Genomic DNA, 55,461 nt, shown 5'->3' with positions numbered 1-55,461 from the left:
GGGCAAGCGCGAGCACCGCGCCTTCCTCGTCGCCATCGACGACGACGGGCCCGGCATTCCGGTGGAGAGCCGCGAGGAGGTGTTCAAGCCGTTCGTCCGGCTCGACGACGCGCGCCAGGATGCCGGCGGCTCCGGCCTCGGGCTCGCCATCGCCCGCGACATCGCCCGCGCCCATGGCGGCGACGTCGCACTGCACGACAGCCCGCTGGGCGGCCTGCGGGCGACGGTGCGCATCCCGGCCTGACCGGCGTTCTCGGGTGGCCCGCGCCTTCGGACCGCCGCGCGATGCCGATCGGGGCCGTCGCTCGAAGGCGCTCGCGCCGACCGAATCTCGGGTCATGCGCGGCCAAGCGATTGCCCAGAGATTCTGAAGCGCGGGAGTTTCCTCCGGAGGAACGGCGATGCTAAGACCGCTTCGCATTATTCTTCGGGCCGCATCGCGGTCCCCCAACCAACGCGAGTGACGTCGAATGAACCCGCTGGTGCCGCTTTCCATCGTGCTGCTCATCCCGATCGCGGCCGTCTGCGCCGTGCTCTTCACGGATACGGGGATCGAGCCGGCCCTGTTCTACGCGGCGGTCAAGACGTTCGCGATCCTGTTCGTCGTCGGTGGGGCGATCTCGTTCGCCGCCAGCCGTCTCGCCGCTCGCACGAACGGCTGAGACGCGGCGCCGGCCGGCGCCGGACGGAGAAGGAAGCCATGCTGCGTATCGTGCCTTCCTTCGGCCGGATCGGCGAGGAAAACGCCTTCGCGGTGCTGGCCCGCGCCGGCGCCCTCGCGGCGCAGGGCCGCGACATCGTCAATCTCGGTATCGGCCAGCCGGACTTCCCGACGCCGCCTCATATCGTCGAGGCGGGCATCAGGGCCTTGCGCGACGGCCATCACGGCTACACGCCGGCCGTCGGCCTCCCGCCGCTGCGCGAGGCAGTGGCGCGGGACATCCATCGCCGCCACGGCGTCGAGGTCTCGCCCGAGGCTGTGATGATCGTGCCGGGCGGCAAGGTCACCATGTTCATGGCGATCTTGATGTTCGGTGAGCCCGGAGCTGAGATCCTCTATCCCGATCCCGGCTTTCCGATCTATCGCTCGATGATCGAGTTCACCGGTGCGACCCCGGTTCCGGTGCCGATCCGCGAGGCCAACGGCTTCGCCTTCTCGGCGGAAGAGACGCTCACACTGATCACGGAGCGCACGCGCCTGCTGATCGTGAACTCACCGGCCAACCCGACCGGCGGCGTCACGCCGAAGGCCGAGGTCGATGCCCTGGTAGCGGGGCTCGCAGCCCATCCCGACCTCGCCGTCCTCTCCGACGAGATCTACGGCAGCATGACCTATGACGGGCAGACGCACGTGTCCCTGCTCGCCTATCCCGAGATCCGCGACCGGCTGATCTATCTCGACGGCGCCTCGAAATCCTACGCGATGACGGGCTGGCGGCTCGGCTGGTCGGTCTGGCCGAAGCCGCTCTACGACGCCGCGCGAAAGCTCGCGGTGAACTCCTTCTCCTGCGTCAACGCTGCCGCGCAATGGGCGGGCATCGCCGCCCTCGACGGTCCGCAGGACTGCGTCGCCGCGATGGTTGCCGCGTTCGACCGCCGGCGGCGCCTCGTCGTCGACGGCCTGAACCGCCTGCCCAACGTGTCCTGCATCACGCCGAAGGGCGCGTTCTATGCCTTCCCGAACGTCAGCCGCACCGGCTGGAAGGCCAAGTCGCTCGCGACCGCCCTCCTCGACGAGGTGGGCGTCGCGGTGATCGGCGGGCCGGATTTCGGCGTGCATGGAGAAGGGTATCTGCGCCTCTCCTACGCCAACTCCGCCGAGAACATCGCCCGCGCCCTCGAGCGGATGGAACGGTTCCTGTCCGAACGCTCACCCGGCTGATCCCCGGAAAGCAGACGCCTCGCCTCGCGGCAGCTTTCGAGAAGCTCTGCCTACGATTCAGGCCATTTCGCGCAATCTCGGCCTTTCTCGATTTTCCATGCATCCGAATTCGAGGCTCGGGCGTTACCGGGCCATGCTTCGCTGCGTCTCGATCGCAGCGGATGTCACAACGACGGAGTTGCTCGAATGAAGATCAAGACCCTTCTCGCGGCCTCGGCCATCGTCTTCGCTCTGCCCATGGCCGCCCAGGCTCAGGGCACCCTGCGCGGTGCCGAGCGCGGCGCCCAGGAAGGCGCGGATGCGGCCGGACCGATCGGCGGCATCGTCGGCGGCGCGGTTGGTGCGGCCACCGGCACGATCGGCGGCATTCTCGGCGTCGAGGATCGTCCGCGCTTCCGCTCGTACGTTCGCGAGCGCAACGTCCGCTCCTACGACTACGATGGTCGCGTCGTCGTCGGCTCCACTCTGCCGTCTTCCGGTGTGACCTATTACGACGTCCCGAACGAGTACAACGTGACCCGCGGCACCCGTTACACGGTCGTTAACGACCGCCCGGTGCTGGTCGACGGCCGTCACCGGATCATCGAAGTGCTCGACTAAGCACCCGCTTCCCGGGCCGCCCGACGAGGGCGGCACCAACCGGCCCCGGCACTCCGTGCGCCGGGGCCGTTTCTTTTCGCCTCGCCCTGCACCTCCGATGCCTCACCTCGAGCTTGCCGCCCCGATCTTGCAGACCAGCCGAACCGTGCACCTAACCATAAGCCGGCACCAAGCGGCTTGGCCGGACGCAACGGTCTATGTCTTCGATCGTTTATCCGTGCGAGACGATGCTTCAGCAGATCAGGACTGGTGATGAGCGGCCCCGAGACGACGTCCGAAAATCTTTCCGACAGCCCGCCGCTGCCGGAATCAGTACGCGACCATCTTGGTCATGAGTTGCGCGGCGTCCTCACCGAGGCCGCGCCCGAACCGCGCTTCCTCGGCGATGAGCCGACCGTTCCGGAGAAGTTCGAGCCGCAGATCCGCCGGCTCGAAACACGACTGAAGACGCACGAGGAAGGCACGGAGGCGGTGGAACAGGCGCTCGACCGGATCCTCGACGCGTTCGGCGTCACGCCTCGCCAGGACGAGAGCGGAAGGTAACGCCGCTCACGCCTTCCGTGTCGCTAGGAGATCGCGGATTTCGGCCAGTAGCTTCACGTCGGCCGGCACCTCCGCCTCAGGCTTCGGCTTGGCCTCTTCCCGGGATTTCAGCGCGTTCATGGCCCGGATCACCATGAACAGCACGAAGGCGATGATGGTGAAGTTGACCGCCAGCGTCAGGAACTGACCGTAGCCGATCACCGCGCCGACCTTCTTGGCCTCGGCATAGGGCATGCCCTCCTGCACCTTGGAGGAGAGCGGGATGTAGTAATTAGAGAAATCGAGGCCGCCGGTGACCGCGCCGATGATCGGCATGATCACGTCCTGCACCAGCGAATTAACGATTGCGCCGAACGCCGCGCCGATGATCACGCCAACAGCGAGATCGACCACGTTGCCGCGCAACGCGAACTTCTTGAACTCTTCCAGCATGCCCGGCCTCCTTCGGCGTCGCGAAACGAGCGCGCCGTCTGCGAAGCTATGCCGGAGGCAGCGGCTGCCAAGGGGACGGCGTCGGTAGCTCTCACGTTACCTGTCGGCCAATGCCGAGCTCCTGCATCCGTCGGCTTCACGGTTCTGCGACCGATCTTGCGGCGCGATATCTGATGCGTGGAGACAGATCGGCCTAAACGGCCAAGCCATAATAGATTGCCAGATGAGGCAATCTTCGGCCTTTGAAACCCTCTAAGCTGTCAATCTTCGAGAAAACTTTAGAAACAAATCGGTGAGCGTTGCAGGCAGTCCAGCCGGCGGCTGCGGTCGGATATGCGCATTTTGCGCTGCCGTTTAGGATCAGTTCATTTTTAGATTGCTACCGAGAAACGACTACTCCCAATGCTCCTGCCTTTGCCGAGGTACCGCTTCGGATGCCTGACGAACCGCTTCACCATACATTGCCGGATCATCCCGGGCCAAACCAGGGTGAATCGGCAAATGCCGTCACGGGGCACCTGACGCTCGCGCTGCGCGATTACTTCGATCTCGCCAGCCAAGCCCCCCTCCCCGGCCGATTAGCCGAGCTTCTGCAGCAGTTCGAGACCGCCCTCACCGCACACGGCGGGAAGGTCGAGGCCGTCTTCCGAGACGATCTGGTGAAGGCGTTGCCGATGCTGCGCACCTTCGCGATCTCGCTCACCGCCAACCCGACCCGGGCCGACGATCTCGTGCAGGAGACCATGGTCAAGGCCTGGGCGAATCGGGAGCGGTTCACGCCAGGCACGAACTTCACGGCGTGGCTGTTCACCATCCTGCGCAACCAGTTCTACACCGAGGTGCGCAAGGGGCGCCGCGAGGTGGAGGACGCCGATGGCGTCCATGCCGGCACGCTCACAGCCCATCCCGATCAGGAGCACGCGGCGGGGCTGCGGATGGTGATGAACCTGATCGGCACGCTGCCGCTGCCGCAGCGGCAGGCGCTCCTGCTCGTGGGTGCCGAGGGATTCACCTACGAGGAAGCGGCCGAACGGCTCGGCTGTCAGGTCGGCACGGTCAAGAGCCGCGTCAGCCGCGCCCGTGCCTTTCTGATCGACTCGTTCGATGGATTGCCGGACGGTTTGGCGGCGCGGGCCTGACCCGCGCCGTCGCGACGTCTGGGGGAAAGCGAATAAGGAATTCTCCGGCCGTTGATACATAAGGGTTTTTTGCGGAACATGAAAGCGATTGTGGGTCGTTCCGAAAGCGAATACGTGCTGAAACAGAGAGGCTTGAATGTGATAAAATGTTCAGATGGACGCTTGGCACTCTGCTGGTAGTGACATTCCGGCGCTAGCCGTGTCCCCTTCAGGCTGACGGAGTTACGACAATGGCCAACGGCCGCGCCTTGCAGAAGGTCAGCCAGCGCCGTTCGTCACAGAGCTACCGGCTGCACGCCTCGCGTCGGCTGTTTCTTTAGAAATGCCTTCAGGGCGTCCGTACGCCGGTAGATGCGGCCTCTCGCTGTATCCGGGTCAAAAGCCGGCTTGTACCCACGCCTCCGCATGAGGTGGAACACGGCGATAAAGTGCAGATCGAGCATCTGGCCGATCTTGACTGCCGATATGTACTCTCTCTGGAAGCTCTCGACACTCTCGAAGGTGGCGCGACGCGAGCGGCGGTCCGAACCGGAGGTCTTCAGGATACCCTCTCGTACCAAGAATTGGAACGTTGCGCTGCCGATCCCGAGCAGCTTGCAAACCTGATCCCGTGTCGGTGCCTGAGCGGGTCGGCCCTGCGCCATCAATCCCTCGACGTCCGACCGTCTGAGGAGGATTCGGGATAAGCCTTGGCCACGGTCGCGCAGGCCTGCCACGGGCACCGTGCGGCGTGTAAGGGCCTGGAGGAGCCGCTCAAGGCCCAGGAAGCCGTGGCCATCCGTGAACTGCGTGGCGGCGGCGGCATCGATCAGGTCGATGGTGTCAGTGGCAGCCACGACCGGCGCTGACCCCGCTATGTCGAAGAGCAGGTACTCGATCTCCACCCGGCTATACCGGTAGCTGCTCTTGTCATGGGGATTGTCCCGAATTGTCAGATAGCCGGCAGCCTGCAGCGTCGACACGCCGTTCATACTGATGCCGAGCAGCTGCGCAGCCTGTGTTCGGGTGAGGGCGTCATCGTACATCTCCTTGACAGTCGGCAGGAGCGACCGGGGAAGCTTCACCCTCGTGTGGTTGACCTTGCCCGGACCGACAATGCCGAGATCGCAGAGGATCGGGTAGAGTTCGCCGGACCATGGCGCGAGCCCGCAGGTCTCGTTCGTGTAAGTGAGATTGACCCAGCGCGACGCTTCCGCCGGGCGGCCGAAGATCAATGTCTTGGGGCCTGCGGGGACGTTGGCCAGGAAGTGGCGTTCGTACTCCTCGCGCAGCGGCTGCGCGCCGGGCAGGTCCCATCCGTCGAGCCTGTGCCCGAACAGGCGGTAAGCCCGACTCGACCCGTCGTCCCGGCGAGCTGAACTCCCGAGGTTGTCCTTCGCTCGCCGGAAGAGATCGTCCAAGAAGCGCTGATAGGCCCAGGGCCAGCGGCGGAGGATGCGGAAGCTGTCCATCTTCGCCGCGAGCTTGGCTTCCCGAGAAGCACCGCGCTTCCACAGGGTTCCCTTCGTTATCTCGGGCCGCGGCCCAGAGGACGCCCGGTCCGCATGGCGGTCGCGGCCCGCCCGGTACCGGTTGTTCTCGACCTGCCAACCCAAGGAGAACATCAACGCTGTCGCCTGCCCGAGCGGCATCGCGTCGAGCAGCGGGATGGCGCGGTGGGGCCTGCCTAGAAGCCGCCCGAGGATGTACGCGTCCGCCCGCGTCTCCAGCGGGTCGACCTGCTCCGGCTCGACACGGGCCAGGTCCGAGCCGCACTCGCAGAACCGCACGTCCGCGGGAAGAAGCGTGAGGGGCCGTCCGCAGGACGGACACCGGTCGGCCAACCAGGCCGAGTGCCTCGGGCAGACGTCGATAGCTCGCAGGTCCCACCAGCAGCGCCGGTGACAGCAGGCATGGTGGGCGGCCGCCTCGCCGTGCTGGATCACGTCGTCCCGGAGGCAGGCGACGCAGACCCGGCGTTCGGCGTGCACAAACCAGTCGTTGTTGTGGAACTTCTCGCCTCGGAAGTGGCGCGCATGCCAGTCGGGCGTCGGCGTCCAAGATCGAACGAGGCCAGGTTCGAAACCGGCCAGTTCGGCAATGGCCGAGGCGGCGCTTCCACCGACCGTATCCTGATAGGACAAGCCCACGTCGCGGGCGAAGGTGGGAAGGTCCACGCGTCGGTGCCGCAGGGCCAGCCTTGCCAGCAAGCCATAGGCGGGCTCCTCCTCACGGAATCGGACCCGGAGCGCCAGCGAAGCCAAGTCGGTTTCCTTCTAGGCAGGTCCGGCGAGGCGGCGGACGCGACCGTCTCGGGGACGGCTCCATCCTGCGGGGCGGAGCTGAAGAACCGGTTTCGCTCGTCGGCCTTCCCTCCCAGTGATGGCCGTTTCGTCCTCCTTCGCCGCGCCGGTCCTTGTGCATGCCTGGGGCCCACCCGGGCGGCAGCACGCCGCCGGGCCCTCGCGGGGCTGGCGGCGCTCGGATCCCGGCATGCGTCACGATGTGCCCGGCGTCCGTCGTCTAAGCCGGCCTACCGGGCGCGCATCGCGTGGCATCACCCAGCGGACCTGACCGGTGCACATCGCGCAAGTTCGGGCGCGGCGCGCGACACCGAAGCCCCGCTCGGCTGCGCCTCTGCAGGCAGCGGCCGCCGGGAGGGCAAGTCAGAGCGAACCCACGGCTCGTCCCTTTGCGACACGGGGCCGCCGGAACGAGCCGTGGGTACCGCGGCTGTCCCCGGCCGCCGCACTTGCTGGACCCGACGGCTTGCCTCCCGATGTCCCTGCCGGCTGTGCCGCAGGTGCAGGGGAACGGGACGGGCCAGCCCTTCTGGTTCTTGGTGATGCAGTGGATCTCGACCACCGTTTCGGTCGGGCGCGGATCGGGGAGAGGCTGGCCCCTGGGCTTCCGGATCGGACGCTCCACCACCTTCGGTGGGTAGGCGTAGAAGGCGTCTAAACGCAGCCAGGCCGAGGGATTATCGTTCGTGCCTCGATACTCCTCCAGCCACGCGCCAAGCGTCGGCAAGGGGTACGTTTGGCCTCGCTCCCGTGGCAGCTTGTGCCGCTTTATTGCCCTGTCTGTCTTGACCGCTGGGTCTCGGGCGATTGATGCGGGGCGGGGGCTTTCGGAACCGTTCCAGGGACAAAACCCAATCAACTTGACCGTGCGTAGGCTCGCTGACGGTGGGGAGCGGACCCAGCCCCTCCCCCCGCAAGCGGACGTTCCGCGTCCGACCCAACCCAGCCGCCGGGAACGCCGTCCAGCAACCTCGGCTCGGAGTGGCAACCGGAACTTGGCCCTTGATCCGGAAGGCGACGTTCGCCCTCCTACTTCAGGCAGCGAACTTGCGGATCACCGCCTCGATCCTGCGACGGTCGAAGGGCTTGCCGAGGACCACACCCCGCTGCGGGATCTGAGCGGCGTCCCAGGGCTGCGAGGACACCATGAGCAGCTCGATGGGCGGCCAGCGGTCTCGGATCGTCATGGCCATCTGCATGCCGATCGTAGAGCCGCGCATGTCCAGGTCTGCAAACACCGTGCGGATGTCGGCGCGGTTCTCCAGGATCTGGAGCGCCTCGGTCACGCTGGTCGCCTCGATGGCTTCGCAGTCCGCCTGTTCGACGAAGTCGACCAGCGACATCATCAGGATCGGGTCATCCTCGACGACAAGCACGTAGGTCGGGGTTGGGTCTCGGGACTGCGCCATGGGGGTTAGCGAACCTGGACCAGGACATCAGCGAGCGGCGCACGGAACTCGGCGCGAAGGCCCACAGGAGCGTAATCAAGGGCGGCCACGCGCGTTCCCAGCAAGCCCATGCGGATCAGCTTTGACCCGAAGCCGCCACGGTTGCTCGGCGGTACCACCGGCGGCCCATCGATTTCAGCCCAGTCCAACACCAGCGTCGGCGATGGGTCGATCTCGGTGCGCCAGCTGATCCGCACCTTGCCGGCTGCGGTCGACAGCGACCCGTACTTCAGCGCGTTGGTCGCCATCTCGTGCAGCAGCAGGGACAGCGACAGGGCCGCTTGCGGACTGATGTCCAGGTCCGGTCCATCGAGCGCGAAGCGGTCGAGGTCCGCCTGCATCACCAGCACGCTCTCCATCACGCCGCGCATTCTGGCAGAGGCCCAACTCCTCTGCACCAGCACGTCATGGGCGCGCGACAGGGCGAGCACCCGGCGCTCGAACGCCTCGACCAAGTGCCGTTCGGTGACCCCGCGGAGGGTCTGTGTGGCAATGGACTGCACGATGGCCAGGGTGTTCTTCAGGCGATGCGACAGCTCGTGGTTGAGGATGTCCTGCTGCTCCGCGGCACGCTTGCGCTGGGTGAGGTCGGTGACGGTGACGACCGCGCCCACTACCTCTCTCTCACGGAGCAAGGGAGCGTTGGTGCACGTCACCGGCACCGGCGTGCCATCCTGCCGGAAGAAGACCGTCTCCTCGGCAAAGATCGGCGTTCCCTCCCGCAAGGCTCGCACGAAGATGCAATCCTCGGCGGGGAAGGCGGTGCCATCCTCCCGGTGATGATGCAGCGTCTCATGCAGGTTCCGGCCCACCAGCTCGCCGGCGGGCCAGCCGAACAGCCGCCCGGCCGCCGGGTTGGCTAGCAGGATCGTGCCGTCAGGATCGAGCCGGAACACGGCTTCGCTGACATGATCGGTGACGGAGCGCAAGATATCGGTCTGCTCGACCAGGGCCTGCTCTACCTCACGCTGGCTGGTGCGGTCACGCAGGATCTTGAGAAAGCCGATCACTGCGCCGGCCTCGTCCTTGAGCGGCATTAGCTCGCCGCTGGCCCAGAACCGCGAGCCGTCCTTGCGCAGGTGCCAGCGTTCGTCGATGCCGCGCCCCTGTTCGAGAGCCGTGCGCATTTCCTGCGCCGGGATCGCAGCGGCGCGGTCCTCCTCGGTGAAGAAGGTTTCGGTGGGGCGGCCGACCATCTCCTCAGCACGCCAGCCCAGGACGTGCTCGGCGCCGGAGTTCCAGGTGGTGATGGTGCCGGACAGGTCCATGGCGACCATTGCGTAATCGGTCGAACTTTCCACGATCGCGCGGTAGCGGGCATCGCTGGCGGTCAGCGCAGTCTGAGTCTCGCGTGCACCTGCGACGTCCGAGGTCACATCCTCGACGTAGTGGATCAGGCTCAGGACCTCCCCACCCGGGCCCGTCACCGGCACGGAGAGCGGTCGCCAGTGCCGCTCCACGAACACGCCGTCTGAACCTCGGATGTTGTAGTGCTGCACGGCCATGCGATCTGGCAGGCCGGTCTGGATGGCGCGATCGAGGGACGCACGCAGGTTGCGTTCGCCGAAGGCTTCCGGCGTGGCCGGATCGTCCGGGAAGACCTCGAACAGCGACCGACCCATGATCGCCTCGCGCTGGGTCATGGTCGCGCGCAGGTAGGCCTCGTTCACGCCGATGATCGTGAAGGTGGGGCTATCGGCGGCGAGCAGGAGGTACGGGTTCGGAGTGGCCTCGAACACGTCGTGGGATGGAACGGCAGCCCTCATCGGGCAGCCTGCGGAAGCTGCGCCACCGCTTCGATCCGATCTACGCGAGCACAGGCGCCAACCATCCCATCCAGGATGGTGACTTGGCGCTCGTGGCGCCGTGCGCGGGTTGTAGGCGGAGGCTCATCCAACAGCCCGCTTCTCCAGGTGCAGATACGTCGGATTAAACGAAGAAACCCGGAGAAGTTCATCCCGCGACTCGATCATCGAGTCGATCATCGGCTGCCAAACGGTCGGAGAGGGAGCCTTCCGAGGGTCGGCAAAGGATCGTGAGCGGTCCCCGTGTCTATGGCCGCTTCGGTGCATCCGCCGTTCGGACGCGGACGCTGCGAGGTGCGCCTGACCCAGGCGGGAGCAGGGCCGTGGCGGGTGCCAGAGGAACCCAATCTTTTCGGCGTCTTTGTCTGCAGGCCAGACGTTAAGGCCATCGCCGCGCGCGGGGACGACCTCATCATTCGCCCAGGAGGCACCCTGGCCACCCTGAATGGGGCTTCTACGTGGTCGGCGGGTGCGGTCCTGGCGGTCTCCTGGTTCGCACCGGCGTCCCAGGATCTGTGGGACAGCCACCCTGTCCGCCCGACGCGGCCGCGGAGCGGAAGCCGCGCCCCGGTTTGACGTTGCCGCCCCCCCCCCCTTGCCGCATCGCGCCAGGCCTCCCCGGTCACGTCGACAGGGTACCTCACGGCCTGGGCACCGCCAACCCTTGTCGCTGGGCCTCCGCGCGGAGGTAGAAGGTCTGGCGACATGTTGGCGGCCCGGCCGCGACGGTGACCTGCCGGTCGGCCATGAGCCTGGTCGCCCGCTTCGGGGAGGTGCCGAGGAGGCGCGCCGCCTCGCTGGCCGGGATGTACCGGCGCGCGAACGTGTCGACCTCACCGCGCCGGAGGGAGCGCCGGCCCGGCCGGACCCGGCCGAGCAGGCCCAAACGCCGGAGCGACCGCGCCGCCTCGTGGTGGATGCCCAGCGCCTTGGCGGCCTCCTCCACCGTCAGCCCGTCGTCCTTCCGAAGACGGCGGAGGTCCGCGGGCCTGACCATGATCGCCGCCAGGGACGGCCGCCCGGGCGCGACGCCGGTCGCCCGGACGTCCCCCTCCCGCAAGCCGGTGCAGGCGACCTCGACGGGAACGCCGGCGGAGCGGCAAGCGCTGGCCAGCATGGCCGATCCGTGCGGGAGCTTACGGCGTACCGGGACGCCCTTGACCAGGGATCTCAGGAAGAGCTCGGCGACCGCGACTTCGAAGCGGCCGGCCGTCGCGCCTGGGCTGTCGCCCGCGGGGGGGACTAGCCCTGCCTCCACGATGCGCCGAGCCTGTGCCTTGCCGACGCCCAGGATCGCGCGCAGCCCCTTCGCATCGGTCGTCCGATCCAAGGCCTCCCGCAGGCGGGTGAGACCCACGCCGTCGATGGGGAAGGCGACGCTCCGGCGGATGCCGCCGGGCAGCATGCCTCCCCGCCCCAGGATGGCCCGGGCGCGGGCATGCCCCATGCCGAGGGCGGACGTCGCCGTCGCGAGGTCGACGAGAGGCCCACCGGGGCCGCCGCCGAGTGCCCGTTCCCGCTCCGGGATGACGCCGTTCGCCACGGCATGGTCCCGCAGGGCGGACTTGAGCGTCCTGCCGAACTCGTCGTCCGGCAGGACACCGATCCAGAGCTCATAGACCCACCCGTAGGACCCGATCAGGCCCGGCCCGCCTCCCCGTGCCCGGCCCTCCGCCAGAACCTGGTCCAAGGCACGCGCGAGGCCGTGCCGCCAGTCAACGAGGAGCGCCATGCCGGCATCCCGAGATGCCGCCGCGTCGCTCCCGTCCAAACGCGGCTTTCGGGCGCTCCATCGCCCTGTTGCGACGAGCCCGAGCCGTTCCAAGGCGCGAACCGCGTCCCGGTAGCTCAGGGCATCGACGAGGGAAGTCCCCGAACGGATCCCGGTGAGGCGCCCCGCGAGGTAGTGGTCTGCCGGGCTCGGCCGGCAGCCGTTCGCCTCGGCGGCCGGCAGGAGCGATGCCCCGCAGGGGCACCGGTGCACGGGACCGGCCCAGCCAGGTCCGCGGCCGCAGGCCGCGCACGTCTGCGCGAGCGGGACGCCATGCACCGCGCAGCCGAAGACCGACTTGACGTCCCACCAGAACCGGTGATGGGCGAGCCGCTCCGTCGGCAGGCCCCGCCCGAGTGCGAGCCGCGCGTCGTCGGCGAGGCAATGCGGGCACCAGCGACGGTTCGTCGTGGACCAATCGCCGAGCGCGATGCGCTGCCCGCCCAGGTCGACCGTGCGCCCCGGGGCGTTGACCCGCGGGGAGCGCTGCCCGAGCGCGAGCGGGTCGAAGCCCGCCAGGCGTGCCACGGCGTCGGCGCCGCCGCCGCGCAGGACGCTGCGAAAGGACAGGCCGCAATCCGCCGCGAAGCCGGCCGCGTCGCCGGGACGTCGATGACGCGCGGCCAGGCGCATCAGGGTGCCGTGCGCGGGCTCGCCGGGCATTTCCGGCACGCGAAGCGCGAGCGGAGCGGCGCTCACGCCGGCCTCCCGAAGGCGCTCGGTGGTGCAGCCTCCTTCGTCCTGTGCGCCGTCACCCGCGACTGGTCGGCAAGGCGGTCGCCGGCCATCTTGCGCCAGAGCGCGCGGAACGCTTCGCCCTGCGCCAAGTAGGGGTTGTCGTCCGACGCGGCCTCGGGGCCGGCGTCGCGCGCCCTCCCCTCGGCCTCTCCCGTCCGCCCGGCCGGGACCTCGTCGGGGAACCCAGCGTCGAAGTCCAGCAGGACGGCGGGCTTCCGCTTGAGGACCAGGTCGGCATACGCCCCGGCCATGAGCGGCAGGTCGATCCGGGACTTGCCGTCGGCCACCGCCGTCTCAAGCGCCAGGCTGAGATGAGCCGAGATGATGCCGACATGGCCGCCCGTCGCGCAATAGATGCGGGCGGCGAAATCGAACCCGATGAGGTTGGACGGCTCGGGCAGACCGAGGTGCCGTTCGAAGAATGCAAGCATCCCGAGGTACTTCCTGCGCCCCGTGCGGTCGCTCCAATTGTAGGGATCCAGGTGCACCGGCGGCCGGAAGCGCCGACGCAGCTGCCGGAGCTTCTTGGTCTCGGGGAGGACGCCGAGGTGCGGCAGTCCTGCGAGCACGATCTGCGTCGAACACATGTTCAGCAGCTGCTTTAAGAATTCAGCTGCATCCTCAAGGTCGTCCGTATTCTTATGGTCGACGATGTGGTGCGCCTCGTCGATCATGAGCACCTCGACGCCCATCTCCTCGCAGAGCATCTTGATCTCGCTCAGGATGCGCGCGGTGTTCCATCCGTCACGCAGTCGGTACCCAGGTTCGAGGGCATCGAAGATCGCCGCGGCGAGCTGACGCGGCGTGGTCCGCTTCGGGGCCTCGACGAAGATCACCGGCCGGACGTCGCCATCCTCCGTGGCCCGCTTCGGGTTCTCTTCCGCCAGGGTCTCCAGGATGAAGCTCTTGCCGGCTCCGGGCTCCCCGAGGATCAGCAGCGCGCGCGCCTTCAGCGGCTTGACCCCCTTCGGACGCCAGCGCCGACGCAAGGTCTCGATGGCGCGCCTCCCCTTCTTGAACAGCTCGTGGGGCACCACGGCATGCTCGAAGGACCTGACCCGCTCACTGATATCCGCGTCCGTCGGCGTCATGCCCGGCTCCATTCGTCCATGAGGGCGTCGAGGTCTTCCGTCAGGCTCTCGTGAAGCGAGCTGGCGGACGGGGGCGGCGCCGTCGGCGCCGGGGCGGAAGGCGTATCCGGCGCCACGGGCGCAACCGCGGCGGGGACCGGCTCGGCCGCCGGAGTGCCCTTGACCCGCTCCGGCTGACCCGCCTTCCGGGGACCGACGGGCGTGAAATACTCCCCGTTCGGATAGCGATATCGGGCGACCTTGGCCGCGGTCGTGACGGACCCTCCGTTGCCGAGGATGCGGTCGCTCTCCTCCTCGACGCGCTGCTTGGCCAGGACGATGTCCTGCTCGGTGACGAAGCGGCCGGCCCCGGAGCTGCGCGCCTGCTGGAGGTGCAGGCCGGCCGCGAAGATCGACACGTTGTGGGCGATGGCCTGGTTGGTGCAGTCGACCGGGATGTGCTCGCCCGTCTCCTCGTCGAGGACCCAGATCCTCCAGAGGTCGAAGGGGTCGAACCGGACCTGGTAGAGCTTCTGGCGCCCGCCCCGCCGCTCGCGGAGGGCGGTCAGCCGGTCGGAATGGTAGTTGAGGCCTTCCAGGTGGATGCCGGTGTTGCCGATGGGCCGCTCTCGGACCTGGCCGATGAGTTCGATGATCTGGGCGTGCGACGGGACGGCCCGGATGCCGCCGTTGCGCGCGACGAGGTCGTTCCAGACGTCGAGCGGCCGCGCCTCCAGCGTCCTGTGCCGCGTGACATGATAGTCATCGACGATGTAGCCGAGCAGGTCCCGGCGCAGCTGGGGCAGCGTGGTCTCGGCCCGCTTGATCGAGTTGTAGTCGCCGCGCGCGACCGCGCTGTGGAACGTCTTGCCCTCGCGATGGGCGTAGACCTGCGCGTTGAAGCGCCCGAACAGCCGTTCCAGCTTGCCCTTCAGCCACGGTGCCATGACCGGAAGGGGGCGGATGCGGAAGTTCATCGCCGTCTCGCTGCGCCGCAGGCTCTTCGACCGGAACTCCTTCCCGTTGTCCACGAACGCGAATTGCGGGATGCCCTCGCAGGGCCAGGGATTGCTCAGCCCCTCGATGCCGCGCAGGTCCTTCGGCCAGAACGCGTGCCCCATGCAGCGCTGGAGCGCCGCGTAGCTCGGCACCTCGAAGGACAGATGGCACCCGATCAGCATCCTCGACGCGCGGTCGAGCGCGGCCGTGAACCACGGCCGGCCAATCGCGCGCCCGGTTTGCTCGTCCACGACGATCAGGTCGACCAGCGAATGGTCGAACTCGACCTCCGCCATCACCTTGGCGAGGCGATCCGTCTTCCGGAAGACATTGAACGTCAGGTAAGCCTTCCGGCCCCCTTCCCGCACCTGCATCTCCTCCCGCGCGTCGAGCATCCCGTTCTTGAGGGTGCGGAAGGCCGCATAGGTGGGATAAGGGCGCGGCTCGCCCTTCCTCCGCGGCTTGTCGGCGTCGAGGCCCTTGCCTTTACAATGGTCCTCGAACTTGCCGTACGCGTAGGTCAGCGGCGGCCGGCGGCGGTCCTTGACCAAGTAATACTTCTCGATATGGGCCCGCATCTCGACGTAGATCCACTCGGCATAGCGCTGCGTCCGGTCGCCCCGACCACGAAAATCCGGCAGGAGCACGCGGATGTCGCGGTCGTGCGTGATCCAGGTCCGGTACCAGAGCTCGACCGTGCGGGGCTTCGGAACGACGAGAGGCTGCCCCTTCTTCGGCCGCTTCAGCTCGGTGGCAGCCTTGCGCTGCCGCTGGCGCCGCCGCTCCGCGAGCGCCGCCGCGTAGGCGACGTCCTCCTCGCGCCATTCACGCTCGAAAGCCGCGAAAACGTGAAGCGCCGCCCATACGTAGCTCTCCTCCAGCGTCTCCCCCGCCCCGTGCCAGTCATCCACCTCGCGCACGTACTCGGCCCGGCGCAGGGCGATGGTCTTGAGGTCTTCGGGAAAGGCCTCGAACGCCTTGGACAGGCAGTAGGCCACGTGTTCGTCGGCCTCGGGATCGGCGGCATAGAGCTCGACGGCATGGTCCAGGCGGAGGTCGTGGATGTGATCGTCCGACCAGGTGACCGCGTCCTGGTCCCCGAGCTGCACGAGCCAGCCCTTCCGCTTCCGCTTCAGAACCTTCCAGAGTTCGGGACGGCCTCCCTCGCGCTGCACGTGCACGTGCGCGCCGGGATGGAGCTCGATTTGGGCGGCGCTCACGCGGTCCTCCGGCCGACAAGACGGCTTCGCAGGGAGAGGGGCTGGTCGAGGTCGATCCGCAACTCGTCGAGGGCAACGAGCCCGAGCAGCGTACCGAGGGCGTCCGGGCCGAGGCCGGCCGAGCGCAGGAGCTCGCCGGTGGTCCCCGCGCAGGTGCCCGCCCGAATGGTTCGGCGCAGGGCCGCGAGCGCCGGCTCATCCCAGACCGGTCCGGCGTGGCAGAGGATCTCGCGCGCATTCTCAAGGCGCGGTGACCGCCGGATCTCCTTCTCGGTCCATGTCTCGAACGTCGCCCCGCGCCGCGCGCTTTCCGCTTCGATAGCCGGGCGCCTGCCGCCCAGCGAAGGGTCCTTCCGAAGGCGACGCAGGGGCTTGACCTCGCGGTATGCGCGCGCGCCGGCGGTGGTCAGGATCAAGAAGTCGGGCACGTACCGACGCACCTTGCCGTCCTGCCGCCAGCGAAACGCCTCCGGCTGCGCCCAGAAGCCATCCACCTCGGGATCGACGCACAGGATGGTAACCAGGTCCGCCTCCAGCAGGCTTTCGTAGGGGACGTCTCCCTGCATCCGGTGCGACCAGATGCGGTGCATGAAGGACCAGCGGCTTCGGCCTTCCGCGCCCGTGCGAACCGGTGCCCAAGGCTGTGCCGCACCGGGAGGAGCGCGCCCGGGTGCGAAGCCGAGCCGAAACGGTGCCTCGCGCGAGAACGGCAAACTTCCACCTCCCCTGCCTCGTGATCGTCCATATCGCGGCGGGCCGACACGCCGGCAGGCTAGCCCGGGTCGGCTAAGCTTGACTGAATCCCACCTCGCCGGCGTGTCGGGGCCGTCCCCCGGACCGGCTCCGGCCCGCGACGCGCGGCGCCTGGCGGGTCAGGAGGATCCGGTCTCCGCCCCGGCTTCCGAGCGCCTGCCCGCTATGCCGGATCCGCCCGCGAACGGTGCGCGGCGACCGGCGACGGACGGCGAGCCGGGTCCGAGGAGCCGGTGCGGTCCCGGCGATCAGGCCGGCCAAAGCCGCGGCTCCCCGGCCCGAGGTGCCTGCCTCGCTGCACGGCGTACAGGCATCGCCGCCGCGAGCGCCAAGCCGTCACCGGGAGCCGGCAGGAGACGGCTCGGACGCGGCGGAACGTTTCCGCCGCGCGGCCTCAAGGTCGATCACGTTGGTCGTCCCGGCCGAAGGCAACGCCCGATTTGCCGCGTCCGGTCTCGCCGCGGCCCGTGGTCCGCCGCGGAGGGGGGCCTTTCCTGCGGGAGCATCCCCGCACGGCACGCGGTGCCAGGCGCCGCGGACCAACGCGAAGATCCAACGTGGGTCAGCTGCGTCGACGGCCACGCGAACCCGGCGCTCACCGGCCATCCGGGCCGCCTGGACGGCAGGAGACGAGTAGGTCCGGCCGTGGACCCGCACGCCCAGCCGGGTGATGTGACGGTCGACGTAGATCGTGTCCCGCTCACCGGGACCCACTCCCCGGCACGGTCCCGCGTCGAGGGATGGGTCACGGTCGTCCGGCCCTTCCGGAGCGTCGGATCCTGCGCGCACCGGCGCATCAAGCTCGTTCGGGCCGCGCCTGTTCGGGCCCGCCGTGTCGAGCTCCCGGTCCCGCGGGACCCCCGGCCGGCCGGACGTCGGGTCGAACGGAAGATCGAGTTGGTGGGGTCGGGGATTTCCGTCCGGGGCTTCGGTGGAGGGGCCTTGCCCTTCGGTGCGGCTGGTCATCATCGCGCTCCATAGCGGTCCCACACGGGCACGCGTCCGGCGAGCCGGACGTGCCGTTGCGGGTCGGTGATGGACCGACGGGGGCGCGAAGCGGGCTTGCGGCCCGGAATCGACTGTGCGATCGATATGCGAGGAGCGCACGGGACCCCCGGCCGGCGAAGCCGGCCGACGTCGATCCTGGATATCCCTTAGGGCGCTGTCGTGAGCGTGATGGCCCTGAAGGGGGGATGGCTCTGACGAGGCGCGCGGTCTGGCAGGACCGCGTGCCTCAGCCCGCCTGCGGCGGCTCGCGCGAGCAGGCGCGGCAGTTCGATGCGGTCATGTCCCGATCTCCTCCTGATGTGGCTTGTGCCGCGCGTATCGATTCCAGACGCGGGGCCGGTCCGTCAACAGCAAAATACGCTGGCCAAAGTATCGCAGGTTCGGACGCCGAAGGTGATGTTCCAAGTTTCCCCGGTCTTTCCGCTCGACCGTTGTCATGCGTCAAGGATTGACTGTGTCTGAGCTGGTGAAAGGATTGAACCTCTTTTCCTTTGCTTGCCATCGGCCGGGCCACGCCCGCGTCCGGGCGGGATGAATGGACCTTCAAGGATTGGTCGCTTAATCCTTGAGGGGCCATTCCGCGGCCATGGTGTCACGATCCGGCTCGGCCAGGCACGCCGGTTCCGCGCGCGACCTTGTTCCCGCACGGAGATCCGAGCCGGGCCGAGCTGTGAGGAGTTGCAGAACGCTTATTATAGCAGCCGCGTCCATGGCGGCACATCCGCCGAGCGCTTCTTCCTGTGGATGAGGCGCCGCAAGGGGCTGTTGCGCCGTGCTTATGTGTTAGGCTCGGCGGCCGCATGGTGGCGACAGCGCAGGTCAGTCTGCCCGGGGCCTTTATCCGGCGCCCGGCGGTTAACACGGTCCTGCTGCCGTACAGACTGCTCAGGCAGTTCAGCCTGCGCTTCAGGCGGGTCGCCTGCTTCAGGATCGGCCTGCGCTGACGATGTCTCGGCCCGGGGGGCGCTCAGCGTGCGACACGTGGCGGGCCGCTGGTACGGGCTCGGCGCCCTCGTCCTTGGACGACCTCCTGCCCGCACCCGTGTGCTTCCCGGATGTCGCCTGTCGGCCACCCAGAACCGCCGCCACGCGGTAGCCTCGGTCCGCCCGGTCCAAATGCCGGTCAGGTCTCCCCCTCCCTGCTGCGCGCGGGTTCGCCTGCCCTCAGCCTCGGGCGCGTGGCCCGTAGAAGCGGTGCGCGTTCCGAACCACTCCGGGTTCATGCTCCCTCGGGAGATCGCGCCCATCCGTCATGGCGTTGATCACCTCGAACGCGTCCTCGATCCTCTCGAAAGCGCGACCGCCTTCGAGGTCCGGCACGAACGTCCCGTCCGCCGCCAGGAAATAGATGACGTCGTCGTGTCTCAGGTAGACGTGATACTCGTCCGGCCGGTCTTCGCCCAACGTCAGCCCCCACTCCGCGAGCGGCCTATATGGAACGCAGCCAGGCCGGCACACACCGTAGAAAGTACGGTTGCTCGGGATCTGGGATTGACGGCCGTCCGTGGCGGGCGACCGTATGGCGTGAGACGTTGAGCGTGCCGGAGCGAGGTACGATGTCCCGGTGGCCGAGCGCGCGTTTGCCCGACCGGCCTGGTGACGGTGGCGCGGGAGAGCGGTGCGATGACACCACGCCGGGCGCCGGCGGCAACCCCGGCTGCGCTTTCCCGGCCCGTATCGGTTGAAGTTGTGCCGCCTCCGGGCGGCCTCGGGCGCAAGCCGTGGACACCGCTGGAGCGCGCCGGAACGGGTTCGACGCGGCTTCGCAACGCGCCACGGGACGCAGGGCAGTTCGTCCGGGGGGTCTGGTCGGCGCATCGGCGAACGTGCGCTGGTACCGCGGCCGCGGCTTCGTTCAAGTTCCGTTGTCCATCATGGACGGTCGCGTGCCGGTGCTGCCGCTCGCTTAACCGGCTCCGGCGAAACTCGGCCCCGGGCTGGAATACGGGGACGGATCGTGGGCGGGCGGGCGAGAACTCAAGCGGAGGAGGAGCTCCGATACGCCTGGGTCGACGTGGCAAAGGGCATCTGCATCTTGCTCGTGGTGATGATGCACTCGACCCTCGGCACCGGCGAGGCGATGGGTGGGGAGGGCTTCCTGCACCCGGTCGTCGCCTTCGCCAAGCCGTTCCGGATCCCGGACTTCTTCCTGCTCTCGGGTCTGTTCGTCGGACGGGTGCTGGACCGTGACTGGCGCCGCTTCGCCGACCGGCGCATAATCCACTTCGCCTACTTCTACCTGCTCTGGCTGCTGCTTCAGTCGGCGGTGAAGTACGAGACCGTCGTCGGGGATGGGGGCATCCCGGCCTTCCTGGCTCACCTTGCCCTCGCCCTCGTCGAGCCCTACTCGACGCTGTGGTTCATCTATCTCCTCGCCGTGTTCTCGATCGTGACGAAGTTGCTGCGGCCTTTGCCTGGCCCGGCGCTTCTCGGGACAGCCGCGCTGTTGCAGATCATGCCGGTCCAAACCTCCTCCTACCTCGTTGAGGAGTTCTGCGCCCGCTACGTCTACTTCGTCGGCGGCTACCTCCTGGCCAACCAGATCTTTGCCTTCTCCGATGCCGTGCGGCGCTACCGGCGGCTGGCGCTTGCAAGCCTTGGGGCCTGGGCGTTGGCCGAGGGCTGGCTCGCCTTCACGCCGTCGGGCATCCCGGACCACCCGACCCTCGCGAGCCTGCCGGGGGTGGGTCTCGCGGCCGGATTCGCGGGCGCGCTGGCGATTGTCGCACTTGCCAGCTTGCTGGCCGAAGCGGGCGGCGTCGTGACGGGGGCGCTGCGTACCTGCGGGAAGCGCTCCATCGTGATCTATCTTGCCTTCTTCCTGCCAATGGCCGCCTGCCGCAGCCTGATCGTGAAGACGGGCGTGGTCGAGGATGTCGGGTTGGCCTCGCTCGCCGTGATGAGCGTCGCCGTCGTACTGCCTCTTCTCTTCGAGCGGCTCATCCGCGGCACCTGGCTCGACTTCCTATTTCGCCGTCCCCGCGTCCTTCATCTCGCGGGTACAAGGGGCGGTGAGGCAGCGCTCACGACGCCGCTGACCGGCAACCGGGTGATCGAACGTCAGGCTCGCGGTTAGCGCAGGACCGGGGGGCGGCTCGTCGGTGACGAGCAGGTCGAGGCTCGCGCGGCCGATTGCCTCGGCGAGCCGGTCCGTCGGGCGTGGGCGGGCCGGACAACCCTTCCGCACTCGCAAAGACCCGTTAGGTCTCGCCGTGTCAGGATCGAAGCGACGACAACGCAGCCGGGGAACGCCGCGCGATGATCCTGCCTCGGCGCCTCCCGCGCATCCTCCGGTCCGGCCGCAACTGGGTCGCGCTCAGCGTGCTGGCGCCCGTCGGCATGCTGGTCACGTCAGGGCTCCTGCTGCTGGAGGTGCGCCGTGACGCCTGGGACAAGGCCGAGCAAACCTCGAAGAACCTACTGCAGGTCATCGAGCGTGACATCGCCCGCAACGTCGAGCTCATCGACCTGTCCCTTCAGGCGGCGGTCGAGAACCTGCGTGCGCCCGAGGCGGCGGGGGCCGGCCCCAAGCTGCGCCAACTCATCCTGTTCGACCGGGCCGCCACCGCCAAGGACCTCGGGGTCATGCTGGTCATCGACGCCGACGGTGACGTCGCGGCCGATGCGGGCGCCGTCCCTCCGCGCAAGGGCAATTACGCCGACCGCGACTACTTCCAGGTCCACAAGGCGCGCTCGGACGTCGGCCTCCATATCGGCCGACCGCTGATCTCGCGCCTGACCGGGGAGCGCATGCTGCCGTTCAGCCGCCGCATCGCCAACCCCGATGGCTCGTTCGGCGGCGTTGCGCTTGGTACGCTCAAGCTGTCGTACTTCACCCGGCTGTTCGACCGGATCAGCCTCGGTCATGAGGGTGCGATCAACCTCTACATGCGGGACGGCACGCGCGTCGTGCGCCATCCCTACGTCGAGGCCGACATCGGCGTGAACATCGCCGGCACCCGGAACTTCGACCGATTCGTGCGCGAGGGCGGCGGCGCCTTCGTCGGCACCTCGGTCCGGGACGGCGTCGAGCGCCATTACGCCTTCACGCGGGTCGGCGACCTACCCCTCGTCCTCAACGTCGCCGTCGCCACCGCCGAGGTCGAGGCCGCATGGCGGACGAAGGCGCTCGGTATCGCCGCCGTCGTACTCGTGCTGTGCGGGCTGACGGTCACGCTGTCGCTGCTGTTCGGCCGCGAGCTCCGCCGCCGCGCGGAGATGCACGCCGAGATGGCCCGCCTCTCGCGCACCGACGCGCTGACCGGCCTTGCGAACCGCCGCCGGTTCGAGCAGGTCCTCGCCCGGGCCTGCGAGGACGCCCGACGCACGGGCAACCCGCTGTCGCTGCTCGTCGTCGATGCCGACCATTTCAAGCGCTACAACGACCGTTACGGCCACGCTGTGGGTGACGAGGTGCTCAAGGGCTTGGCCGGCTGCCTCAAGGCTGCCGTGCCCCGGCCCGGCGACCTCGCCTGTCGGGTCGGCGGCGAGGAGTTCGTGCTGCTCTTGCCGAACACCGACGCTGCGGGCGCGCGGCGCGTCGCCGAGAGGGTGCACGCCCAGGTGTCGGGACTGGCAATCGCCTCGGCCGGCATCGCGCCAGGCGCCGTCACGGTCAGCATCGGGCTGGCGACGGGGATAACCGACGCCGACCTCTACGGCTTGGCCGATGCCGCCCTCTACGAAGCCAAGGCATGCGGCCGGAACCAGACCCGCTGCGCATCGCCCCTAACGGGCAGGTCAGCCGGCGAGCCGCAGTTTCGTCTGGTCGGCGCCTGAGACGCTCGGCCGGGGCACGATGGCGTCGCGATGCCCGTGATCGCAACCCTCACGGCAGCGATCCTCGGGTGGGTCGTTCTCGACCTCAGGCGCCCGCCATAGCGGGGGGCTGGCTTGAGCGGGGCGAGGCCGCATCTTGGAAGCGACGGTCTTGCCAGGGCGCCGAGCCTGGTTCTCCAGGTCCGACGGTTGACAACCGCTTCCCTGGGGAACCGTGGGCAACGGCTGGATGCGAGCCATCCCGTGACGTCCAGCCCTGTTGCTCGACCGCCGCAAGCCGATGCCGGTAGAAACGTACCCTCATGTAGAGGCAAGATCCCTTCGCGGAACCAAGCTGTTTAGCCTCGCCCGGTGCCCTCCTCCGCGTCATCGCGCTTCACGTGCGGCCTGCTGACCAGAACGCCAATCGCTTCTCCGCTTCGGTAGAAGCGCGCCCCACGGTTCTCCAGGGCTTCGCGCAAGGCGCGGACCACGCGGCTTCGGGGCTCCACCTTCTGGTTCTCGAAGTCATTTATGGTCTTCTTGCTCACGTCCGAGAGTTTCGAGAACTCAAGCTGCGTCAGGCCGAGCAACTCGCGAGCCGCTTGGCACACAACGCCCGGAAGGGGGGCGCCGGGCTCCAGCGCTTCGACGTTGGCTGAGGATAAGTCGAGCGGCGGCTTGCTTTGCTCGTGATAAAATATTACACCCGTGGTATAGTTACATCTCGTTGTTTGAGCTCGCCCGTCCGCGCGTGGTCCCACTCCATCGCCGGCATCCGTGGCCCGCTCCGCTCTCTCGGGATGGGACTGCTCCATGCTCTACGCCTTCTACGGGGCCGATGGCCGTTCGGCCGCGACCCATGCCGCCCTCGCGGCGGCCCACGCCCTGACGACCGCCGCACGGCCCGCCACGTTGCTGAGGATCACCGAGCGGGGACAGGGCCTTGCCCGGATCCCGGAGACGATGCCAGAGGCCCTGTGCGTCGTCGAGGCCGAACCCGGCGACCTCGTCACCTTCGACGATCCGGAGGATCTGATCAGGCAGGCGCGGGCGACGGCGCGGGACGTCGTCCTGGACCTTCCGCTCTCCTGGCTCCCCTACCGCAGCTTGCGCGAGGCGGCGGCCTTGTCGGTGGTCGTTGTCGGTCCGGGCGCCATGGAGGAGCGCCTCGCGGCCTTCGCCCTCGGCCAGTGCGGGGAACAGGTGATCTCGGGACGGGCGGCGGCGGATCAGGCTTCCGGCGTGGGGCCGGAGCCCGGATCCGCCGCCCCGGTCTGGCTGCTCGGGGCCGGACGGGCCGGAGGAGGCCCGGACGCCACGCGCTTCGAACAGACGATGCGCCCCCTCCTCCGCCGCGCCGGCGCCGGTGACGGCTGCCGGTTCCTGCCCGTTGCCCTGCCCGCGCCGACGCGATCCGAGACGCACGCCGTCGCGGCGGGCCATCCGCTGGCCGGAACGGTGCGCCAGGGCATGCTCCTTCTCGCCGCCATCGAGGTGGCCGCCCAGGATCCCTTCGTCGCTTCCCTCGACAGCGGGCGGTTCGCCCGCGCGCTCGGCCTCGATCCCGAGATGCCCGTCACCCCCGACGAGCGGCGGCTCTGCGACCGGCTGCGCGACCTGGCCGACGCGCTGGAGGCGCTGGAGCAAGGCGGACCGGCTCCGGAGGAGATGGCGCGGGCGCCGCTCATGGAATCCTGGAGTTTTCTGAGCGGCCGGACGCGGGTGCTTGCCGGCGTCTCCTTCGGCCACCCGACCATCGCTTCCGGGCGCCCCACCCTCACCTCGGACGTCTTCGCCACGGACGGAAGAACTTGGGCGCGGACGCTGTCGCGCCTCTATCGCCTGGGGACACCGGCAGAGGCGACGCCGGCGGCGGGGCTCCAGTGAGCGCGCGCCCTCCCGCCCATCCCGACGCCATGGAGATAGCCTGACATGTCCCGACCCGCTTCCGGGCGCCGCGACGCCTGCCCGGCCGCTCCCGCGTGCCCGCCCGCCGCCAACGCCGCGCTGAGGCGCGCGCGCCCGATGCTCAGGCTGTGGCGGGTCGTGCCGCCGCAGTCCCTCGGTCCCGCGACGGCGCGCTCGCTCCTCATGGTGTTGCGCGCGGTCGAACCCCCTTGCGCCCGGCGACGCTGGGACGCCGCGCTCCGGGGCGATCCGGTCGCGACCACGCGCATCGCGCTCACGGTCCTGCGCCTGGAAGGGGTGAGCGGACCGGCGGCCGACACCGTCGCGAGCGCCCTGCTGCTGCGTGCCTTGTGCGGTGATCGAACCGCCCCGGTCGTCCTCGCAAGCGCGCTGAGGCGATTGGCGCGCCGACGTCCGGACGAGCGTCACCTGGTCGAACTCGCCGCGCGGTGGGCGGCCTGGGTGCCGCGCGTCCCGCCGACGCCGCGGCCGTGACCGACCGGGACCGGTTCGCCCCGGCGCCGACCGAGAACCCCTGCCCCGCATCCCAATCGCCCAAGGACGGCACCCATGCGCATCTGGATCCTGTCGGACCTCCACCAAGGAGTGGGAGGGCCACCGTGGAACCCGGCCCGTATCCCCGAAGCCGACGTGGTGGTCGTCGCTGGCGACGTCTGCGAGGGGCTGGGCGCCGCGGTGGACTGGGCGGCCGAAGCGCTCGGACGCCACATGCCGGTCGTGATGGTCGCCGGCAACCACGAGTTTTACCGCCGCATCCACGGCGAGGAACTCGCGCTGGGCCGTGCCGCCGCGCAAGCCGCCGGCATTCACCTGCTGGAGGACGAGGCGGTCACGCTCGGCGGCGTCCGGTTCTGCGGGGCCACCCTCTGGACCGACTATGCGCTCGATGGCCTTGAACGGCGGCGGGCGGCGATGGACGCCGCCGGCCGTGGCCTCAACGACCACCGGCGCATCCGCTGGGGCCACGCGCGGCGGCCCTTCCGCCCGGAGGAGGCGCTCGGCCTGCACGAGGCCTCGCGCGCCTTCCTGGACGCCGTCCTCCGGGAGACCCCCGGCGGGTTGCCCCAGGTGGTGGTCACGCACCACGGCCCGGCACCGGCCTCCGTCGCGCCGGCCTTCGCCGGCGACCCGCTGAACCCGGCCTTCGTCTCCGATCTCGGGCCGATGATCGAGGACCGGCGCCCCGCCCTCTGGGTTCACGGTCACGTCCACGCCAGCCTCGACTACGTGCACGCCGCCACACGGGTGATCTGCAACCCCCGCGGGTACGGCTCCGAGAACCCGGCCTTCCGCGCGGATCTCGTGGTGGAGGTCGGCGCGTGAGGACGCCTCCCGCATCGGGCGTCGCGGCAAACGGGGGACTTGGATGACCGCCTACCTTCCGGCCGACCTGCACGAGCAGGTCGCCGCCCTGCGCACGCTGCTCGGCCGCCTGGAGCGGGTCGTCGCGGGGGCGTCGCCGATCCGCAGGGAGCTCGCGTGGGCCCCCCTCGTCGAGGGCTGGGTGCCCGCCTCGCAGCCGCTTCCCGCCATCGTCGGCGTGATCGACGGGAGCGCCGTGCTGACGGGCCGGATGTGGGCGCTCGACCCGAACCTCGGATGGGCGCTGACGGAGGAGGGCTGGCTGCGCCTCGGCCAGCGCGGCGAAGCCTGACGCGTCGGACCACGAAGATGGAGGACGAATTTCCTTTGACCGGTCCTGTCGTACCCCCGAGCCTCGCGCGCAGGATCGTCCTGCGCCACCTGCCGCGCATCCTGCGTGCGGGCCTAGATCCCGACGGCTTGTACGGTCGGGTGCCGGTGATGCTGGCGCGCGACGCGGGGGCCGTCGACGCCGGCCTCGGCGAGGCGGTCCTGGCCTGGATCGCGCAAGGACCGGCGCGGGACATCCACGACGACCTTCCGGAGATGGCCGCCGGGACGGCGCCGCGGGGCCCCAGGGCCCTGCTCAGGCGCGTCCTGAGGTTGCGCTCTGACGGCCGCGAGGAGCGGCCGTCAGAGGTCCATCCCGCGGAGGCCCGCACGCTCGTCGGCCTCCTCGACGGGTTCGCGGCCGCCCACGACTCCGTCACGGTCCGGGAGATCGCGGACGCGGTCCTCGTGTTGACCGCCTCGCCCGCCGACCGGTCGGCCGCGGCGCGCTTGGCCGCCTCGATGTGGCGGGAGCTGCCGCGCATCGACGAGAGCGCGGCGATCCTCCGGCTCCTCGACATGGCGGAGGAGTTCGACGACGACGACGACAGCTTCGTCTCGGCCGAGGCGGGCCGGCACGGACTCCTGCCCTTGCCCGTGCCCGAGGACGCCCGGGCCGAGGTTCTGCGCCGGGCGTGGGTCGAGGCCATCGACGCGGCCATCGCGGACCTGCGGGTGCAGGCCCGCGCCCTGGCGCTCGGCCTGTCCGCGCTCGCCGTCGGCGAGACCGAGCGCTACTACGGCACCGAGGGGATCGGGAGCGCGGCGCTCCGGTTCGGCGAGGCGGCGCTCGGACCCGTCGAGCGGCGCGCCCGCGCCGCCGAGCGCAGGCGCGCCGAGCTGGCCGCCGCGCGCAAGACCGCCGAAATGCCCGGGAGCGCCGCGCCCGCGCCGGCGGACGAGCCCGACGCGGGCGTGCCCGAGGGACACGTCCTGGTCTGTCCGGCCATCGGCGCCACCGGCTCCGGCAAGGGCCGCGACGTGACCAAGGGGTACGAGAAGTCCATCGCCAAGCCCCTCCCGTTGGTCCCGACGCCCGATCTCGTGCGCGTCCGGCGCCGGCTGCTCTACGAGTTCCCCCAGGCGGGCGGGGCCGTCGATTTCGTCCTATGCGATCTGGTGGGCAAGCCGTTCGTCCGCCTCGGCCACCTCCTCATCGTGGGCCCGCCCGGCAGCGGGAAGTCGCGCTTCGTCCGCCGGTTGGGCGAGGAGCTCGGGACCGGGGTCTTCCGGGTCGACGGCTCGAACGACGCCGGGGCGAGCTTCGGCGGCACGGAGCGGCGGTGGTACTCCGCCGAGCCGGCGCGACCGTTCATGGCGGTGAACCGGTTCCTGCAAGCCAACCCCCTCGTCCTGGTGGACGAGGTGGACAAGGCACCGACCCGCAGCGACTACGGACGGCTCTGGGATGGCATGATTTCCTTCCTAGAGCCCGAGACCGCCGCACGGTTCCCCGACCCCTGCGTGCAGGCGGAGCTCGACCTCTCCTGGGTCTCCGTGGTGGCGACGGCGAACGTGGACTGGAACTTGCCGGCGCCCCTGCTCGACAGGCTGAGGCGGATCGAGTTCCCGCATCCAGGTCCCGAGCATCTTGAGGCGCTGCTCCCCGCCCTGCTCGCCCAGGCCGCGGCCGAGCGCGGGACCGACCCGCGCTGGGTCCAGGGGCTGACGGGCGAGGAGGTGAGGGTCCTCCGCAGGGCGTGGCGGGGCGGTTCGGTGCGCCGCCTCCGCCGGATGCTGGACGTCTTGCTGCGCCACCGGGAGCAGGCGGCCGTCAGGCACTGACCGCCACTCGCCCCACCCCACAGCGCGGCCGGCGCCCCTGCCCGCCGCTTCGCGACGGAGAACCCCGGACATTGTCAGGCCGCATCCTGCCCGAACCGTATGTCCTGCCCCCGGTCTTCCGGCCCGGGCGCGCCCGCCGCAGCCTGGACGCGACCGCGGCCTCCAACGCGCGGACCCCCCTGCTTCCCGCCCGGTCGGAGGGGATGCGGCTCTGGATCATGTCCGACCTCGCCGTCCGCGACGGCGCGTTCGCCCTGCCGGATCCGCTTCCGGACCATGACGCCCTGCTGGTCGCCGGCGGGATCTCCGAGGGGCTGGTGGCCGCGGTCGAGTGGCTCGCCGGGGCGCTCGGCGACCGGAGGGCCGGCCGACCCGTGGTGCTGGTGCCGGGGATCAGCGAGTACCGCGGCGGCTTGCCTCCGCACGAGACCCTGCGGCTCGGGCGCGAGAGGGGGCGTGAACTCGGGATCACCGTGCTGATGGATGAGGCCGTCCGGCTCGACGACGGGCGGGGGGCTGCCGTCCACGTTGTGGGGGCGACGCTCTGGACCGACTGGGCGCTCGGCGGTGCGGCATACGCCGGCGGCGCGCGGGCGCGCGCGCGCAACATGTGGCGGGGCGGCGACAACATTTTGGCGGAGCGCGACCGGACCTGGGGCCCGTACGACGCGGCCGGTGCCCATGCCCGGTCACGCGCCTACATCGAGGACTTCCTCACGAGCGTCGTTATCCAGTCCAACGGCATCTCGGTCCCGCCATCATCGCTGGCCGCCGGGGTGCGTCCCGGCGACCGGGCCGTGGTCCTGACCCACCACGCGCCGTCGGCGCGTTCGCTGCATCCGGGCTGGCCGGAGTGGCAGTGCGAGGAGTGGGAGGCCACGACCTTCGCGTCCGACCTGGAGGACGTCCTCCGGGCATGGGGCGCGCCGGCGCTCTGGGTCCACGGCCGCGTGCCGGCGGCGGCGGACTATCACATCGGAAGGACCCGGGTGCTGGCCAATCCATGGCGGAGGCAGGGCAACCGGGCTTTCGACCCGGCGCTCGTCGTCTGCGTCTGAACCCTCTCCCCTCCGTTTTCCGCCCAGCGAGCCTGCGAGGGCTGCCGCGGACCACGGGAAGCCCCTTTGAGCCCCGCCTCCCGCAGCCCGCCGCGGCGCGAACCCGGAAAGGTCTCGACATGTCCCTCAACGCCATCGCGAACGTGACCGCGCGCCCCGGACTCCAGGCGCCGGGCGGCGCGGCCCGCCTCGCCGCGGGCGCGACGTTGCTCGACGGCCACGCCCCCGCGGCGCCTCAGAGACACCGTCCGGACCGGCCGGAGGCGCGGACCGGCGTCGCGGAGCCGGCCGGCCTCCACCAGGCGTTGCTCGTCCTCGATATCGAGACGGTGCCCGACGAGGAGCAGGTTCCGTCGGATTGGCCGTCCGAGAAATTTCCGAAGGCGGCCTGGCACAAGGTGGTCGCGGTCTCCTTCGTCGAGGCAGCCATCGCCCGCGACGCGGCGACCGGAACCGAGGCATACCAGATCCGGTCGTGCCGGAGCGGGGGCGAGCCTGGATGGGATGAGGAGCGCCTGCTGCGGGCCTTCTGGAAGTTCTTCGCGGCCGGCCGCTACAGGGTCGTCACCTGGAACGGCCGCAGCTTCGACCTCCCCACGCTCCTGCTGCGCTCGTTGATGCACGGTATCGCGGTGCCCTCCTGGTACAGGAGGGGGACCAAGTGGGACGGCTACGGCCACCGCTACGCCGTAGACTGGCACGCGGACCTGATGGAGGTCCTGGCCGAGTTCGGGGCCTGCGCGCGGCTGACCCTGGAGGAGGCCGCCGGGCTCCTGGCCCTGCCCGGGAAGCTGGGCGAGCACGGCTCGCAGGTCGCCGCCATGATCGCCCGCGGCGAGATCGGGCGCGTGCGGGCCTATTGCGAGACCGACTGCCTGAACCTCTTCGTGCTGTACCTGCGCTGGGCGCACCTCACCGGAAGGACCGGCCCGGAGGCCCACGACGCTGCCATCGACGGCCTGATCCGGTACCTGGAGTCCGAACGGGCGGCGCGCCCGCACCTCGGTGCCTTCGTGGACGCATGGCGGCGGGCGACCGAATCCCGGTCCGCCTTCGTCTCCCGGCCGCCGCAGGCTTGGCCCGCCGTGGCGGGCTGAGGTCGGCCGGCCTGGACGCTCCCGCGCACGACCGGGACGGGCTCGCCGGCGACGAGGGCTTGGTCGGCGGGGCCAACGACTGGGACCGGGCCGCCGCCGTGGGGAGCGCTGGCACCGCCGGCCTGTCCCGACGGACGTCCCCATCGCCGATGGGTCGCGGCGAGCACGGCCGTCGCACGCGCGCAGCCTTCCGTCGTCGAGGGTACGGGCGCGTCTATCGCGGGTGGGACACTTGCCCCGGCCGGATGGGCCGCGACGCCGGCGGATACCCGCGCCGTTTCAGCCGGCCGCACTCAGGTCCCTGGTCCTCCCGAGCACGCCGGCCATTGCCGGTGCGATATCCGTCGAGCGGGTGATCGAGGCCCCGCCCCCGGAAACCAGATCCAGGTCGTGACGCCGGCCGGGCGACGTGGGCTCGCTGATCAGGCGCCGGCACAGCAACTCAGCCAGCGACGGATCCTCGACGGCACAGACGATCTGCCGGCCCGATCGCTGCAGGGCTGAGAGCACCTCGACGAGGTGCAGGGCCCGGAAATCGTCGATGTGCTGGACCGGGTCGTCGAGCATGAGCGTCCGCCAGGTGCACCACGGTCGGGACAGGTGAACGGAGAGGAGGAAGGCCAGGCCGGCCGCACGCCTCTGCCCGCTGCTGAACACGAATTGCGGGTTCAGCCCGTTGCCGACCCTCAAGCTCAGGAAGCGCTTCACGTCGCCGCGTATGCCGTAATCGATGGTGCGCCACTCGGAGTGCGGGCGGAGCCGTTGATACAGCTCGTTCAGCAGCGGGCTGATGACCGCGAGGCGCTCGTCGATGATCTCGGCATTCGTCCTGCGGACGGTACGGTCCAGCGTCCGGGCGGCGGTCACGGCCGCGCGGGCCCGCGCGAGCCGGTCCGCCGCGGCGTCGGCTTCCACCCGGAGCGCTTCGAGATGCGCTTCTAGGTCCGTCACGCGTTCCACCGCCTGCGAGGCTTCCAAGGTGAGGATGCTCCGCTCCAGGTCGATCAACCGGCTCCGTTCGGCCTGCACGGCCGCGTCGAGGGCGCCGGCGTCGTGCGCGAGCTTCCCGTCCAGCGAGCGTCGCACGAGCTCGGCCGACAGCGCCTCTTCGCGGGCCGACAGCTCGGCCTCGGCGGACGCGAACCGGAGGACCGCCGCCTCGGTCTCCCGCAGGATCTCGGCCGCGGCCTCGTGCCGGGTCCGGGCCGCCGCGAGTTCGGCGCGCGCCTCCGGCACCCCCGAGCGCCGGGCGGCGAGCCGCTCGCGCGCAGCCGCGAGCCCCGTCTCGAATTCGGAGGCGCCTTGCGGCGCGCGACAGAGCGGGCAGCGGTCGTCATGAAGCCCGACCCGGCTGCCATGGTCGACCAGGATGGCCAGCGACGCGGCGAGCGCGTCGGTCTCCTGCTCCTTGTGAAGGCGCGCCTCGGCAGCCTCCAGCGCGTGGCGGGCCGCCCGGACCGCGGCCTCGGCCTCGGCCGCCGCCACCGCCGCCGCGTCCCGGCCCGCGCGGAAATCGGGGCCGGCGACCGTGTCGCGCAGCGCGGTCACCGCGCGAACCTCGTCCGCGACCCCACCCATCTCGCCGAGGCTCAGCCGGCGGCGGGCCAGCGCCTGCCGCGCCGCCGCGACCCGGCTGCCCAAGTCCTGGCCGCCGGCCGGCGTCAGTCCGTCCAGGCTGGACAGGGCGGCGGCGATGTCGCCGGCCTGCAGGGCGACGTCCCGGGTCTCCTCCAGATCGGTCAACGCCGCCGTCAGGCGCGCGCGCGCCTCCTCGTAGGCGTGCGCGGCCGTATTGTGCGCGCCCTCGGCGGAGGACATGACCTCGCGCGCCTTGGCGGCGTAATCCGGGCCTTCGATGGCGCCCAGCGCCGCCCGCACGAGCTCGAAGCGCTGCGTTTCCGTCAGGTCGAGGCTGAGCGCCGCGATCCATTCGTCGCGGATGATGGAGGTCCTGCAGACCTGCTGCAGCGCCCGCTCGGGCTTCGCGCCCGGGACGCAGAGCAGTGCCTCGATGCGGGCCGCGTCCCGGTCGGCGCCGGTCTCGCGCGAGCGCGTCACGGCAAAGCCGCTCCCGTCATCGGCACGGAACCCCACCGTGACGAAGTGCGCCTCCGGCTGCCCCTCGCCGCGCCACCAGACATAGTCGTCGAGGCTCTCCCTGGCCGCCTTGTCGACGAGGTACTTGTCGATCTGGCCCGTGAGCGCGAACTCGACCGCGTCGCACAGCGTGCTCTTCCCGACGCCGTTGCGTCCGCAGATGACGGTAAAGCCGGGGCCGAAATCCACGCGTTGGCGCTCCCGGAAGCCCCGGAAGCCGCACAGTTCGAGGTAGTCGAGCCTCATGGCGCATCCACCAGGATGCGCGCCACGTCGGAAGCGCTCGCGGCGCCCAGGAAGGCGGCCACCGCGGCGTCCGGAACGTCGCTCAACCGCGACCGCAGACGGGCGCGGTAGTCGGCGCCGCCGATCACGGGCGCGCTGAGAACCGGCAGGAGGGGCAACAACGTCCTTCGCAGGTCGGCCGCCGTGCGCAGGTCGCCGCGCGCGATCTTGCGGGTCATGGAGAAGTTCTCCTCGATCCGCTCGATCTGCCGCGCGAGGCCGGGTTCGGCACCGCCGGCCAGGAACAAGGCGTAGACGTTCCAGGCCTTGGCGCCCGCGGACCGCAGCGAGGCCGCATGTCGGCCGAGCGTGGCCTGCTGGACCTGCCGCCAGTCGGCGAGCAGGCTCTCGCCGCTCCCGAAGACGTGCAGGAAGCCGGCGACGGACGCATTCTCGAAGCAGACGACCGGCACGCTGCCGCCCGGCCAGGTCCAAGTCTCGTAGCCGGCCGAGCGGAGCAGCACCTCGGATTGGGTCGCGATGTCCATCACACACCGAGCTCCTGGCGTGCCGCGGGAAGGTCGAGCCACGCCGCCGAAGCGCCCGGCCGGATGATGTCGCCCGGGCGCCCCTCCCGCACGAGGTTCACCGGCAGGCCGACGTCGACGGCGCCGGCGCAGACCACGACGTCGGCGACCTCGAACGGTGTCTCCCTGAACCGGTCCTGCGTCGTCTGGAGCAGCGTACCCGAACCGTTCACGACCCTGACCCGGCGGCCGGCGAGATCATAGCCGACGGAGGTCTGGACGGCGCCGGCACGGCGCAGCAACAGGTGCGCGTAGCCCAAGACCTCGGAGGGGCCGGGGTTGCGCAAGGTCGCGGCGGCGGTGGCCGGCACCCCCTCGGCGTCCCGGCGAAGGCCGTAGAGGTCCTCGCTGCCCAGGTCGGGCGGATCGAGCCAGGTCGGCTCGCACGCCGCCCCCGTTTCCCGCTCCAACGCGGCGCGTCCGGCGTGCAGCACCTTGCGGAGGTACCCTTGGGAGAACGCCCTGCGCAGTTCGTCCAGGACCTCGGCCCCCGAGCGCCTGACATGCGCGAAGCGGACGTTCCCCGAATTGGCCAACGTCCAGAGCTCGGGGGCCTTGGCCTGCAGGACGTCCTCGCCCGCGAGGTCGACCAAGGTCACCGACAGCGGCGCGACGCCCGTCATCGCCTCGGCAAGAACGGCATTGAGGTAAGACCAGTCCGACCAGAAGCCGACGACGAGCAGGTCCTTCTCGCGCAGGTTCGCCGCCATCCAGGTCTTGGTCTTGGCGATGCGCGCGGCGATCACGCCGTCCCCGGTGAGTTGCGAGGCCGTCCAGACCGTGGCGCGCCGCTCGCGCACCGAGCAGCCATGGAACTTGAGCAAGGGCGCGTGCATGCGGGCCCGCACGGTGGCCTCGTCGCCGTCGAGCGAGGCGGCGAGGTCGAACCCGTAATCCTGCGCGCGGCGCTCGATCAGGTTGTCGTAGTTCGCCGAGACGGCGCCGGCGGCCATGCGCGTGATCAGGAAATCCGCCACCGCCGCGTGGCCGGCGTTCGGCGGCCTGACGAAGCTCTCCCAGGGAACGAGGGCCTCGATGAAGACCGAGCCGAGGGTGTCGTCCGTCGCGAAGATCTCCGCCAAGGCTTCCAGGTCGCCGCGCAACGCCGGCGGGCACGCGGGGTCGATGCTCATGACGTACCGGTCGTAGCAACTGGCGGCCACGGACCATGCCGACGGTAGGGAGCTCGGCGGCGCCATCGACAGGCCGGCACCGCAGAGTATGACGAGGCGCCCCGCCTCCATGGAGGCGAGCAATCGCGCACGAACCGCCGCGTCCAACCCGCCCCCCTTCGCCGCGCGAACCTTCGCGATGGCGATAGACCGAGATAAACCCAACGTAAAGTCACGCTAGCCGCTGCGCTCGCCGCGGCCCGAAGCGCGTCGGGCCGGCATGTCACGCCGGCCTCGCCCGCGCGCAATCGCCCGGGCGGCCGGGTTTCAGGCCAGGCACCCCGCTCGGGGCGGCGGACGGGTCCGGCAGGCGGGGCCGACGCGTGGGCCCGCACGGCCTCTCCCGGCACGGCCCGGCGACCGTCACCTCAAGGCAGCGTCAGCTGCACCTCGCGCCGGTCCTTGGCGGGCAAGCCGTACAGCTCGCCCATCCGGGTGATGAATTCGCCTTGGCCGCCGTAGCTGGGGTGGCGGACCCGCGCGGCCGCCATGCCCAGCTCCGCCAGGGCCGCCTCGGCGTCCCTCCCGATAGCGACCAGGGTCCGGGGCCGCAGCTCCGCGACCAGCCATTCGAGGAGGTGGCGGGACGCCTGCCGTTCGGGACGGGTGTGGCAGCGGTTGGACAGCGGGTCGCCGGCCGCATGCGGGTGGAGCGGGAAGACGTTCCAGAGGAAGACCGGGCGCCGCAGGTCCCGGAGGACCTGCCAGATCACCGTCGCGGTGCGCTCGGCCATCGCGGGTCCCCGGGTGGCCCGCGCGAGCGGCAACTGCCCGAAGAGGCCGGCATGGGCGGAGAGGTGGGCCTCGTCCGTGAGCGCCAGGCCGGTGCGCCGCCCGCCGCGATACCCGAGGTCGCGCGCGATCCAGACCGAGTCGACGCCCCCGGCGAGGGCCGCCTCCAGGACGAGGCGCAGGTTCTCCCGCCGGATCTGCGGGGCGCCGGCCCCGTCGTGGTCCGGGCAGGCCTCGGCGTAGGGGTTGAAGGCGTCCCGGAAGCGCAGCGCCGCCAGGGCATCGATGAAGGCCCCAGGTGTCATGTCGGTAGGTCCTCGACCAGCATCCTGCGCTCGACGAGGTCGAGCGTGAGGCGCCCGCGCCGCTTCTCCCGCAAGAAGCGAAAGGCTTCGTTACCGGCGAGGATGGCTTCTTCCCAGAGCCAAAGGGGACAGGCCTCGGCCTCGTAGCCGCGCACGAACTGCCGGACCGCCTTCAGGAAGGCGAAGCCCAGGTCGCCCGGGCGCTGCCCCTCGAAGAAGCCGAGCTGCTTCGCCTCCCCGAACACGAAGGTCGCCACCCCCTCCTCGATCAGGATCGCGCGCGCGCCATCCTGCCCTTCGTCGACGCGGGCCTCGCTCTTCCTCTTCAGGCGGAACAGCGCGCGCGTCACGGGCGACCAGCCGAGGACGGCCGCGTAGGCATAGTGGAAGGCGTCGTGGAACCGGTAGTCGTCCGGCGTCATGATGTTGTCGGTCAGGCGGTCGCCGATGAAGATGCCGTTGCATCGCTGCACCACGTAACGCCGGTCGTTGCCGCCGGTCCGCTCGAAGATGTCGACGGTCAGCGAGCGGGGCAGGCGTTCCTCGGCCGGGAAGCCCTCGTCGAACAGCGGCGGGGCCACGCGCCTGGCCGGCCAGCGGTCGTCGGCCTTCGCGAGGTTGCGCGCGGCCGCCTGCTCCAGGGTGATGCCGGCCTCGTTCGCGGCCGCGACGAGAAGACCGAAGACGGCGGAGAGGCGCTCCGCGAGGTCCGGGTTTTCGGCGAGGTCGCCCCGCGCCCCCAGGGCGGCCAGCCGGCCGACCGCCCCGGCCAGCTGCAGCAGGGTGTGCTCGAAGGCCACGGTCGGAACATGCAGCGGCAAAGCCCGCTGCGGCTGCAACTGGGCGAACGTCGGGTCCGGGCCGGCAAGAGGGCCGCCGGCGAGCTCGCCCAGGCGGAGGCCGGCGTGATCGGCGATCACGGCCAGGTACCAGAGCGCGTCACCCATCTCCTCGACGACGCTCGCCTCGTAGCCGAGATAGGAGCGTGCGTCGCGCTGCTTCTTCTTGGTCTCGCTCAGCAGGCTGCCGGCCTCCCCGAAGAGCCCGAGGACGGCCAGGTCGAGACCCGATCCCTTCCCCCGCGTCCGATCCGTGCGGGTCGCCCCGGCCTGGTACGCGTTGAGGCTAAGCGGCGCCGTATCCATCTCCCCTCTCCCCTCCTGCGATGCTCAAAGAGCCTAAGGTTGGCATCGTCGAGCCTTTCGGGGGGGCAGTCCAGGGCGCCGGCGACCAGGCACGCCATGCGCGGGGCTTAACCCTTGCTATTTTCGCCGGGGTTGACCACCTCAGCTTGACGCTGCCGGGCTCCGAGGCGCGGTACGCGTCGGAAAGCCGGCCCCGGGGAGACGCCGCACATGCCGCAGGTCCACGTACTCGGTTCCGTCGACGATGAGACGCGCGAGGCCTTGCTCAAGCTTTTGGCGGAGGCGGGCTGCGAACTCGTGGACGAGGAGGTCGGCGACGACCCCGCCGGCGGGGAGGACGACCCGGATGGAGAGGAGGACCCCGAGGCGCCGGAGGCTGACGCGCCGGTACCGACGGACGATGATGCCGCCGCCGAGGACGCCGTGCCGTCAGGCGAGGAGGTGGGCGTGCTTGTGCTGTCGCCCGAGTGCCTCGCGGACGAGGCGCTCGAACGCGTGATGCAGGGTGCTGCCGCCCGCGGCTGCCGTGTCGTCGGGATCTGGCCTCCCGGAACGCGGCACGAGACGCTCCCGCGCGCCTTCGAGGATTACGGCGGGGACACGGTGACCTGGGATGCGGGCCGCCTCCGCGGCGCCATTGCGCGGCAGGACGCGGGCCCCGGATGGCTGAAGCCCGATGCCCAGCCGCGGGCGGAGCGCCCGACCAAGCGGAATAAGTGCTGAGGTTGGCGTGCGCGTCCACTCCTACGTGATCGACCACGACCTCGGGTTCGCGCCCAATCCCTTCCACCGGGTCTGCACGCTGAGCGCCTGCAAGCCGTTGATCCGGCAGCACGCGAGCCTGGGTGACTACGTGGTCGGAACGGGGTCGATCCCGAACGGGCTCAAGGACCGGATCATCTATTGGATGCAGGTCGACGAGGTCCTCACCTTTGATCAATACTGGTCCGACAAGCGCTTCGAAGTGAAGCGGCCGGTGATGTCCGGCAGTCGCATGCAGATCTACGGCGACAACATCTACCGTCGGTGCGCGGACGGAACCTTCGTCCAGGCCGATTCCTTCCACAGCGAGCCCGGGGGCGTCACGAGCCTGCCGAACCTGGTGCGCGACACCGGGCGGACGGACAGGGTTCTACTCGGGCGTGAGTATGCCTACTGGGGCGGATCGGGCCCACGCGTTCCCCAGGAACTGCGGGATCTCGTCCACAGCACGCAAGGTCACCGGAACCAGTTCGCACCCGACCGGGTGGACGCTTTCGTGGCATGGCTTCGCGGCATGCCGGGCCGCGGCTTCCTGGGACGGCCGGCGAACTGGCCCGCCTGACAGCGAGCCGCGGCGCCGACCGTCACCGTCCCGGCCGCCGGTTCGTGAACCCGGCCGCTCAAGCCTTGTTCGTGAACCGTGCGGAGGCGGCCTTGCCGCCGACCTTGAGCGACACCGTTGCCACGACCTGGCCGGTCGCCGCGACGGGCAGCTTGCCCTGCACGCTGTTGGCCCCGGCCGGGCTGAGGGCGACCTTGTAGCTCTTGCCGCCGACGAGCACCGTTGCGGTGCCCGACACCTGCGCTGCCGGAACGGGCTTGCGCATCTCGTCCAGGATGTAGACCGTCACGTCGGTGTCCTTCACCACGAGTTCTAGCCAGAGCTCCTGGGCCTCCTGCACGAGGCCGCCGTGCGCGGCCTGGGGCGGCTCGCCATGGGCGAGGGCAGAGCCGGATGCGAGGCTGAGGGCAAGAACCAATGGAATCGCGCAGAACTTCATCGTGCTTTCCTCGTAACAAGCCGGAAATCGGTGGTAAACGCGTCTTCGGCGCGGTTTCCTAGGTTCCATGTCGGCCGGACAGGGGGCGGCGAACTCTGCTGTCCTGCTCCAGGATTGCCTCGAACAAGGCGTCGTAGGCCGTGGCCGCGCGCCGCGGGGAGAAGTCGGCCGCACGCCGTCGGCGTCGGTCGGCGTCGCCCGGATCTTCCAAGACGACCTCGATAGCCTCGGCCATCTTCGCGGCGTCGCCGACCGGAACGATAACCCCAAGCGCCGGGTCAAGCAGGATCTCGCGCGGCCCGTCGCAATCCGTCGCGACGACGGGCATGCCGTGGGCCAAGGCCTCGACAACGGCAAGACCGAAGGCTTCGACGCGCGAGGACAGAACGAGGCAACTCGCCTCTGCGAAGGCTGACCAAGGTTCCATGACATAGCCGCGAAGCTCGACCCGGTCGGACAGGCCGAGGCGGTCGATCTCGGCTGCGAGGCTCGCATGCTCAACCCCCTCCCCGAGGATCACCAAGCGCGCGCTCGGTTGTCGTACCTTGGCGAAGGCGCGCAGGAGGGTCTGATGATCCTTCGCATGGTCCAGGCGACCCACGGAAAGGATGACCGGCACGGTCCGGTTGGGTGCCTTCTCCGCCACGCGATCAGAGAGGACCGGATTGTAGATCCGGCTCAAGCGGCTCGGATCGGCCGCAAGCCTCTCCTGCAGGTATCGGGCAAGCCCGTCCGAGACGGCGATTGTACGAGCGGCCATCCGGGTGAGAAGCGGCGTGGCGAGGTAGCCGATGCGGCTGAGAAGCCCACGCTCGTTCGCCGTATAGCCATGGTACGTGATGACGCTCCGGCGCAAGCGGCCGGCCAGGACCGCTGCCACCGTGTGCTTGAGGTTTGAGGAGGCCAGCGCGGAGATCGTGACGTCCGGCCGCTCGCGACGTATCAGCCCGGCAAGGCGCGCCGTTGAGCGTAGATGTCCGCCTCCTAACACGACAAGCCGAGCATCGGGGCTCAAATGAGCCCTGTTTTCCCGGGCCTCGTAATCAACGGCCACAACTACCTCATGTCCGAGCTTGCAGAATTCAGTGGCGAGGATTGCCCACACACGTTCTGCGCCGCCGCCCGCCAGGGCGTGCACGTACATGAGAATCCTACGCGGAAAAGTTCTCGGCCTGTCGGAAGCAGGTAGAGCATTCACCGGAAGTATCCTGCCTTGGCGCTGGCGTCGTACGGCTCCTGCTAATGGTTGTGCTTGTGGCGCGCGCCGCTGTCCGGCTGCGCTGTGCTGGAGGGGTTCTCCGCCGCCTTGGTGCCATCTGTCCCGGCGGCGCCGTGGTTCATTCCAGCATGACCCTCGCCTGCCTGTGCCTGCATCCACAGGTCGTTGTACTCGTCGTCGGTCATCTCCGGCAGCTTCCGCAGCAGCGCGACCGTCGCCCAGAGCATCTCGTCCCCGTCGCTCGCCATCGACGGCATGCCGCTCATCTTGATGCCGTTCTTCAGGATCCAGAACAGCTCGCCCGCACTGTAGCGCTTCGCGGCCTCCTTGAGATTGGGCGGCTCAGGATACATGCCCTCCGCGACCTCGCTGCGCTTGGTGCCCGGCCCGCCATGGCAGGTGGCGCAATGCTCGGCGAAGTGCCCGACGGCCGGCACCAACCTGGGTTGTTCGTCGTAGCCCGCCGGAGGCAGCAAGCCGGCCGCATGGGCTCGGATCGAGCGCACCCGTGCCGTCTCCAACACCCACGAGGTCAGGGCCCAGTGCGGCTCCGTGGCGGCGACGTTGAAGACGCCCGCGTAGACCACGGCCGCGGCGGCGACCGTCGCCAGGATGCCGGCCGAGAGCAACGTGAGGAAGACGATCTTGGCGGTTCGCATGGAGGTGTCCTGAGTGACCGGTTTCGAGCCGGGCCGCCCACGCGTCAGGTGCGGGGGCGCCGTCGGCCGAACTGGGATGAGCGCGCTCTCGACGGGTTGGTCTTCTCACCGCGCCTTCTGGATGCGCGTGATGGCAAGCTGCCCGTTCACCCGGTCGGCGGAGAACCGGACCCGGTCACCGGCTTTCACCCCCTTCAGGATGGCGGGGTCGGCGACCCGGTAGGCCATGGTCATGGCGTCCATGTCGATGTTCGGGATGCGCTCGTGGTCCAGCGTGACCTTGCCAGCGGCCTCGTCGACCTTCTGGACGGTCCCGCTCACGAGAGGCGTGTTGGCAGCGGGCTGGGCCGCGGCGGGCTTGGCGGGGGACGCCGGAGCGGGCGACGGCGACGCGGGCTGGGCCGAGCCCCCCGCCTGGGCCTGGCGGTCCAGCGGACCCTCGCCGGACGGCGTCTGGTTCGGCTGCGGCCGGTAGTCCGACTGCCGGTTCCGGACCTGCCACTCCTTGAGGGCGTCGATCTTCTGCTGCTGCTCGTCCTGGATCTTCTGCGCGGTCTCGCGCAGCTGCCGGTCGCCGCCGTAGTCGAGCTGCGCCTTGGCGAGGAAGAGGGACTGCTCGTAGCTCGCGATCAGGAGCTCGGCGAAGTCCCGGTCGGGGTCGCCGGTCAGCTTGAGGTTCCTGAAGCGGTCGGCCATGACCTCGCGCACGCGCTCCAGGGCGGCCGGGGCACCCTTGGCAGGTTGCGCCCAGGCCGCCCCCGATACCGGGCCGGCGAGCGCCACGGCCATGGCGGCGGCGAACAGGGATAAACGTCGCATGTGACTTCCTCCGCGGCATGGGGCCGCCGCGCGGGATCGGGCGTGTCCGCGCGGCGGGCCCGTTCGAGGCGCTACTTGGCTTTTTGGATCTTGGTGACGGTGTACTGGCCGCCGGCTTCGTCGACGTCGAACTCGACCTTGTCCCCGGACTTCAGGTCCTTGATCATCGCCGGGTCCTTGACCTTGTAGGCCATGGTCATGGCGTCCATGTCGAGCTTCGGGATGCGCTCGTGATCCAGCGTGACCTTGCCGGCCGCCTCGTCGACCTTCGTGACCGTGGCCTTGACCGATTGCGCCCAGGCCGGGCTCGCCAGGGCGAGCAGCGCGGCGAGGGCGAGGGGGGGTACCTTCCTCATCGTGTTCTCCTGATGGTCGCTGTACCGCTGCGCGGGCGCCTCTTGAGGGGCGATGAGGGCGACCCGCGCAGCGGCCTTCGGGGGGACTAGGTCCGCCCGAACCCGCCCGCCGGCGCGCGCCCGTGTCGGGGCGCCGTCCCGGCGGAAGCCTGGAAGACGTCCGGCATCGCCGGCTCAGTGGTTTCCGTGACCGCCCGGGTTGGCGGCCGTCCGGCGCTTGCGCGGGTCGACCGCGCGCAGGTCCGTCTCGCGGGCGCGCTTGCCCCGCGGAGTGTTCGGATCGCGGCTGGGTTCGGGCAGGGGGTCGCCCGTCCACTCGTAGGCCAGCGTGCCCTCCGGGTGCTGGTACCAACCGGGGTCCCTGTAGTCGCCGGGCGCCACGTCGGGGCGGACCTTCAGCACGGTGAACATGCCGCCCATCTCGACCGATCCGAACGGGCCGGCGCCGGTCATCATCGGCAGCGTGTTCTCGGGGAGCGGCATCTCCATCTCGGCCATGGAGCCCATGCCGGTCGAGCCCATCGGCATGTAGCCGGGCGCGATCCTCTGGATGCGCTTCGCCGTGCTCTTCAGGTTCACGCCGATGTAGGTGCGCACCGAGTGGCCCATGGCGTTCATGGTGTGGTGCGACTTGTGGCAGTGGACCGCCCAGTCCCCCAGGTTGTCGGCGTTGAACTCGATGGCCCGCATCTGGCCGACCGCGACGTCCGCCGAGACCTCGAACCACTGGCGCTCGGGCGGGATCCAGCCGCCGTCGGTGCCCGTGACCTTGAAGTCGACGCCGTGCACGTGGATCGGGTGGTTGGTCATGGTGAGGTTGCCGAAGCGCATCCGCACCTTGTCGCCCTGGCGCGCGACCATGGGTTCGATGCCCGGCCAGACCCGGCTGTTGAAGCACCACATGTTCATGTCGAGCATCGTGTTGACCTTGGGCACGTAGGACCCGGCCTCGATGTCGTAGGCGTTCAGGAGCCAGACGAAGTCGCGGTCGACCCGCCGCTCGGCGGGATCGCGCGGATGCACGACGAAGAAGCCCATCATGCCCATCGCCATCTGGACCATCTCGTCCGAGTGCGGGTGGTACATGAAGGTGCCCGAACGCCTCAGGATGAACTCGTAGACGAACGTCTTGCCCGGCGGGATGCCGGGCTGGTTCAGGCCCGCCACCCCGTCCATCCCGTTGGGCAGGGTCTGGCCGTGCCAGTGGACGGCGGTCGCCTCCGGCAGCTTGTTGGTGACGAAGATGCGGACCTTGTCGCCCTCGACCGCCTCGATGGTCGGCCCGGGCGACTGCCCGTTATAGCCCCAGAGATGCGCCTTCATCCCGGGGGCCATCTCGCGCACGACCGGCTCGGCCACGAGATGGAACTCCTTCCAGTCCCCGCGCATGCGCCACGGCAGCGTCCAGCCGTTGAGCGTCACCACCGGCTGGTAGTCCACCCCGGTGGTCGGCACGAGCGGCGGCTGCGTCGTCGCCTTGTCCATCGAGGGCGCCTCGGGCAGGCCGGCGGCCTGCGTGCGGCCGCTGATCATGGACGTTCCTGCGAGGACGAGCCCCCCGGCGCCCAGCAGGCCCCTTCGCGAGATGTCAGTCATCGGTTTCTCCATGGGTCTCGTGGGGGAGCGGCATCAGCCGCCGGGCGTGGCGGCCGCGAGGGTTTCGCCTCCGCCGCCGGCCACCGCCTCGGCTCCGGCCGACTCGCCACCGAAGCCTTCGCCGGTGAAGCCGCCGCCGATGACGGCCGCCCTGAGGTCGGTCGCCGCGATCCAGAAGTCGCGTTGGGCCTCGATGGCCTGGATATTGCTCAGGATCCGCGAGCGGGCGTCGATGATCAGCGTGGTGACGTCGATCAGCATGCCGCTGTACTGCAGCAACGCCTGGTCCTGGATCGTCTTGCGCAGGGGCAGCACGCTGCCCTGGTAGTGCCGGGTGATGTCGTATTGGCCGCGGTAGCGCTGGTAGGCCTCGCGGACCTCCGAACGGGCGTTGACCGCCTTCTCCGCGAGGCGATGGGCGGCGCCGAGATATGCCTCCCGCGCTCCGCGCACCACCGTCGTCCCGAAGTCGTAGATCGGGATGACCAAGTCGACGGTGTAGCCGCGGCCGAAGCTCTTGTCGCGCGTGACGTTGAAGCCGCCCTGCTCGTTCGGCTCGAACGCCTTCGAGCGCTCGTAACGGTCGGAGTAGCCGATATCGAGCACGTTGATGAAGCCGCTGACTTGGTTGAGGCCGTACTGGCCCGCGAGCGACTGGAGTTCGAAGCGCGCCGTCTGGATGTCCGCGCGCTTCTTGATCGCCTCGGCCTCGATCTGGGTGCCGCTCACCAGCCGACCGGGCAGCGACGGCAAGCCGTTCGGCAGCTTGAAGTCGATCTCGCGCCCCCACAGGCCGAGCAGGCGGATCAGCTTCTCGCGCTCGACCCGCTGCAGGACGCGCGCCTTGGCGAGTTGCGCCCCGAGCTCGCTGTAGAAGGCGTGCTCGCGCGCCTGCTCCAGCTTGTTCAACGCGCCCGTCTCGCCGAGCTGCTTGGCCAGGGTGGAGGCGGAGCCGGCGCTCGCGAGCGCCTGCTCCAGGTAGGCGACGGACTGGTTCGCCGACACCGTGCGATAGAACTGGCGCCGCGCCTCGCCGGCGAGGCGCAGGACCTGCCCGACCGCGCGGTACTGCTCCGCCCTGAAACGGTTCCGCGCGATCGGGATGCGGACCGGCAGCGTCAGGAGCTCGATGAGGCTCGCGGTGAGCGAGCGCTCGACCTCCAGGGTGAAGTCGCCCCCGGTCCGGCTGAGGGAGAGCCGCGGGACCGGCGGCAACGTCGCCTGGACGAACTCGGCTTCCGACACGCCGAGGTCGTTGAAGGATGCTTGCAGGGCGCGGTTCTTCAGGAGGGCGACCTGTACCGCGCTGTCGGGCGTGAGCGGGCGCCGCAGCAATTGCTCCGCACGGGCCGCGGCGCCGGTCGCGGCGATCTCGTCGGACACCTTCACGATGTCCTTCCTCAGCTCCAGGGCGGCGTAGCTGTGCGCCGGTCCGAGACCGCCGTCGGCCGAGAAGCCCACGCAGCCGCCAAGCGGCACCCCGACCGACGCCAGGAGGGCAGCGGTCCGGGCGCGACGGCCGAGCGACGCTGCGGCTCCCCGGCGGACGCCGGACCCGCGAGTCTGAGGCAAGGTCATCCGTGAGTTCCCTTTGGGGGTTAGTCCGTGGGCGGGCGGGGTTTGGTTACAGGTGGGTCCCATCACCGCCCTCCCGTGTCGCGCTTGCCGCCCATGCCGGGCATGTTCATGCCGGGCATCCGGGAGTGGTCCATGCCCTCCATGCCGCCCGAGCCGGACTTCGGCGTCACGGCGCGGTTGAGCTCGCGCCAGTCCTTGGGATCGACCACGTCGTAGCGCGCCACGCCCGCGGTGACCGCGGAGTAGCGCGGCGCGCGCACGGCAGCGGCAGGGTTGGCCGGGGCAACCAGCCAGTCCGGCGCGGCGGTGGGCACGCAGGCCGCGAGCGGCAAGGCCGTGAGCGCCAGGGCCGTGAGCGCCACGGCCGGCCTGAGGAAGGTGAGCATCGCTTCGGATCCCGAACGGGGGCTGGCGGCCGCGCTCGGGGGCGCGGACCGGCGGACAGGGAGGGGGGGGCGCGGGCGCGGCTGAGCCGGCCGGGCCGGGCGCGGCCTGCGCAGGCAGGATCCTGGTCAGGGCGCGTCCGGGTGCGGCGGGCGGGGGCGGGCGGGCGTTTGGCCCGCCGCGGTCAGGCGCGCTGCCTGGGGGGCCGCTCGATGCGCAGGGGACGCGGCTGGGCGACGCCGTCATCCTGGGCCAGGCCGATGGGCTCGGAGGGGCGCAGGACCAGCGCCGCGCCCGACCAGGGCGCGTCCGGCACGGCCGCCTGGCAGGCCAGGGGGCAGCAGGTGGCCGCGCAGCTGACCGGCCGCTTGTGGTGGCCGTGGCCGCCCGGGTGGTGCTGGCCGGCCGAGGCATGCCGCTGGCAGTCGGGGCCGTCCGCCTGGAGGGCCGCTCCCGCGGGCGCGTCGGCGGAGCCGGCTCCGTGCCGGTGGTGGGCATGCGGGTCGGCGGCGGCCTGGTCGGCGGCGGCGTGATCGGCCGCGGCGTGGCGCTGCATCGTGCACGGCGCCGCCGGGGCGATGGCCACGGCCATCGCCAGCACGGCAAGCAACATTGCGCGAAGAACTGCCAAGGACCCAGAGACCCTGCCAAAACCCGACCCAATCGTCGCACGGATGGACTTGCCGGGCAACGCACGAACACTTTGATTTAATGTGAACCTGCCTCGGCCCTCGGCGCTGTTGGAATTCGGTCACAGGTCATGCCCGCGCGGCGGCCGAGAGGTGTCGAGATCGTGCCGGCGGGCTTCTGGAGGCTCGTGACTTGGGCGTCTCTGCGTAGGGTGCGATTGCCTGCGGCCTAGGCCGGCTCGCGACGATGCGGATCTCCCCAGGCGCCCGTGACGCCGGTCTTGCCTTCCGAGCTTTGGGCGGGGCCTCGATGTCAGTCCTGACCGGGGCAAGAGGGCGCCGGCCCGTGAGGCTAGGACGCCCGCCCCCTCGGCCTCCCGGGTGCCGGGTCCGAGATGGTCGCGATGCGACCTGATCCTGTCCTCGGTGCCGCGCCAGGGTGCACCACGGACCGCGCGGCCTCGTCTCACCGCCGAGCGCCGGCCGGCTCGGGGCGCTCGGTGACGGGGCGTTGGGGCGCGCGCCGGATCGAACCGGTCGTCAGGCCGTCGTCGAGCGAGCGGAATGCGGGACGCAATTTCTGATACCGTTCGTTGCGCCAAGCAGGGGGGACGTTGTCCCAGGCGCCGGCAAGGGCGTTACCCGGCATCCAGGCCATCAAGGCGGCGCCCAGAAGGGCGGCATGGACAGCTCGGTTCATGGCTACGTTTCCCTCTTCTCAAGAAGCTGGCGGCTTCTTGGAAGAGTTCGGGGCCGACGCGGAAAAGGTTGCAGACCGTTCGAATCTCGAACTGCGGTCGGGCCAAGACCCCGGGGCCGCGCCCCGGGGAGACCAGCCCGGCATTGCGGTGTCCCAGCGGCTCCGGGCCCGGTCTGCGCCCGGCCCGGTCGCAGCCTGACCGCAGCGGTCGGACGACACGACGAGATGGACGGCGTCGCGGCCTGCCGCCACCCGCGCGGAACCCGGCTCTCAGCGGGCAGGCTGCCGCCGCGCTTGCCCGACGTGGCCCGGAAAACCCAAGCCGAACCGATCCTGGGCTCGGGGCCGGGACAGCTCATCGGGATGGCGCGGAACAGATCCTGGGCGAACCGCCATTCGTGGGCGAGACAGAACCGGACTGTCTCGACATCGGCCGGTGGCACCGGCGCAGCCGCGGCGCAACCTCGCCGCCGAACTTCCGGACGATGCAAGCGCGGCACTTGGCCTGCGCGCCTGAGTTCACGGACAGCAGGTGTCCCTTATGCAGGGGGGAGCGCCAACAGGATCCTCTGACGTCGGCTGGACGCTCCCTCCTCCGGCCGTGGCCGTGTCCGCTTTCGGCGACGGGGAGAAGTTGTTCGGCCAGCCTGACCCCGACGACCCGGACGGCGGTGATTCCGGCCCGCGGAGAGCCTGGCCGGGACCGTAGCTAGCGGGCCCGCCAGACAAGGCGTCGCCGAGCCGTCGAGTCGTTGCCCTGACCCGTCGGCGGTCCGCAGCGAGGCCAGGGGTGGAAGATCTACTTCTCCTTCCGGATCTTGGCCTGGATCTCGCGCAGGCTCTTTTCGTTTTCCTCCTTCGTCTTCCGGGCTTCCTTCACCACCGTCTCGTCCTTTGAATGCTTGATGGCGGCCTCGGACATGTCGACCGCGCCCTGGTGGTGTGCCGCCATGCCCTTCATCCAGGCCAAGTCCGGATCGGGGTCCATCATGCCTTGCATCATCGCCTTGTTCATCTTGTCCATGGCTTCCATGGAGGCCTTCTGCAGAGGGCCCATGTTCTTCATGTCCATGCCCGACATGGACCCGCCCTGGCCGCCTTGGGCGAGCGACGGTGTCGCGCCGGAAGCCATGAGTGCCGTGGCTACGAGTGCGGTTCTCACTACCTTCATGCGAGCCTCTCTGTTCGTTTTACCCTGTGGGGGTACAACCCGGCGGCGTGATCCAGGTTCGCCGTCCGATCGCGCTTTTCTGTTGGGTTGGGTCGTAGGCCGGGCGCGAACAAGCCTGCTGCCATCCGGATGGCCGCGCCCGCCAGCCCCCCCGGCGTCCTGCAGCCGCGGTCTGGGGTGACGCCACGGGAACGCTGAGCTCCCGACGAGCGCGCCCGTCGCCGAGAAGGCCACGGGCGACGGGATGAGGGTGTCGGCGGGGCTTGGCACCCCGTGTCAGTGACGCCCTTCCCGGTGGTGGCCGCCCTCGCGCACGACCTCATGATGCTCCTCGTGATGGTCCGCCTCACCATGATGGCCGTGCGTCTGCCTGTGCTCGATGACGTGTCCATGGCGCTCCGCGCCGTGTTGGTCGCCGTGGGCGGCCCCGACTTCGTCGAGCGCCCGCGCCGGCCCTGCCGTGGACCCGAATGCGGCCGCGGCGGCCACGAGCAACCCGACCTGCAACAGTTTCGGCATCCCTTCACCTCCATCGTCGTTCTGCGGCTCAAGGAACGCGCTTGGCCCCATATACGATCCGGGGGTATACAGGCGTTTTTGTTGCCTCCGCGAGCGTTCCGAGCAAAATGGAGGGGCCGGCCGACAGCGGGCGGGCTGGGTCGCGGGGTGGGCAAATGGGCAGGTGGGGCCCTGTAACCATCTGCGCGTTTCCTGCGGATTGGTCCTGGCGGGCACTGCGTCCGTGCGAGGCGGCGGTACCGGGCCGGCCGCTCCGGTGGTCGAGCCCTTGCCCGCTCGCGGCTCGGGTTCGCCTTAGCCCCGGCGAAGGCTGCGCGGGCGGGTGGGCGCGTGTCCGGGGCCGGCACGCGCGGATCGAATGCGAGGCGAGCCGCGGTGACGTGTTTGATGGCCGGGTCAGACGCGTCTTCGCGGTGTGGCCGAGAGAGGCGTCTTGATCAGTCAGGAAGACGAGTTGCGGGCATTGCTATCGTCCGGCCTCGCCGGAAGCGCGGCGGACTACCGGTTGTTCCTGGAGCGACTTGGTCCCCACCTGCGGGCCTATTTCAAGGGTAAGCTTGCGCGCTCCGGACGCGCCGCGCCGGAGGCGGAGGACCTCGTCCAGGAAACGTTGATGGCGGTTCACACGCGACGGCACACCTACGACGTTGGCCAACCGGTCACGCCCTGGCTCTACGCCATCGCGCGCTACAAGCTCATCGACCACCTCCGGCGTACGCGCGCCTCCCTCGCCGACGTACCCGTCGAGGATGCGAGCGAGCTGGTTGCGCATGACGACCACGCCGCCGTCGAGAGCACGCTCGATGTCGAGCGCCTGCTCGGTCGCCTTCCCGGCAAGATGCAGCAGGCGATCCGGGCCATGAAGGTCGAAGGTCTGAGCGTGGCCGAGGCCGCGACGCGCTCCGGCATGTCGGAATCGGCCATAAAGGTCAGCGTCCACCGCGGGTTGAAGGCGTTGGCCGCCATGGCAGGAGGCAAAGGGGAATGAAGACCGACGAACTCATCGGCTTGCTCGGCGCGAGCTTCGCCAGCGAGCCTGCCAAGTCTCCCGCCATGCTGCGGCGGATCGCGCTGGGGGCCGCCATCGGGGCCGCCGGGGCGCTCTGCCTCGCCCTGCTCGCATTGGGCGTCCGGCCGGACTTGGGTGAAGGCAAGTCACTGACCTTCCTGCTGGCCAAGCTGGCCTTCGCCCTCGCCGTCGGTGTCTTGGCCCTGCGCTACCTCGGTCGCATCGCTCGGCCAGGGGGCGAGAGGAGGGTGCATCTCGGCATGGCGGCCCTGCCGTTCGCGGCGGTCATGGTCCTCGCTGCCCTCAGCCTCGCCAACGCGCCGGCGGCCCACTGGGGGACCATGCTCACGGGCCACATGTGGCTCGAATGCCTCGTCTCCATCCCGGTGATCGCCGTGGTTCCCTTCGCGACCCTGATGTGGGCGGTCCGGAAGTTCGGCGCGCCGACGGACCTCGTCCGGGCCGGCGCCCTGGTCGGGCTCGCCTCGGGCGGCGTGAGTGCGATGGGCTACGCGATTCACTGCATGGACGACACCGTGCCCTTCATCGCGCTCTGGTACGGCGGGACGATTGCCCTCTGCACGCTGGCCGGCGCGCTTCTCGGGCCTCGCCTGCTGCGCTGGTAAGGCCGTCGGCTCACCCGTACGCACGGGCGAACCGCTCTCGGCCCGCCGCGCGCCTCGGGGGCGGGTCAGCCCGAAGGCGTCCAGTTCGGCCGTGGGTACCCGGACAGGTCACCGTGTCGCGCGGCGCGGACGCACGGATGTGCGTCCCACGCCTCCTGCGTCAGCGCCTCCCCGTCGGTCCGGAAGGCGCTCGTCCCATCCTGGGCCACGACCGCGGGGCCGAGCGGATTGTCGAGGATATCGTAGAGCCCGGCCGCCTCGTTCCAGGCGCGGACCGAAACCGAACGGCCCTCGTCCATCAGGAAGGCGCAGTGCGTCCCCGCGGGATGGGGCGGCACGACAGCCCCTGCCCGCACGGGTGCGGCGGTCGCGCGCCCGGGAGGCGAGGGAAGGCCGGCGAGGAAGGCGAGCGCACGCTGTGCCAGAACCTCCTCGAACCCGCATTCCGCTACGCGCGCCTGGATGACGGCAAGGTCGAGAGGCCGGGCCCGATGGTAGGCCGCGATGTAGTCCCTGTCCTTGTCGGCGAGGCGGGCAAGCTTGGAAACGATCAGGTCGTCCGGGCCGGGGGCCACCACCGTCACGGTCGCCGTGCCGTGGCCTCTCACCTCCCGCACCACCGCGCGCGCGGGCCACGAGGGCGGCAGGCGGGCGGTGCGGTCGTCGACGCCGTCGATGTAGAAACCGTGCGCCGCGTGGAAGGGCGAGCCCTCGCCGAAGATGACGGAGATCTCCTAGGATGCCTCCGCGAGGTCGTCGTCCTGGGCTGCCTCCCAGGCCCGGGCGTTGGCGGGATAGGCGTCGATCTCGGGCGACATGCACATCGTGACCGGCGCGCCGGGCCAGCCTACGAGGATGCCTTGGCTGCCGACGACCACCACGGTGCGGGCCTTGAAGTGCAACGCCAGCGAGCGGGCGGTGCGCTCCAGGTCCGCGACCGTCCGGATCTCAATCGGACGGCTCACGCCGGAACGGAGGAGCCTTGGCGGCCGGCATGCGCCGCGCGCTGGGCGGCCGCGCCTTTGCGTGCCAGGCGCCAGATCCGCTTCCGGACGTTCGGGTCGCGCACGAACGACACGCCCTCCCCTTCCAGGAACGGCGACGACAGCCGAAGCCGCTGCATACCCTCGTCCCGCCGGGTGAGGAGTTGCCGGATCGTCCCCGGCGGCTGCCCGAGGATCTCGCGCCACTCGGAGACGAAGGTGCGCTCGGGGTAGTCCGCCTCAAGCCGCATTACGGCCATCTTGGCGCTATCGAGGATGCCCGGGTCGCGCGCGAGCCGACGCGCCACCAGCCGATGGATCATCAGCTTGGCACGGTCGTTCACGACTTCCCTGTTTACCTCGGGACGCACAGGATGCCTCTGGAGCCACACGCGTTTCGGACCGTGGGCATTATGCCCGACGCCCGGAGACCCGACAACGTCGGAGTTGGGGCTCGGTTCGACTTCCACAGAACTTCGGTCCCCGCGGATATGGGGTCTGGCACCGGTCTCTTTGACATCCTCCCCGCCCTGGAGGGCGGGGATTCCTACCGCGTGTCAGGCCGCGAGGGCCGGACCCGCCTCGGTGGGTTCCTGGGCCGACGCCCGAACGGGCGAAGTCTCTCCGCAGGCTAGCCGGGCGTACCCCGCCCTTGCGATGTTGACCGACGCCACGTCGTCCGCGTGCGCCGCGTACCCGCACGCCACGCACCGGAACACGGCCTGGCTCGGGCGGTTTTCCGCCGCCACGTGCCCGCATTCCGGGCACGTCCGGCTCGTGTTCGGAGCCGGCACCGGCAGCAGCCAGCCGCCGAGCCATTCCTGCTTGTACCCGACCTGCCGGCGGAACTCGCCCCACCCCTGGTCCAGGATCGCCTTGTTCAGCCCCGCCTTCTGACGGACGTTCACGCCCGGCTCCTCGACCGTCCCGGCCGCGCTCGCCGTCATCGCCCGCACGTCCAGGTCCTCGACGCAGACCACCGCGTGGTTCTTGCTGACGGTCGTCGAGGCCTTGTGCAGGAAGTCGGAGCGGATGCGGGCGATGCGTGCCTGGACCCGTTGTACCTTCGCCTTCGCCTTCCTCCAGTTCCTACTGAACTTGGTCTTGCGGGCCATCGCCCGCTGCGCCTTCGCGAGCGCCGCCTCGGCCTTGCGGAACGCGTTCGCCGGTTCGATGACGGTGCCGTCGGACAGCGTGGCGAAACGCGTCACGCCGACGTCGATGCCGACAAGCGTCGTCGACGGGTGGACCGGCTTCTCGACCTCGCGCTCGGTCTGGACCGAGACGTGCCACTTGCCGGCCTTCAGCGAGACGGTGACCTGCCCGACCGCGCCCTCGACGGCGCGGGAGGCGCGGTAGCGCATCCAGCCGAGCTTGGGCACGCGGATGCGCCCGTTCGGCTGGTCGAGCTCGACCTTCTGCGGGTGGCGGAAGGCGTCGTCCTTGCCCTTCCTCTTGAAGCGCGGGAGCTCGGCCCGCCCCTCGAAGAAGTTGCGGTAGGCGTGGTCGAGGTCCTTGAGCGCCTGCTGCAGGACCTGGCTGTGCACCTCCTTGAGCCAGGCGGTGGCGGGGTCGGCCTTCCAGGCGGTGAGATGCTTGCAGAGGTCGGCATAGGAGAGGTGCTTCCCGCCGGCGGCGTACCGTTCCTTCTGCAGGGCGAGGGCCTTGTTGAAGACGTAGCGGCGCGCGCCGCAGGAGCGGCGCATGAGCCGTTCCTGCGCGCCGTCGGGCCGGAGGACGAACCGGTATGCCTGGACGCGAAGCACGGACCAAGGCTAGAACGGAAGCGGAACGCAGGCAAGGGCCTTGGTACGGATGCCTGGATGGCGGCTGTCGCCGCCGGCGCTATCCATCCCCGCCCTCAAGGGCGGGGCTTTCCGCGCTTCTACTGTAACGCATCGTCCGCGCGTCCCGAAGTCGTCGGTAGCGGCGCCGTGAAGGCAAACGCGAAAGACGATGGAGCATTCGATGAAGTACATCCTTGCGACCTTGGTGGCCTCCACCCTCATGACCGGCGGCGCTTGGGCGCACCCGAGGCTGACCGGCGAGGCCGTTCCCTCGGCGGGCTGGAGCGTCCTGGAAGGCCCGACGGGAGCCGCGCCCGAGGTGACGGGCAGCCTCGGCCGCGTTTGGGAGGGGCGTGATCTCCAGGGACGGGACCTGAGGAGCAGCACGCGCGGGAACGCCCAGTTCCCCGAGCGTCCCGCCGAGGCTCAGAACCTCGGCGCCACTTCGGGCGGACCCGCGTTCTGATCAGCGTCGCGCACGTTGCGCACGCGGCTGTAACCCGCGGGCCCGCATTTGCGAACTTGTCGTCGTCGGGCTTGTCGCGAGCCCGGCGCGTCCGGGGCTAGGCAAGGCCCCCGATCAGTGGGATCCTGGGAGCGGATGTCGATCCGATCCACCATAGCGCGCCTGCTCACGGCCCTCGCCGTGCTCGGCCTGGTTGCTGGGGCGCTTGTCGCCCCCGCGCAGGCGCGCGCTTTCGCGGGCGGCGATTACCGGGACGTCGTCGCGCAGCAGGACGACGTCGCGTCGCCGCACGTTGCGCCGATGCCTGCCGACATGCCGTGTTGCGATCCCGCACCCTCGGACCCGGACTGCCGCGACACCAAGGCCTGCCCCTTCGCGGCGGCCTGCGCCGCGAAGATCGTAGCAGGGATCCTGCCTACCCCACTTGCCGGTGATGCCCTGGTCGCCCCGGTCCTCCTGCCCGTTCGGCAGGACCATACCCGGCCAAGTTTGGCCGCAGCCCCGCAGGCCCCCCCTCCCAAACCGCGTTCCTGAGCCCGCCCGAGAGCGGTGCCGCCCCGTGCACGCGCGTGCACGGCAGCCTTCGCGCATCGCCGCCTCGCGGCGGCCCGAACGGTCGAGGCCCCGCGTCCAGACGCTCCGGAACAGGAACATCCCCGTGTCCATCGAACATCCCGCATCCCCGCCGCGTCCCGCCCCTGGGACCCCGGCGCATCCGGCGTGCCCCGAGCCGCGCGGCGCGCTTCCCCATCCCCCCGGCTCCGCGAATGGCGCCATGACGGGACGGGAAGGATTTTCCGCCGCTGACCAGGAGGGGCGCCGGCCGGCCGGAATGGGCGCATGGCTCCTGCTCGGGTTCGTCCTCATCGTAGGAGCCGTGGCGGGAGCCGGCGCCGGTTACGGGCTCGCGCGCGGCGCATGGGTCATTCCCGGCGCGGTCGCGGCACGGCTTCCGGAACCGGTCGCGGCGTGGCTGCCCAAGGGCGCGCCACTTATGCCCCCGGACCTCAAGGATTATTCCTTCGAGCTCCTGGATCCCGAGACTAAATCGGGCGAGGCGACACTCAGGGTGCGTCTGCTCGACAAGCGCGCCGGCAAGCCCGTGGCCGACGCGCTTGTCTACGCCCGCCGCCTCGACATGGCACCCGACGGGATGCCGACGATGACGGGTAAGATGAAGCCGGAGGCGAGCCCGGAGGCGGGCATCTACGCCTTCAGGGCCAATCTGTCGATGGAAGGCCGCTGGCGCCTCTCGCTGGCCGCGAAGGTACCGGGCAAGACCGGCACAGTCCAAGATCAACTCGTGCTCAGGGCCGTCGAGTGATGGACCAGACGACACCGATCCACCTGGCGCGGCGACGTGACCGCGCGCACCCGGGCGGCCAGGCGAAGGCGTGGGCCGCGACCCTCGTTCTCCTGCCCCTCGCCGTCGGCGGCGGCGCCCTCGCCGGGCTGAAGGCCGGCGAGGCGGGATGGCCCCTGCCGGCATGGTTCCCAGCCTCGGTCTCCGGTCTGCTCGTCGGTCGCGACGCGAAGCCGGCCGCGGCCGCGGATGCGCCCGTGCTCTACTACCGCGACCCCGACGGAAAGGCGGCTTACGCGCTCGCGCCGGCGAGGACGCCCGACGGACGCGCCTACCTTCCGGTGCATGTCGGCGAGGATGTCGACTTCGAGCCGCGGCCCGCGGCGGCGAAGGAGACCGAGGCGAACGCCACCTACGCCGCGCCCCCGGGTGGAGGCCGGAAGATCCTCTACTACCGGAACCCAATGGGCCTGCCCGACACCTCGCCGGTGCCGAAGAAGGACTCGATGGGGATGGACTACCTCCCCGTCTACGAGGGCGAGGCCGAGGACGGAAACACCGTCAAGATCTCGCCCGGCAAGGTCCAGCGCACCGGCGTGCGCACCGAGCGGGCCGAACGTCGCGTCGTCAGCCGACCGGTGCGGGTCCCCGGCACCGTCACGCTCGACGAGCGGCGCGTCACCGTCGTGGCGACACGCTCGGATGCCTACGTCGACCACGTCGAGAACGTGACGACGGGCGACCGGGTGCGGAAGGGCCAGCCCCTGGTCCACGTCTACTCGCCCGAGATCAACGCGGCCGCCGCCCAGCTCATCGCAAATCCCGGCTTCGACGGGGCGCGGCGGCGCCTGCAGAACCTGAACGTCTCGGAGGAGGTGATCAACGAGATGGAGCGGACCCGGAAGGTGCCGATGGCCATCACCTGGTCCGCGCCCCGGGACGGCCTCGTGCTGCAGCGCACCGCCATCGAGGGCATGAAGGCTGCGGCCGGCGACACCCTGTTCCGGATCGCCGACATCTCGGTGATGTGGGTGCTGGCCGAGGTGCCCGAGTACGACCTCGGCAATGTCAAGGTCGGCCAGCCCGTCAGCGTGCGCGTGCGCTCGCTACCCGGGCGCAGCTTCACCGGCAAGGTCGGGCTGATCTACCCGCAGGTGAACACGCAAACCCGCACCACCCGCGTGCGCATCGAGTTGCCGAACCCCGACGGGGTACTGCTGCCCGACATGTACGCCGACGTCGAGATCGGGACCGGGGCGACGAAGCCCGTCGTCGCAGTCCCGAACGATGCCGTCATCGACACGGGCGCGCGCCAGGTCGTGCTCGTGGACAAGGGCGAGGGTCGCTTCGAGCCGCGCGAGGTCAAGGTCGGCGCCCGCGGCGAGGGCTACACCGAGATCCGCGAGGGTGTGCAGGCCGGCGAGCAAGTCGTGACCGCGGCCAACTTCCTCATAGACGCCGAGAGCAACCTGAAGGCGGCGCTGCAGAGCATGGCCGCGCCCAAGCCCCCCGCCGAGCCCCGGGCGCAGGCCGAGGAGAAGCCAGAATGATCGCGCGCCTCATCGGCTGGTCGGCCCGCAACCTCGTCCTGGTGCTGATCGGGACCGTCTTCGCGGTGG

General features: G+C 70.2%; 56 protein-coding genes (2 of these 56 only partly in view). 25 read left to right on the top strand and 31 right to left on the bottom strand.

Annotated features, from left to right (window positions below):
* The 5 genes from MPPM_RS14170 to MPPM_RS14150 all read left to right on the top strand — a co-directional run.
* A protein-coding gene (locus tag MPPM_RS14170; protein WP_096485577.1) for an ATP-binding protein crosses the window boundary here: on the top strand, positions 1–244 show its 3' portion. The gene continues 1,175 nt to the left of window position 1, outside the view; only the last 244 of its 1,419 coding nucleotides appear in the window; its start codon lies off the left edge, out of view; the stop codon is at positions 242–244.
* A 226-nt stretch (positions 245–470) separates the two neighbouring features.
* Positions 471–662, top strand: coding sequence for a hypothetical protein (locus MPPM_RS14165; RefSeq protein WP_096485576.1), 192 nt, complete (start codon positions 471–473; stop codon positions 660–662).
* A gap of 38 nt (positions 663–700) precedes the next feature.
* Positions 701–1,882, top strand: a complete 1,182-nt coding sequence (locus tag MPPM_RS14160) for a pyridoxal phosphate-dependent aminotransferase (protein WP_096485575.1) — start codon at positions 701–703, stop codon at positions 1,880–1,882.
* 186 nt (positions 1,883–2,068) lie between these two features.
* On the top strand, positions 2,069–2,482 hold the full coding sequence (locus MPPM_RS14155) for a DUF1236 domain-containing protein (protein WP_096485574.1): 414 nt from the start codon (positions 2,069–2,071) through the stop codon (positions 2,480–2,482).
* Between the two features lie 252 nt (positions 2,483–2,734).
* Positions 2,735–3,025 (top strand): hypothetical protein, encoded by a 291-nt coding sequence (locus tag MPPM_RS14150; RefSeq protein WP_096485573.1) that lies wholly within the window; start codon positions 2,735–2,737, stop codon positions 3,023–3,025.
* Between the two features lie 6 nt (positions 3,026–3,031).
* Here the strand turns inward: MPPM_RS14150 and mscL are convergent, their stop codons facing one another.
* A complete protein-coding gene (mscL, locus tag MPPM_RS14145; protein ID WP_096485572.1) occupies positions 3,032–3,457 on the bottom strand; it encodes a large conductance mechanosensitive channel protein MscL in 426 nt (141 codons plus the stop codon).
* Between the two features lie 434 nt (positions 3,458–3,891).
* Here mscL and MPPM_RS14140 point away from each other — a divergent pair, with 434 nt between their 5' ends.
* Positions 3,892–4,596 (top strand): sigma-70 family RNA polymerase sigma factor, encoded by a 705-nt coding sequence (locus MPPM_RS14140; protein ID WP_096485571.1) that lies wholly within the window; start codon positions 3,892–3,894, stop codon positions 4,594–4,596.
* 275 nt (positions 4,597–4,871) lie between these two features.
* Here the strand turns inward: MPPM_RS14140 and MPPM_RS14135 are convergent, their stop codons facing one another.
* Positions 4,872–6,839 (bottom strand): TniQ family protein, encoded by a 1,968-nt coding sequence (locus MPPM_RS14135; RefSeq protein ID WP_096485570.1) that lies wholly within the window; start codon positions 6,837–6,839, stop codon positions 4,872–4,874.
* Positions 6,840–7,354: 515 nt separating this feature from the next.
* On the opposite strand from MPPM_RS14135, the gene MPPM_RS28390 reads away from it, so the two are divergent.
* Positions 7,355–7,519 carry a hypothetical protein gene (locus MPPM_RS28390; protein ID WP_162296269.1) on the top strand — a complete coding sequence of 55 codons (165 nt, stop codon included), beginning with the start codon at positions 7,355–7,357 and terminating at the stop codon, positions 7,517–7,519.
* A gap of 393 nt (positions 7,520–7,912) precedes the next feature.
* Here MPPM_RS28390 and MPPM_RS14125 read toward each other — a convergent pair whose 3' ends face one another.
* The 7 genes from MPPM_RS14125 to MPPM_RS14085 form a co-directional block, all read right to left on the bottom strand.
* Entirely contained in the window at positions 7,913–8,287 is a 375-nt protein-coding gene (locus MPPM_RS14125; RefSeq protein WP_096485568.1) for a response regulator, read from the bottom strand.
* Between the two features lie 5 nt (positions 8,288–8,292).
* Positions 8,293–10,092: a PAS domain S-box protein gene (locus MPPM_RS14120; protein ID WP_096485567.1), complete on the bottom strand. Its 1,800-nt coding sequence runs from the start codon at positions 10,090–10,092 to the stop codon at positions 8,293–8,295.
* A 679-nt stretch (positions 10,093–10,771) separates the two neighbouring features.
* On the bottom strand, positions 10,772–12,601 hold the full coding sequence (locus MPPM_RS14110) for a TniQ family protein (protein ID WP_096485566.1): 1,830 nt from the start codon (positions 12,599–12,601) through the stop codon (positions 10,772–10,774).
* The gene (locus MPPM_RS14105) at positions 12,598–13,731 is read right to left on the bottom strand and encodes a TniB family NTP-binding protein (protein ID WP_157914195.1); all 1,134 of its coding nucleotides are present in this window, start codon (positions 13,729–13,731) and stop codon (positions 12,598–12,600) included. The genes MPPM_RS14110 and MPPM_RS14105 overlap by 4 nt, the downstream gene beginning before the upstream one ends.
* On the bottom strand, positions 13,728–15,929 hold the full coding sequence (locus MPPM_RS14100; protein ID WP_096485564.1) for a TnsB C-terminal domain-containing protein: 2,202 nt from the start codon (positions 15,927–15,929) through the stop codon (positions 13,728–13,730). The genes MPPM_RS14105 and MPPM_RS14100 overlap by 4 nt, the downstream gene beginning before the upstream one ends.
* Entirely contained in the window at positions 15,926–16,519 is a 594-nt protein-coding gene (locus MPPM_RS14095; protein ID WP_096485563.1) for a hypothetical protein, read from the bottom strand. The genes MPPM_RS14100 and MPPM_RS14095 overlap by 4 nt, the downstream gene beginning before the upstream one ends.
* 2,335 nt (positions 16,520–18,854) lie before the next feature.
* Positions 18,855–19,094 (bottom strand): hypothetical protein, encoded by a 240-nt coding sequence (locus MPPM_RS14085; RefSeq protein WP_012454478.1) that lies wholly within the window; start codon positions 19,092–19,094, stop codon positions 18,855–18,857.
* A 553-nt stretch (positions 19,095–19,647) separates the two neighbouring features.
* Here MPPM_RS14085 and MPPM_RS14080 point away from each other — a divergent pair.
* Together MPPM_RS14080 and MPPM_RS14075 are read left to right on the top strand one after the other, a co-directional pair.
* The gene (locus MPPM_RS14080; RefSeq protein WP_096485561.1) at positions 19,648–20,766 is read left to right on the top strand and encodes an acyltransferase family protein; all 1,119 of its coding nucleotides are present in this window, start codon (positions 19,648–19,650) and stop codon (positions 20,764–20,766) included.
* A 182-nt stretch (positions 20,767–20,948) separates the two neighbouring features.
* Positions 20,949–22,469 (top strand): sensor domain-containing diguanylate cyclase, encoded by a 1,521-nt coding sequence (locus MPPM_RS14075; protein ID WP_096485560.1) that lies wholly within the window; start codon positions 20,949–20,951, stop codon positions 22,467–22,469.
* A gap of 338 nt (positions 22,470–22,807) precedes the next feature.
* Here the strand turns inward: MPPM_RS14075 and MPPM_RS28915 are convergent, their stop codons facing one another.
* Positions 22,808–23,041 (bottom strand): helix-turn-helix domain-containing protein, encoded by a 234-nt coding sequence (locus tag MPPM_RS28915; RefSeq protein ID WP_244573314.1) that lies wholly within the window; start codon positions 23,039–23,041, stop codon positions 22,808–22,810.
* Between the two features lie 223 nt (positions 23,042–23,264).
* On the opposite strand from MPPM_RS28915, the gene MPPM_RS14065 reads away from it, so the two are divergent.
* The 7 genes from MPPM_RS14065 (at position 23,265) to MPPM_RS14035 (ending at position 30,012) form a co-directional block, all read left to right on the top strand.
* A complete protein-coding gene (locus MPPM_RS14065) occupies positions 23,265–24,338 on the top strand; it encodes a hypothetical protein (RefSeq protein ID WP_096485558.1) in 1,074 nt (357 codons plus the stop codon).
* Between the two features lie 45 nt (positions 24,339–24,383).
* Entirely contained in the window at positions 24,384–24,854 is a 471-nt protein-coding gene (locus tag MPPM_RS14060) for a hypothetical protein (RefSeq protein ID WP_157914194.1), read from the top strand.
* Between the two features lie 75 nt (positions 24,855–24,929).
* Positions 24,930–25,703, top strand: coding sequence for a metallophosphoesterase (locus tag MPPM_RS14055; protein ID WP_096485556.1), 774 nt, complete (start codon positions 24,930–24,932; stop codon positions 25,701–25,703).
* A gap of 43 nt (positions 25,704–25,746) precedes the next feature.
* On the top strand, positions 25,747–26,034 hold the full coding sequence (locus MPPM_RS14050; protein ID WP_096485555.1) for a hypothetical protein: 288 nt from the start codon (positions 25,747–25,749) through the stop codon (positions 26,032–26,034).
* A gap of 35 nt (positions 26,035–26,069) precedes the next feature.
* Positions 26,070–27,857, top strand: coding sequence for an AAA family ATPase (locus MPPM_RS28910; RefSeq protein ID WP_244573313.1), 1,788 nt, complete (start codon positions 26,070–26,072; stop codon positions 27,855–27,857).
* A gap of 71 nt (positions 27,858–27,928) precedes the next feature.
* Positions 27,929–28,915, top strand: a complete 987-nt coding sequence (locus MPPM_RS14040) for a metallophosphoesterase family protein (protein ID WP_012454470.1) — start codon at positions 27,929–27,931, stop codon at positions 28,913–28,915.
* A gap of 119 nt (positions 28,916–29,034) precedes the next feature.
* The gene (locus MPPM_RS14035; protein ID WP_012454469.1) at positions 29,035–30,012 is read left to right on the top strand and encodes a 3'-5' exonuclease; all 978 of its coding nucleotides are present in this window, start codon (positions 29,035–29,037) and stop codon (positions 30,010–30,012) included.
* A 279-nt stretch (positions 30,013–30,291) separates the two neighbouring features.
* On the opposite strand, the gene MPPM_RS14030 is transcribed toward MPPM_RS14035, so the two are convergent.
* The 5 genes from MPPM_RS14030 to MPPM_RS14010 form a co-directional block, all read right to left on the bottom strand.
* A complete protein-coding gene (locus MPPM_RS14030; protein ID WP_096485554.1) occupies positions 30,292–32,355 on the bottom strand; it encodes an AAA family ATPase in 2,064 nt (687 codons plus the stop codon).
* Entirely contained in the window at positions 32,352–32,882 is a 531-nt protein-coding gene (locus MPPM_RS14025) for a hypothetical protein (RefSeq protein WP_012454467.1), read from the bottom strand. Before MPPM_RS14025 ends, MPPM_RS14030 begins: the two co-directional genes overlap by 4 nt.
* Positions 32,882–34,054 carry an SIR2 family protein gene (locus tag MPPM_RS14020; protein WP_244573312.1) on the bottom strand — a complete coding sequence of 391 codons (1,173 nt, stop codon included), beginning with the start codon at positions 34,052–34,054 and terminating at the stop codon, positions 32,882–32,884. Before MPPM_RS14020 ends, MPPM_RS14025 begins: the two co-directional genes overlap by 1 nt.
* Before the next feature lie 407 nt (positions 34,055–34,461).
* A complete protein-coding gene (locus MPPM_RS14015; RefSeq protein ID WP_096485553.1) occupies positions 34,462–35,130 on the bottom strand; it encodes a uracil-DNA glycosylase in 669 nt (222 codons plus the stop codon).
* Positions 35,127–36,275 (bottom strand): nucleoside triphosphate pyrophosphohydrolase family protein, encoded by a 1,149-nt coding sequence (locus tag MPPM_RS14010; RefSeq protein WP_096485552.1) that lies wholly within the window; start codon positions 36,273–36,275, stop codon positions 35,127–35,129. The genes MPPM_RS14015 and MPPM_RS14010 overlap by 4 nt, the downstream gene beginning before the upstream one ends.
* Before the next feature lie 210 nt (positions 36,276–36,485).
* Between MPPM_RS14010 and MPPM_RS14005 the strand changes: the two genes are divergently transcribed.
* Both MPPM_RS14005 and MPPM_RS14000 read left to right on the top strand, forming a co-directional pair.
* Positions 36,486–36,998: a hypothetical protein gene (locus tag MPPM_RS14005; protein ID WP_096485551.1), complete on the top strand. Its 513-nt coding sequence runs from the start codon at positions 36,486–36,488 to the stop codon at positions 36,996–36,998.
* Positions 36,999–37,005: 7 nt separating this feature from the next.
* Positions 37,006–37,599, top strand: coding sequence for an Nmad2 family putative nucleotide modification protein (locus MPPM_RS14000; RefSeq protein WP_096485550.1), 594 nt, complete (start codon positions 37,006–37,008; stop codon positions 37,597–37,599).
* Positions 37,600–37,657: 58 nt separating this feature from the next.
* Here the strand turns inward: MPPM_RS14000 and MPPM_RS13995 are convergent, their stop codons facing one another.
* The 12 genes from MPPM_RS13995 to MPPM_RS28030 form a co-directional block, all read right to left on the bottom strand.
* The gene (locus tag MPPM_RS13995; protein ID WP_096485549.1) at positions 37,658–38,038 is read right to left on the bottom strand and encodes an adenylosuccinate synthase; all 381 of its coding nucleotides are present in this window, start codon (positions 38,036–38,038) and stop codon (positions 37,658–37,660) included.
* 58 nt (positions 38,039–38,096) lie between these two features.
* Positions 38,097–39,182: a glycosyltransferase gene (locus MPPM_RS13990; protein ID WP_096485548.1), complete on the bottom strand. Its 1,086-nt coding sequence runs from the start codon at positions 39,180–39,182 to the stop codon at positions 38,097–38,099.
* A gap of 95 nt (positions 39,183–39,277) precedes the next feature.
* Entirely contained in the window at positions 39,278–39,916 is a 639-nt protein-coding gene (locus tag MPPM_RS13985; RefSeq protein ID WP_096485547.1) for a c-type cytochrome, read from the bottom strand.
* A 105-nt stretch (positions 39,917–40,021) separates the two neighbouring features.
* Entirely contained in the window at positions 40,022–40,735 is a 714-nt protein-coding gene (locus MPPM_RS13980; protein ID WP_096485546.1) for a copper-binding protein, read from the bottom strand.
* 71 nt (positions 40,736–40,806) lie between these two features.
* Positions 40,807–41,091: a copper-binding protein gene (locus MPPM_RS13975; RefSeq protein WP_096485545.1), complete on the bottom strand. Its 285-nt coding sequence runs from the start codon at positions 41,089–41,091 to the stop codon at positions 40,807–40,809.
* A gap of 174 nt (positions 41,092–41,265) precedes the next feature.
* Positions 41,266–42,687, bottom strand: a complete 1,422-nt coding sequence (locus MPPM_RS13970; RefSeq protein WP_096487852.1) for a multicopper oxidase family protein — start codon at positions 42,685–42,687, stop codon at positions 41,266–41,268.
* A 33-nt stretch (positions 42,688–42,720) separates the two neighbouring features.
* Positions 42,721–44,328 carry a TolC family protein gene (locus tag MPPM_RS13965; RefSeq protein WP_096485544.1) on the bottom strand — a complete coding sequence of 536 codons (1,608 nt, stop codon included), beginning with the start codon at positions 44,326–44,328 and terminating at the stop codon, positions 42,721–42,723.
* Positions 44,328–44,651, bottom strand: a complete 324-nt coding sequence (locus tag MPPM_RS13960) for a hypothetical protein (protein WP_012454459.1) — start codon at positions 44,649–44,651, stop codon at positions 44,328–44,330. Before MPPM_RS13960 ends, MPPM_RS13965 begins: the two co-directional genes overlap by 1 nt.
* Positions 44,652–44,833: 182 nt before the next feature.
* Positions 44,834–45,262: a hypothetical protein gene (locus MPPM_RS13955; RefSeq protein ID WP_012454458.1), complete on the bottom strand. Its 429-nt coding sequence runs from the start codon at positions 45,260–45,262 to the stop codon at positions 44,834–44,836.
* A gap of 482 nt (positions 45,263–45,744) precedes the next feature.
* Positions 45,745–45,978, bottom strand: a complete 234-nt coding sequence (locus MPPM_RS13950; RefSeq protein ID WP_041371369.1) for a hypothetical protein — start codon at positions 45,976–45,978, stop codon at positions 45,745–45,747.
* A gap of 799 nt (positions 45,979–46,777) precedes the next feature.
* A complete protein-coding gene (locus MPPM_RS13945) occupies positions 46,778–47,149 on the bottom strand; it encodes a DUF305 domain-containing protein (protein WP_096485543.1) in 372 nt (123 codons plus the stop codon).
* Between the two features lie 276 nt (positions 47,150–47,425).
* Entirely contained in the window at positions 47,426–47,668 is a 243-nt protein-coding gene (locus MPPM_RS28030; RefSeq protein ID WP_157914193.1) for a hypothetical protein, read from the bottom strand.
* Between the two features lie 433 nt (positions 47,669–48,101).
* On the opposite strand from MPPM_RS28030, the gene MPPM_RS13935 reads away from it, so the two are divergent.
* Positions 48,102–48,656 (top strand): sigma-70 family RNA polymerase sigma factor, encoded by a 555-nt coding sequence (locus tag MPPM_RS13935; protein WP_063111112.1) that lies wholly within the window; start codon positions 48,102–48,104, stop codon positions 48,654–48,656.
* Positions 48,653–49,303 carry an NrsF family protein gene (locus tag MPPM_RS13930; protein WP_063111111.1) on the top strand — a complete coding sequence of 217 codons (651 nt, stop codon included), beginning with the start codon at positions 48,653–48,655 and terminating at the stop codon, positions 49,301–49,303. Before MPPM_RS13935 ends, MPPM_RS13930 begins: the two co-directional genes overlap by 4 nt.
* Positions 49,304–49,368: 65 nt before the next feature.
* Here the strand turns inward: MPPM_RS13930 and MPPM_RS28905 are convergent, their stop codons facing one another.
* The 4 genes from MPPM_RS28905 to MPPM_RS13910 all read right to left on the bottom strand — a co-directional run bounded on the left by MPPM_RS28905 (position 49,369) and on the right by MPPM_RS13910 (position 52,052).
* Positions 49,369–49,980 carry a DUF6036 family nucleotidyltransferase gene (locus MPPM_RS28905; protein ID WP_432419854.1) on the bottom strand — a complete coding sequence of 204 codons (612 nt, stop codon included), beginning with the start codon at positions 49,978–49,980 and terminating at the stop codon, positions 49,369–49,371.
* A gap of 57 nt (positions 49,981–50,037) precedes the next feature.
* Positions 50,038–50,268: a hypothetical protein gene (locus MPPM_RS13920; protein ID WP_063111110.1), complete on the bottom strand. Its 231-nt coding sequence runs from the start codon at positions 50,266–50,268 to the stop codon at positions 50,038–50,040.
* Entirely contained in the window at positions 50,265–50,630 is a 366-nt protein-coding gene (locus tag MPPM_RS13915; RefSeq protein ID WP_063111109.1) for a hypothetical protein, read from the bottom strand. Before MPPM_RS13915 ends, MPPM_RS13920 begins: the two co-directional genes overlap by 4 nt.
* A 213-nt stretch (positions 50,631–50,843) precedes the next feature.
* A complete protein-coding gene (locus MPPM_RS13910) occupies positions 50,844–52,052 on the bottom strand; it encodes an RNA-guided endonuclease InsQ/TnpB family protein (RefSeq protein ID WP_096485540.1) in 1,209 nt (402 codons plus the stop codon).
* A 202-nt stretch (positions 52,053–52,254) separates the two neighbouring features.
* Here MPPM_RS13910 and MPPM_RS13905 point away from each other — a divergent pair, with 202 nt between their 5' ends.
* The 5 genes from MPPM_RS13905 to MPPM_RS13885 form a co-directional block, all read left to right on the top strand.
* A complete protein-coding gene (locus MPPM_RS13905; protein ID WP_063111115.1) occupies positions 52,255–52,539 on the top strand; it encodes a hypothetical protein in 285 nt (94 codons plus the stop codon).
* A 135-nt stretch (positions 52,540–52,674) separates the two neighbouring features.
* On the top strand, positions 52,675–53,073 hold the full coding sequence (locus MPPM_RS13900; RefSeq protein ID WP_063111107.1) for a hypothetical protein: 399 nt from the start codon (positions 52,675–52,677) through the stop codon (positions 53,071–53,073).
* A gap of 241 nt (positions 53,074–53,314) precedes the next feature.
* A complete protein-coding gene (locus tag MPPM_RS13895) occupies positions 53,315–53,863 on the top strand; it encodes a FixH family protein (protein WP_063111106.1) in 549 nt (182 codons plus the stop codon).
* Entirely contained in the window at positions 53,863–55,392 is a 1,530-nt protein-coding gene (locus tag MPPM_RS13890; RefSeq protein ID WP_063111105.1) for an efflux RND transporter periplasmic adaptor subunit, read from the top strand. Before MPPM_RS13895 ends, MPPM_RS13890 begins: the two co-directional genes overlap by 1 nt.
* Positions 55,389–55,461 carry the 5' portion of an efflux RND transporter permease subunit gene (locus tag MPPM_RS13885; protein WP_096485539.1) on the top strand. It continues 3,092 nt past the right edge of the window, so the window shows 73 of its 3,165 coding nt (coding positions 1–73); the start codon lies at positions 55,389–55,391; the stop codon falls past the right edge of the window. Before MPPM_RS13890 ends, MPPM_RS13885 begins: the two co-directional genes overlap by 4 nt.

It is taken from the genome of Methylorubrum populi (assembly GCF_002355515.1).
Lineage (GTDB): Bacteria > Pseudomonadota > Alphaproteobacteria > Rhizobiales > Beijerinckiaceae > Methylobacterium > Methylobacterium populi_A.
This window is presented reverse-complemented; position numbering and strand designations above follow the sequence as displayed.

Excerpts from the sequence above, each read along its gene's own strand:
- MPPM_RS14165 (WP_096485576.1), top strand. The coding sequence starts at position 471 with ATGAACCCGCTGGTGCCGCTTTCCATCGTGCTGCTCATCCCGATCGCG.
- MPPM_RS14160 (WP_096485575.1), top strand. The coding sequence starts at position 701 with ATGCTGCGTATCGTGCCTTCCTTCGGCCGGATCGGCGAGGAAAACGCC.
- MPPM_RS14155 (WP_096485574.1), top strand. The coding sequence starts at position 2,069 with ATGAAGATCAAGACCCTTCTCGCGGCCTCGGCCATCGTCTTCGCTCTG.
- MPPM_RS14150 (WP_096485573.1), top strand. The coding sequence starts at position 2,735 with ATGAGCGGCCCCGAGACGACGTCCGAAAATCTTTCCGACAGCCCGCCG.
- mscL (WP_096485572.1), bottom strand. The coding sequence starts at position 3,457 with ATGCTGGAAGAGTTCAAGAAGTTCGCGTTGCGCGGCAACGTGGTCGAT.
- MPPM_RS14140 (WP_096485571.1), top strand. The coding sequence starts at position 3,892 with ATGCCTGACGAACCGCTTCACCATACATTGCCGGATCATCCCGGGCCA.
- MPPM_RS28390 (WP_162296269.1), top strand. The coding sequence starts at position 7,355 with ATGTCCCTGCCGGCTGTGCCGCAGGTGCAGGGGAACGGGACGGGCCAG.
- MPPM_RS14125 (WP_096485568.1), bottom strand. The coding sequence starts at position 8,287 with ATGGCGCAGTCCCGAGACCCAACCCCGACCTACGTGCTTGTCGTCGAG.
- MPPM_RS14120 (WP_096485567.1), bottom strand. The coding sequence starts at position 10,092 with ATGAGGGCTGCCGTTCCATCCCACGACGTGTTCGAGGCCACTCCGAAC.
- MPPM_RS14105 (WP_157914195.1), bottom strand. The coding sequence starts at position 13,731 with ATGACGCCGACGGACGCGGATATCAGTGAGCGGGTCAGGTCCTTCGAG.
- MPPM_RS14095 (WP_096485563.1), bottom strand. The coding sequence starts at position 16,519 with ATGCACCGCATCTGGTCGCACCGGATGCAGGGAGACGTCCCCTACGAA.
- MPPM_RS14075 (WP_096485560.1), top strand. The coding sequence starts at position 20,949 with ATGATCCTGCCTCGGCGCCTCCCGCGCATCCTCCGGTCCGGCCGCAAC.
- MPPM_RS14065 (WP_096485558.1), top strand. The coding sequence starts at position 23,265 with ATGCTCTACGCCTTCTACGGGGCCGATGGCCGTTCGGCCGCGACCCAT.
- MPPM_RS14060 (WP_157914194.1), top strand. The coding sequence starts at position 24,384 with ATGTCCCGACCCGCTTCCGGGCGCCGCGACGCCTGCCCGGCCGCTCCC.
- MPPM_RS14055 (WP_096485556.1), top strand. The coding sequence starts at position 24,930 with ATGCGCATCTGGATCCTGTCGGACCTCCACCAAGGAGTGGGAGGGCCA.
- MPPM_RS14050 (WP_096485555.1), top strand. The coding sequence starts at position 25,747 with ATGACCGCCTACCTTCCGGCCGACCTGCACGAGCAGGTCGCCGCCCTG.
- MPPM_RS14035 (WP_012454469.1), top strand. The coding sequence starts at position 29,035 with ATGTCCCTCAACGCCATCGCGAACGTGACCGCGCGCCCCGGACTCCAG.
- MPPM_RS14030 (WP_096485554.1), bottom strand. The coding sequence starts at position 32,355 with ATGAGGCTCGACTACCTCGAACTGTGCGGCTTCCGGGGCTTCCGGGAG.
- MPPM_RS14025 (WP_012454467.1), bottom strand. The coding sequence starts at position 32,882 with ATGGACATCGCGACCCAATCCGAGGTGCTGCTCCGCTCGGCCGGCTAC.
- MPPM_RS14020 (WP_244573312.1), bottom strand. The coding sequence starts at position 34,054 with ATGAGCATCGACCCCGCGTGCCCGCCGGCGTTGCGCGGCGACCTGGAA.
- MPPM_RS14015 (WP_096485553.1), bottom strand. The coding sequence starts at position 35,130 with ATGACACCTGGGGCCTTCATCGATGCCCTGGCGGCGCTGCGCTTCCGG.
- MPPM_RS14010 (WP_096485552.1), bottom strand. The coding sequence starts at position 36,275 with ATGGATACGGCGCCGCTTAGCCTCAACGCGTACCAGGCCGGGGCGACC.
- MPPM_RS14005 (WP_096485551.1), top strand. The coding sequence starts at position 36,486 with ATGCCGCAGGTCCACGTACTCGGTTCCGTCGACGATGAGACGCGCGAG.
- MPPM_RS13995 (WP_096485549.1), bottom strand. The coding sequence starts at position 38,038 with ATGAAGTTCTGCGCGATTCCATTGGTTCTTGCCCTCAGCCTCGCATCC.
- MPPM_RS13990 (WP_096485548.1), bottom strand. The coding sequence starts at position 39,182 with ATGTACGTGCACGCCCTGGCGGGCGGCGGCGCAGAACGTGTGTGGGCA.
- MPPM_RS13985 (WP_096485547.1), bottom strand. The coding sequence starts at position 39,916 with ATGCGAACCGCCAAGATCGTCTTCCTCACGTTGCTCTCGGCCGGCATC.
- MPPM_RS13980 (WP_096485546.1), bottom strand. The coding sequence starts at position 40,735 with ATGCGACGTTTATCCCTGTTCGCCGCCGCCATGGCCGTGGCGCTCGCC.
- MPPM_RS13975 (WP_096485545.1), bottom strand. The coding sequence starts at position 41,091 with ATGAGGAAGGTACCCCCCCTCGCCCTCGCCGCGCTGCTCGCCCTGGCG.
- MPPM_RS13970 (WP_096487852.1), bottom strand. The coding sequence starts at position 42,687 with ATGACTGACATCTCGCGAAGGGGCCTGCTGGGCGCCGGGGGGCTCGTC.
- MPPM_RS13965 (WP_096485544.1), bottom strand. The coding sequence starts at position 44,328 with ATGGGACCCACCTGTAACCAAACCCCGCCCGCCCACGGACTAACCCCC.
- MPPM_RS13960 (WP_012454459.1), bottom strand. The coding sequence starts at position 44,651 with ATGCTCACCTTCCTCAGGCCGGCCGTGGCGCTCACGGCCCTGGCGCTC.
- MPPM_RS13955 (WP_012454458.1), bottom strand. The coding sequence starts at position 45,262 with ATGTTGCTTGCCGTGCTGGCGATGGCCGTGGCCATCGCCCCGGCGGCG.
- MPPM_RS13950 (WP_041371369.1), bottom strand. The coding sequence starts at position 45,978 with ATGAACCGAGCTGTCCATGCCGCCCTTCTGGGCGCCGCCTTGATGGCC.
- MPPM_RS13945 (WP_096485543.1), bottom strand. The coding sequence starts at position 47,149 with ATGAAGGTAGTGAGAACCGCACTCGTAGCCACGGCACTCATGGCTTCC.
- MPPM_RS28030 (WP_157914193.1), bottom strand. The coding sequence starts at position 47,668 with ATGCCGAAACTGTTGCAGGTCGGGTTGCTCGTGGCCGCCGCGGCCGCA.
- MPPM_RS13930 (WP_063111111.1), top strand. The coding sequence starts at position 48,653 with ATGAAGACCGACGAACTCATCGGCTTGCTCGGCGCGAGCTTCGCCAGC.
- MPPM_RS13905 (WP_063111115.1), top strand. The coding sequence starts at position 52,255 with ATGAAGTACATCCTTGCGACCTTGGTGGCCTCCACCCTCATGACCGGC.
- MPPM_RS13900 (WP_063111107.1), top strand. The coding sequence starts at position 52,675 with ATGTCGATCCGATCCACCATAGCGCGCCTGCTCACGGCCCTCGCCGTG.
- MPPM_RS13895 (WP_063111106.1), top strand. The coding sequence starts at position 53,315 with ATGACGGGACGGGAAGGATTTTCCGCCGCTGACCAGGAGGGGCGCCGG.
- MPPM_RS13890 (WP_063111105.1), top strand. The coding sequence starts at position 53,863 with ATGGACCAGACGACACCGATCCACCTGGCGCGGCGACGTGACCGCGCG.